This window comes from Psychrobacter sp. GTC18467 (assembly GCF_055397455.1).
Window position 1 is genome coordinate 2351836 of the sequence record NZ_AP038920.1, and the last position, 57671, is coordinate 2409506.

Here is a 57671-nt window from a genome sequence, read left to right on the forward strand (position 1 = left end):
GTTGCCACCCTTGAGCAGCATGGCAGTGATTTGCCTGAAGACATTGCACTTGATATTGTTTTTGAAGATGACGCGGTGATTGTGATAAATAAGCCGGTTGGCATGGTCGTTCATCCGGGTGCAGGAAATATGACCGGAACGCTGGTTAACGCGCTGCTACATCATTTTCCAAACCAAAAGCACTTGCCGCGAGCAGGACTGGTGCATCGAATCGATAAAGACACCTCAGGACTATTAATCGTTGCCAAAACCAAAGCCGCTCAGATGGATTTGACCGAGCAATTAAAAGACAAAGCGGTTTATCGCCATTATCAATGCGTGGTGGCAGGGGACGCGCCAAGTTTGCAGCGCCAAAAAACCATCAACGCGCCGATTGGTCGTAACCGCAATCAGCGCACCAAAATGGCGGTGACCAGTCAAGGTCGCGACGCGGTGACCCATTTAATTGGCATTACCGCCTTAAATGACAATTATTGCTTGCTTGATGTCGCCCTTGAAACCGGTCGAACGCATCAAATCCGCGTTCATTTAAGCCATTTGGGGCATCCGCTCGTTGGCGACCGCGTTTATGGCAGCCGTAAGCAATTGCGGGCAGGATTAACGACGTTTCAGCGCAGCTTTATTGAAAAGTTCCCACGGCAAGCGCTTCATGCTTATGAGCTTGGTTTTATCCACCCAACGACCGGCGAGGACATCGAAGTTCAAGCGCCACTGCCTGACGATATGCAACAGCTTATCGAGGTATTAAAGGGCGATATTGTAGAATAAATTGTTGGATAAATTGCTAAATAATAATTAGAAAAATAAGGCAAAATTATGGCATCAAAAGTATTTGAGCAGCCCGAACTTCCCGTAACTTTGATTGACATGCTAGATAACGTGAGTATTTTTCAAACAGCTGCCTTTACCGAGGCGTCGTTAAAAAATTTGGCGGTTGATACTAAATTGAGCACAAGTTACGGCGACTTTAATTTAGGGCTTCATGTTAAGGATGACCCAACCTCGGTGCTTGCCAACCGAATGCAATTGCTTGCCGCCATTAATCAAACGTTAAGCGAACATAATAAACCCTTGATTAACCGCTTATTTTGGCTCAATCAAGTCCATGGCAATCAGGTTTTTCAAGCGAAAAATGCTCAGCTTGGCATGACGCCGCCTGATTGCGACGCGCAAATCAGCGATTCGGCAGGCGTCGGGCTTGCGATTATGACCGCCGATTGCGTGCCGATTGTGTTTTATCAGCCGGAATCAAACAAAATTGCGGCAATCCATGCGGGCTGGCAAGGTTTGGCTTGCGGCGTGATTCAACAAACGGTAAAACAATTGGATGACGCGCCAATTATCGCTTGGATTGGCGTTGCCATCAGCCAAGACAATTACGAAGTCAGTAGCGACGTTTTGGCAAAATTAAAATCGGCTTGTCAAAACGAGCGATTGTTATCCGATGATAATTTGGCAAATTTTGATGAGCGCTACAGCAAAAAAACAAGTGTTAAAAAAACAAGTGCCAAAAAAATAAACGCCAATAAAGTTAATATCAATTTACCAAAGCTTGCCTTTGACCAATTAACCGCACTTGGTGTTCGCGTTCAATCCGCAGCAAGCGATTGCAGCTATGGTGATGCGCAATTTTATTCTTACCGCAGGCAATCGCACCAAAACCAAATAGCCACCGGACGAATGGCATTGGTCATTGTTCGCCACGATGATGGGCGCGATTAACGCTTTGAAAGTTTTTATGTTAAATCAGTTTTTTATAATTTGAGTATCAATAATGACAACTAATAATAACTTGCCACCACTGCCGAATAATTTGAGCATTGCCGTCATTTACCACAGCAATTATGGTCATACCAAACGCGTGGCAGAAGCGGTGGTGATAGGCGCGCAAAAGCAGCTTGCCAAAGAGCGCGTGAAAGCCGTTGACGTTCATAAGGTCGATTGGGATTTTTTAGATAATGCTGATTTGCTCGTATTTGGTAGCGCCGTTTATATGGGCAGCGTGACGGCAGAGTTTAAAACCTTTATGGATGAAACGTCGAAGCGCTGGTATCACCGCCAATGGGAGGGCAAATGGGCGGCCGCGTTTGCCAACTCAGGCGGTCTTAGCGGCGATAAACTTGCGGTACTCCAGCAAATTTGCCTTTATGCCATGCAGCATGGGATGAACTGGATAGGCTTGCCTTTGATGCCAACCGGTCATGGGGACGAGGATTTAAACCGCTTATCGAGCTTTTTAGGACTGATGACCCAATCGCTTGACGCGCCGCCTGAGGTATCGCCCAACAAAGGCGATATCGATACCGCGATTTGGTTTGGTGAGCATTTAGCAAAAACCATTATTAAGCATCAGCCTAAAAGCTAAACTTTTAGTTCTTAACGGTTATAAAGCAGCTAAATTTACGTTTGGCTGCTTTTTTTTGCGTTTATTTTGCCGGCAAAGGTGACGTCATCGTTTGGTTAAAATCAGCCGTCACCGGAATCGGGCTGTCCACAAATTGAATGGCTTGGCAGGCACTGAGCTGTAAAGTGACCACTAATAGCAGAATGAATTTTGATAAGGCGGAGTCAAACATAAAAAAATAAAGCTCAACAGTGAAATGAATGGGGCAAAAATTTCAAACTTACTATGTTTTGGTTTTGTATCTTGGACTGAGGTAAAACGCAGCTATTTTAACTGAATGCTTGCAAAATGCTTGGCAATAATCATAAGTTAATCTTGATTTTAGCGCTATTTTTTAAGGTTTGGGCAATTTAACTTTATAAACTTTGAAAATATAAAATTTCTTAGGAAGAGTATTTACTTTTGTAAATAATTGAGAGAGAAAAGTTAGCAATCAAGCAAGAGTTGCGAAATAGTTTTATCCTGATTAGACGCCGTTTGGACGTCAGCCTTAATTCATAACCGCGACATGAGGATATTATGAAGCCAACTTTAAAGCCACTTTCTGTGATGTTGACCGCGATTGCGATGGCAACTTCAGCGGCGGCAATGGCAGAAGCCATTAGCCTTCCTAATGTCAGCCCTGCCAACAGTGATTTGGTCAATAAAGGCGCTTATGTCGCACGCGCGGCGGACTGTATGGCGTGCCACGGCGAAGATTATAAAGGCGGCTCGCCAATTGCTACCCCAATGGGCGATATTTACGCCACCAACATTACCCCATCAAAGCGCTTTGGTATCGGTAAGTATACCAAACAAGACCTAAAAAATGCGCTAACAGAAGGTCGTACGCCAACACACCGCTTATATCCTGCCATGCCCTATCCTGATTATCATGGTATGAGCGACGCAGATATCGATGCGTTATTTGCTTATTTGCAAACGGTTGAGCCGATTGATGAGCCGCCTGAACACAAAACCAAATTGCCGTTTCCGTTTAATTTTCGCAGCCTAATGATAGGTTGGAATTTGGTGAATTTAACCGAAACCAAGCCTGCAAGCAATTTAACCCAAAATCAAAAACGCGGTCAATATTTGGTTGACCATTTAGAGCACTGCGGGACGTGTCACACCCCAAGAAATAGCACGATGGGCGCCGACACGCAAAAATATCTGGCAGGCGCGCCGCTTGGCAATTGGTTTGCGCCCAACATTACCCCTGATAAAGACAGCGGCATTGGCACTTGGAGCAAAAAAGATATCGTCACCTTTTTACGAACCGGCGAGCTTGAAAACCGCGCTTACGCCGGAGGCCCTATGGGTGAGGCGGTCGCGCACAGTACGCGCTATTTGACCGACACTGATTTGGACGCGATTGCAGATTATTTAAAAGTCGTTCCTGCGATTAAAACTGAGGACAAAGTCCATCAAGTCGATACCAACCGCTTTTTAAAGCCGCTAAATGCGTCGATTACTCATGATTTAATCGCCCAAAAAGACGTGTTAAAACGGGCAAAAGACAGCGCAGGTGACAGTAATTCGCCAAAAGCGCTTTATTTAGCTGCTTGTGGCAGTTGTCATGGGGTGAACGGTTACGCTCAGCCCGATGCTAAATATGCGCCGATTGTTGGGCTAACGAGTATCCGCCGCGAGCGCCCTGATATGCTCGTTAATGTTATTGCTCACGGCATTGATGGCGCAAGTAACACCAGCCCAAGTATGCCTGCGTTTGCCAAAGACTTAAGCCCCGAACAAATCGCTAAAATTACCAATTACGTTCGGGTGAACTTTGGCGGTATTACCGACAGCAAGGTGAGCGCAGGTGATGTTGAGCGCATCATCACTGCCAAACCTGAGCAGCCGTTTTTAATCAAATATGCCGGAATTTTAGCCATACTTGGCATCATTGCGGTTATTTTGATTGTTGGATTTGTTATTTGGAGACTGATGCGACCACGCCGCGCCCGATAAGGCTTGATAATTGATGAGGCAATTTGCCCATTGCTAAAACAAAATATCAGAATAAAAATTTGCGCCGCTGACCGCCATCGATAAGGACACCATTATGAAAGACACGCTTCAATCGCCCACCCGCCGCCAACTGCTCTCGATGATTGGCAAAACGGCAGGCGCGACTGCCATGTATCAAGCGATGACAACGCTTGGGTTTGCCTCTGAGTCAACCTTTAATCAAGAGCTAAATTTAACCGGCGCTCCTGAGGGCGCAAGCATCATTATCTTGGGGGCAGGGCTTGGTGGTTTAACGGCAGCTTATGAGCTTCGCAAAGCCGGCTACAATGTTAAAGTGCTTGAATTTCAAAATCGCGGCGGCGGTCGCAGTTGGACGATTAACAGCGGTGACGACTATACCGAACTTGGCGGCGGTCTTGTGACCTGTAACTTTGAGGAAGGCAACTATTTAAACGGCGGACCTTGGCGGCTGCCAAGCCATCATTACGCAGTGTTTCATTACTGCAAAAAATTTGGCGTTGAGTTGCAGCCCTTTATCCAAACCAACGACCGCGCTTATTTGCACCGCTCCAATCATTTTGGCGGCGTCCCGCAGCGTTTAGGCGATGTTAAAGCTGACATGCAAGGCTATGTGGCTGAGCTGTTATCTAAAGCCGTGAATGTCGGCAGCCTTGACCGCTCCGTCAATGGTGAGGACAAAGAAAAACTGCTTGAGGGCTTAAAAGGTTGGGGCGCGCTCAATAAAGACTACCGCTATACCAAAAGCCATGCGTTAAGCAAATATCGCGGCTATAGTGTCTATCCTGGTGGCGGCTTGATGCCGGACTCCAGACCCTCGCAGCCATTGCCACCTGAGGAGATTTTAAACTCGGGAATGTGGGCGGATATTTATGAAAACTATCACCTTCATGAGCATTTGCCAACCATGTTTCAGCCCGTCGGCGGCATGGGCAAAATCGGCGATGCCTTTACCCGAGAATGCCAAGATTTGATTGAATTTAACGCCAAAGTTACCAAAATTCATCAAGATGACAGCGGCGTGACCGTTGATTATGTGGACAGCAACGACCCAAACGGCGCACCAAAACGTATCCGCGCCGACTGGTGCGTTTGCAATATTCCCTTAACGATATTGACTCAGCTTGATATTAACGTGTCAAAAGCAATGAAGCAGGCGATGGCAGCCGTACCTTATGACACCTCTTATAAAGTTGGTCTTGAATTTAAACGCCGATTTTGGGAAGAAGACGAATGGATTTACGGCGGGGTGACGTATACTGACATGCCCATTACCCAGATTTCTTACCCGTCAGAAAACTTTTTCAGCAGCGGCAGCGGGGTGCTGCTTGGCGCTTATGGCTTTGGCGCAACGTCTTATAAATTTAACACGTTAACGCCGCAAGAGCGCATCAATGTGTCGTTGGCTTATGGCAAATATATCCACCCGCAGTACCCAAAAGAGTTTCGCGCAGGAACGTCGGTCGTTTGGCACCGCATCCCGTGGACGCTTGGCTGCTATGGCATTTGGAGTGAGTCAAGCCGCGAGCAATATTACGACACGCTTTGCAGCATTGACAATCGCATTATTTTGGCAGGGGAGCATTGCTCACACATTCCGGCGTGGCAAGAAGGGGCGATATTATCAGGAATGGACGCCGCCAAGCGCTTGCACCAAAAGATAAAATCGAACGCCTAATTTAACTTATGCCAAATTTAAGCATTAAAATATCGAGGTAATCATGACCATTATGACGCCCAACGCCCTTGTAATTCCGCTTGCAATTGCTGCTGCTGTTGTTACAGGTTGTAGCTCATCGGACAACTCAAGCCCGACGATTGCTGCCTATCATGACGCTCCCGAGAAAGTTAATTATCAAGACAGCCGCAACAATGGCGCTTGGGGCGCAGTTTATATGAGCCGCGATGAGCTTCGCGATAAAAACCGTAACATCGTAGATAGCAGTCAATTGCCCGATATGAAAAATGACCCAAGCCTTAAAAAGTGGGAAGCCAAATTTGAAGGTGAAAACGCCTTTGTCACCACCAACGGCGAAAAGCTGTTCCATGATTCCTGCGCCGGCTGTCATATGCACAAAGGCGAGGGCGCAATTGGGGCAGGCTACTATCCGCCGCTTGCCAACAACAGCAAAATGGAATCTAAATACTATATCATCGATATTTTAATCAATGGCTTTCGTGGGATGCCGTCATTTCACATGATGATGAATGATGAGCAGATGGCAGCGGTGACGCAATACGTCCACAGCTCGCTTAACCCTTATAAAGACAAAGTAACCGCCGAGGATGTGGCGCAACTTCGTCATGACAATCCGCCCGGTTCTGACCCGAGTGAGTAGATTTTAAAAAGGAAAAGAAAAATAAAAAGCGCTGAATATTAGGCGCTTTTTTGATGGAATTTACGAATAATTTTTTATAGGTTAAGCTATCTTGTTAATTATTTAAATCCATCGTTCCAATGTTAGCAATGGTAGGGTTAAGGCATTTTTTATTGCCTTGTTTTTGGTATTCTAATCCCATAGGACTATTAGCAACATAATCTGAATAATGACCGTTGGTTGAAATAAAATCGCCCATTTTAAAATCGTGACCGTCTAAAGTTATCGTTTTGCTTGCCTCGTCCCATTGAACCAAGCTTTTTGGATACATGGGGAACATTGCTGTATTATAAACGCCATCTTTACCTACCAAATAAAGGCAACCGTCTTTCCATGCAAATTTTCCCGTTACTAAAGCAGTGGCTTGACCATGTCCCACTGGAGCGACAGGATAATAAAAAATGCTGGTCGATTGTTTAAGCTTGATTTCGGTTTCTTGGTTTGATGGTGAGCTGACGGGAGTTGCCATACAACCAACCAAAAATAATGTCGCTAAAGCTAATAAAGACTTTTGCATAGCTATTTTTCCATATTAATCGCTTTCGGAGGCTGCTAAATGAAGAGCTTGTTATTTATCTCGTTTGATAATATGGTGATATCTTTGTCATATCTATTCTTAGGTATTTATCTTTCTTATCGCAGTTCTATTTATTCGCAAAATAAGCTTAAATTTAAAAACATAGACAATAAAGCAATAATACTGGGTTCTTTAGTAGTAGGATTATTAGGATGGTTGTTTACAATACTAACTTTCGAATATGGTCTTATTTATTTAGCAATTTGCATAGCTACTCCGATATTAGGGTTTAATAGACAAAAAAATTACTTTCCTAGAGAAAAGTAATTTTAAATTCAGGCGACCAATCAGCCGCCTGAACCCATCATTTAAAAAAAACTTACTTTAAAATAACTTACTTTGGTGAATTTGACCACACTGGCGAGCGGATGATACCTTGACCGGATTTGCCAAACGACTCACCACCATTTAACGACTTAATGGTTAACACACCTTTGCCGCCTTGGGTTGAGGCAAACACCACACGCTTGCCATTTGGTGAAAAGCTTGGTGCTTCATCGATTCCGGTGCTGCCAAGGTTTGCCACCACGCCGCCATTACTGTTCATAATTGCCGCCGAGCGTCCGCTTAAATAGGCAATTTGGCTGCCGTCATAGCTGACCTGAGGGCTTGTGGCATAGCCGCCGCGCGACACTTGGCTGATTTGACCTGAGCCAAAGTTATAGCGGTAAATGGCAGGTCGGTTAAATCCGGCTTTGTCCGACACAAACACAAACGATTTACCGTCAGGGGCGTAGCTTGGTTGAACCTCGCTGCTTTTTGTCCAGTTAGTAAGGCGGCGCGGTTGACCACCGCTTGCGCTGATTTCATAAATGTGCGAGCTACCCTCAAAGCTACTTGAAAACAAAATCTTGCTGCCATCGGGCGAGAACGACGGGCTTAAGTTGCTTCCCGGAAACGGCGTTAATACGGACGCGCCGCCGCCGCTGACGTTTTGAACATAAATGACCGGATACGATTTTTCACGTTGAACCGCGTAGGCAATTCGGTTGGCGTCAGGCGACCACGCCGGCGAGAAAATTGAGCCTTTAACTTCGGTAATGGTTCGCGCGTTTTCACCGTCCGCGTCCATTACTTTTAAGCGCGAGACTTTATCTTTGCCGCGACCGGACTCTTCAATATAAGCAATTCGCCCTGAAAAATCGCCCGGAATTCCGGTGATAAGCTCATAAACTTTATCAGCAATGACGTGAGCGGCGTAGCGCATGCTTGAGGCGTCTTTGTCCGCCGATAAGGTTTGCTTTCCGCCCAAAACTTGACCGGTTTGCACATTGACCACTTCATAATCGGTGATGACTTTACCGCGGTCAGTTCGCGTGTTTCCCATCACCAAATAAGGAATGCCAAGACGCTGCCACGCCGGAAGCGTTCCTGAAAGCTCGCTGCTGCTTCTTGGTTGCTGCGGTAGGTTTTTATTGGTGACTTTTAGCTCAGTTTTGTTTAAATCGTTAAACACAATGGGGGAGATGACCGAATCCCCTGCAAAAGGCACAAAGGCGACCTGATTTTGCTGAACGGGAATTTCATAATCCAGCTGCAACTCTACAGGAGCGGCGATAGCGCTTTGGCTTAGCATCAAGCTTGAAACGGCAAAGGTTACTACGGCAGCAACAGGAATAAAGGCGTTGTTATTTGTGATTTTATAAGTCATGAGGTAATGGTGCTCCTAATGTCACAATAAATAAAGGTACAAAGGTTGAGGGTAACGGTAAGACATTCCCTGAATTTTGACAAGTGGCTTAAAGTAATTTTGCGCTCACTGCGGTCAGGATTTGACAGCAGGTGAGCTGCGATAGTGCTAATTGCTACCGTTAAACTGAATAGTGAAGGTTGGGTATTTGGGGTCGTCGGTGTCGATAGGCAGGTTTCGGGTGCTGAGTACCGCTTGCCGCGCCGCTTCATTGACGGCGCTGTCACTGCCGCTTGCGCTGACATTAACCACATCGCCGCTGGCATTGACCGTGATGCTTAAGGTTGTGCGCTGGGTTGAGCCTTTTGCTGCTGTTGGCGGGTTATAATTGCGCCGAATCAAATTAATAATTTCGCTATTGCTTGCGCCGCGACTGCCGCCTGCGCTTTTGCTGCGACCGGTATTGGGGCTACTGGTGCTGCTGTCGCCTGCAAAGGTCGATTGACCATCGGATAGGTTGTAGCTTTTGCCCGCCGCTCCTGAGCCGCCGGAGCTGATTTCAATATTGCGCTGGCTTGAATTGGGGCGCTCAATTTTGGGTGGGTTGTTTTGGCGCTGTCGATAGTCTTTGAGTCGTTCGCGCTCCTCTTTGAATTCTTCGCGGCGGCTTTGTTCGACTTGCTCGATTTTATTAAGCGCCACGCCCTCTTGCTGAGCGCTCCATTCGCTAAGCGACTCTTCATAAGATTGTGATTGCTCAAGTAGGCGCTCGTTTTGCTCTTGGCTCATTAAAATCGGCGCATCATAATCAAAGTCGGCAGCATCATTGGACTGAGTAAATACCGGAACGCGCTGTGAGGTCACCGTTTGCGGATTGGCAGGGTTTGGGTTGCTCGGCGCGTCACTTATCGCCCCGCTTGGTAAGTTGTCCTCGCCACTTGCCATAGAGGCGGCGGCGCGATTGGCAAGGATTTGACCTTGGATTTCGGCAAGCTCTTCTGGGGTGACCATTGTCGTTTCAATCATGCCCTCAGGTTCAGGCAGATGATAATAATGATAAATCAAAATACCAATGACAATCGCGTGCGCCAAAACGCTCAACACGGTCGGTAAAGTCAGACCGTCGCCTTCAGGGGTGGTGGGAACATAGACGACAGGGGCGTTCTTCATGGGCTTATATCAGCTATCAATGGGCGTCACGGCGCAAGTTGTCAATAAAAATTATGATTAAAAATTAAAATAAGTTATTTTAAATCAAATACTTAAGCCATGAAATTAAACGTTGTTAATTTTTTGACGCGTTTATTTTGGGGTTGTTAAAGGCGCGCCGGTCAATAGCCCAACCTTTTGGATGCCGGCCTGCTGCAAGCTTGCCATCAGCCCCATTACCGCGCCGTATTGGTTGTTTTGGTCGGCATTAATCATGACTTGCAGCGCCTCACCCTCAGCGCTTTGCGATTGCAAATTGACCAGCGTATCAATCAGTTCTGGCTCACTGATGGGTAAGTCAACATTGTTTTCATAACTGACAAAAATCTCACCTGAGCCGGTCAAGGTAACAATGACAGGAAGCTGACTTTGCTTCAGCATATTGGCTTTTTCTTTGGGCAAATCCACATCAACGCCTGTGGTTAACATGGGGGCGGTCACCATAAAAATCACCAATAAGACGAGCATCACGTCAATATAAGGCACGACATTGATGTCAGCATTTAACGCCGCTTTTTTGCGGGCATAAGGGTTTGGCTTCATAGTCCGCTTACCTGACTGGTCTGGCGGATTCCTGCGCTGACGGCAGAGCTGCGTTCTGCAAACGTTTCACGATGCAGCATTCCGGTCATTTCATCACAAAATAGCGCTCGTGAGTCATAAAGACGGGCAAGCTTTGCTGAAAAATGGTTGTAAGCAAGAACGGCAGGAATGGCAGCAAACAGTCCCATGGCGGTAGCAATGAGCGCTTCGGCAATGCCGGGGGCGACAGCAGCAAGGGTAGCTTGCTCAGTTTGTGACAGCCCTAAAAACGCATTCATAATGCCCCAAACCGTACCAAATAAGCCAACATAAGGGGCAACCGAACCAATACTGGCAAGTGCGGCGATTCCTGATTCAAGCAGTTGTTGCTGCCGACCAAGACCGACGCGAAGCTTGCGCTCAACGCCATCAATAATGTCATCTTTAGGCTGCGCTTTTTTATGCAGCCGTAAATATTCTGAAAAGCCGACATAAAAAATTTGTTCAAGACCTTGGCGGTCGGGCGAACCTTGGACGCCTTGATACAGCTTTGCCAAATCCTCACCCGACCAAAACCACGTTTCAAACTGCGAGTCGAAGCTTTTTGCGGTGCTAAGACGTGAGCTTAACCGAAATATCATCACCCAACTAAATACCGATGCCAAAAGCAGCAGCAGCATCACGATTTGCACGAGCAGGCTGGCTTGTGAAATCAGGTCGATAATATTTAAAGATTCGGGCATGAGCGTTCTCACTGACAAGTCATGGCTTTGGTATCAAGCGTTAACTTAATCCAAAAATTTTGGCATCGGGTAAACAATTGGGCGTAGAATGACGCCCTGCTTTTCAAACCTGCTAGTGTACTTTGAATTTGCTTAAAGGTCATCGATTAATATGTTAAATGACGAAAATTTGCAGCATATTTTTATAAATAATGACAGTTATAAAAAGATATAATATGACTCGATAATTACGCATAAGCTATTGCAATTTTCAACTAACAAGTCAAGGACAATGATTGCATCAGGAATTTGGGCACTTTATGATGTTAATTCATGTTACTTAAGTTTTCTAAATTATGAAATTGGCTTGGTTAATGGTTAGTAGTTCTACTCTTTATTAATCCGTTGGAAGTGATCATAGCAGCGCAATTTGGATGCGATGTCGATACCCACAGTGAGGATTTGAAATTATGAACGCAATTGAACGCTATTTTGGAATTAACGGCGAGAACACCACCATCAAAACGGAGCTTGCCGCCGGATTGACCACGTTTTTGACGATGGCTTACATTATTTTTGTGAACCCTAACGTTTTGGCTGAAGCCGGAATGGATCGCGGCGCGGTATTTGTTGCGACTTGTCTTGCCTCTGCCATTGGCTGTTTTATCATGGGGCTTTACGCGCGCTTGCCGGTGGCGCTTGCCCCTGGAATGGGGCTGAATGCGTTTTTTACCTACGGCGTGGTTCTTGGCATGGGCTACACGTGGCAGGTGGCGCTTGGGGCGGTATTTTTATCGGGCTGTATTTTTATGGCGTTAAGCTTATTTAAAATCCGTGAATGGATTATTAACGCCATTCCAACCTGCCTAAAGCAAGGCGTGGTTGCCGGTATCGGTGCGTTTTTGGCTTTTATTTCTCTGCAAAGCTCAGGGGTGATTGTCAATCACGATGCCACCCTTGTTGGTCTTGGTGATTTGACCTCGTTTTCACCATTTATGGCAGCGCTTGGCTTTATCGTGATTGTTGGGTTGTCGTATCGCCGGATTCCAGGGGCGGTAACCATTGGCATCTTATTAGTCGCGCTGATTAGCCTCATCACGGGCAACACGCAGTTTACCGGTATTATGTCAGCGCCGCCATCGATAGCGCCCACGCTGATGCAGCTTGATATTGCCGGCGCGTTTGATGTGGCGATGATTAGCGTTATTTTTGCTTTCTTATTCGTTGATTTATTTGACACGGCAGGGACATTGATTGCGACCACCAGCCAAGCCGGTCTTATTGGTCCAGATGGTAAAATTCCTAATATGAAGCAGGCATTGCTTGCCGACTCAACGGCAACGGTTGCCGGAACGCTGCTTGGAACGTCATCAACGACCAGTTATATTGAAAGTGTCTCAGGGATTGCCACCGGTGGTCGAACGGGGCTTGTGGCGGTTGTGGTTGGGATTTTGTTTTTGCTTAGCACCTTTTTTGCGCCGCTTGCTGGCATGATTCCGGCGTATGCAACCGCAGGGGCAATTTTTTATGTCGCGGTGCTGATGCTTGGAACACTTAGAGATGTCAACTGGGGCGATTTGACGGACGGCGCGCCGGTGGTGGTCACTTTGTTATTTATGCCGTTTGCTTATTCAATTGCTGATGGTATCGCGCTTGGTTTTATTACTTATACGGCAATTAAAGTGTTAACCGGACGCTTTGAGGACATTAGTGTTCCGGTTTGGGCGTTAACGCTTGTATTGTTGGCAAAAATCGTCTTTTTATAATTTCTTAAAGCGTTATCGTAAAAAAGCTCTTGGTATCAAGGGCTTTTTTTTGGTCATAAATTAAGCCGTTAAGTGCAATCAGAAGTCCATAGCTGTTTTGTTTGGTTAATGCGTTTGTTGTTAGTCCAATGCTAATTTGGCATTTACTTATGCTACCATCAAGAGGTCCTGCGCATCACCTCAAGCAACGCCGTAGAGGTTTTTCTTAAGCTTTAAGATTAAAAAGCAAGTAATAAATAAGAAGAAGGCGATAATGCGCTTGGCTTAAATTAGCCTTGATAGCGGCGGTAAGGCACTTAATTGCGCCCGCTTACCGCGACTGTCCATTAACGATGGAGCGATGATGTCAAATTTGCCAAGACCTCTACCTTTTACCCCCGCTGAGCCAATTTTATTTGACCCAAAAGATTTGTTAAATAATAGCCTAAGCGACTCAACCACCACCCGAAAGCAGTTTATCTCGCCACTTTATTGCGTCGATGAAACGCGTTGGCTTGAGAGGCTATTGCCCCTTGCCAAACCAAGTGATGACGAGCGAAAGCAAGCAGCGGCGTTAACGACCTCGCTGGTCAGTCACGTCCGTAATGACACCAAAGCCATTAAAATGGTGGACTCGTTACTGCTTGAATACAGCCTTGATACCCAAGAAGGCATTTTGCTCATGAGCCTTGCCGAAGCGCTCATTCGCGTTCCGGACAATGCCACGGCAGACAAATTGATTGCCGATAAAATGAGCGTTGCCGATTGGAAAAAGCATTTAAAAAATGACAATACGTTACTGGTCAACGCCTCGACGTGGGGAATGGTGCTGACCGGTCGCGTGGTCAGCATTGACCCAAAAACAACTGCCAGTAGCTTTTTGGATAAAATGACCAAAAAAATGGGTGAGCCGGTCATCCGCCGCGCTATGCAGCAAGCCATGCAAATTATGGGGCAGCAGTTTGTTTTGGCAGAAACGATGGTGGCGGCGTTATCAAACAGCCAAAGTTACCGCGATAAAGGCTATACCTACTCGTTTGATATGCTTGGCGAGGCGGCAGTCACCGATAACGATGCTGAAAAATATTTTAATGACTATTTAGGTGCCATCAAACAAGCGGCGCAAATCACGGTCAAAGCCGGAATCCCTAAGCCCTCGGTGTCGATAAAATTGTCCGCGCTGCACCCGCGCTATGAGGCAACCCACGAGGCTGAAGTTATGGGATTGCTTCGGCAGCGCTGCTTGTTGCTGATTGAAGCGGCGCGTGGTCTTGACGTTGATATCAGCATCGATGCTGAAGAAGCCGACCGCCTTGAGATTTCACTGAAGCTTTTTGAATCGCTGTATCGCGACCCGATGACGCTTGGTTGGGATGGTCTTGGCATTGTGGTTCAAGGCTATTCCAAGCGCGCGCTTGCGGTACTGGGTTGGCTTTCAGCGTTGGCAGCTGAGGTTGGCGATAGGATTCCGGTTCGCTTAGTTAAAGGCGCGTATTGGGATTTTGAAATTAAATTAGCTCAGCAAAAAGGGCTTGCCGGATACCCAGTTTGGACGCGAAAAGAGGGCACAGATACCGCCTATTTGGCTTGCGCGCGCTATTTGTTAAGTCCGCAAAACCGAGGGCTGATTTGGCCACAATTTGCCAGTCATAACGCGCATACCCTTGCTGCTATTATGACCATGAGTACTCATCAAGACTATGAGCTGCAAAGGCTTCACGGTATGGGCGATGCGCTTTACGACCATATTTTAAAAGACTACCGAATTCCGGTTCGCATTTATGCCCCCGTTGGCGCTCATAAAGATTTGCTGCCGTATTTGGTGCGCCGGTTGCTTGAAAATGGCGCGAACAGCTCATTTGTCCATCAGCTGCTAGATAAGTCATTTCCGATTGAGCAGCTGACCTGCCACCCTTACGACAAACTTACTTCGTTTGCCACCCTTGCCAACCCAAACATTCCGCTGCCCTTAGATATTTATGGTGACCGAACCGCAAGCTTTGGGGTAAATATCTTTGTGGAATCGCAGTGGCAGCCGTTAAAAGCGGCGATGGATGATGTTGAAAAATACTGGCAAGCTGCGCCGATAATTAATGGTGAAACGATATCGGAATCGGCGTTAACCAAATCGACGTTAAAGAAAAGGGACGTTGTTGCGCCGTGGAATCATGATGTCAAAGTCGGCGAGGTCATCGATGGTGATGCCGACCTTGCCCATCAAGCGGTTGCCCATGCCATTGACGCGCAAGAAGCTTGGCAAGCGGTCATGGTAAGCAAAAAAGCAGAAATTTTGCGAAAAATAGCCGATTTATATGAAGCTAATTTTGCCAAGCTTATGGTGCTTTGCCAAAGAGAGGCCGGAAAAACCATTCAAGACAGCATTGATGAGATTAAAGAAGCGGTCGATTTTTGCCGTTATTATGCCAATGAAGCCGAGCGCTTGCACAATGAGCCGCCAACGGTCATTGATTTTGATGGCAATTTGCAGCGCGGGACGTTTAAGGCTCGCGGGACGGTCGTTTGTATCAGCCCTTGGAATTTTCCGCTCGCCATTTTTACCGGTCAAATTGTCGCCGCCTTAGTTGCCGGAAATACCGTGGTCGCAAAACCTGCCGAGCAAACGAGCCTAATTGCCCATTTTGCGATTAAGCTTATGCATCAAGCTGGCGTGACTACCGATGCGCTGCAATTTATTACCGGTGGCAGCGAAGTTGGTGGTGCGTTGACGGCATCAAGAAAAATTTCCGGCGTAATTTTTACCGGCTCAACCAAAACCGCAAAAACTATTAACCAAAGCTTATATCAAGGTGAGCGTAGTATATTACCGCTACTGATTGCCGAAACTGGCGGTCAAAATGCCATGATTGTCGATTCAACCGCGCTTCCGGAGCAAGTGGTCAAAGATGTGGCGCTGTCGGCGTTTGGGTCGGCAGGTCAGCGCTGCTCAGCGTGCCGGATGCTTTGCGTTCAAGAGGACGTTGCCGATACGGTTATCGATTTATTAACCGGTTTTATGGCGCAGCTGTCGGTCGGCACTCCTGAACGGGTCGCCACCGATGTCGGTCCCGTGATTGATACCACCGCAAAACAAAAGCTTGAGAACCACATTGAGCAACTAAAAAATTCACCTGTCGCTAAACTGTTATTCCAAACCCCAATTTCTGAAAAAGAGGCGGCAAAAGGTACGTTTGTTGCGCCAACGCTCATTGAGGTTGATGATATAAAAACCATTGGCGGCGAGCATTTTGGGGCGATTTTGCACGTTCTGCGCTACCGCGCTGATAAGCTTGATGACTTGATTGATGAGATTAACGCCACTGGATTTGGGCTGACCCTTGGCATTCATAGCCGAATTGAGCGAACGGCTGACGCCATTGAGCGCCGCGCATGCGTTGGCAACACTTATATCAACCGCAACCAAATCGGCGCGGTGGTCGGCGAGCAGCCCTTTGGTGGCTGCGGTCTGTCAGGAACGGGACCAAAAGCTGGCGGCTCGCTTTATGTGTCGCGGCTTATGACCACCCAATTTACGCCTGTTCCAATGATGACAGCGCAAGGGGAGGAAGAATAACAATGACAACAGATGACAAAGTAATTGAAAATTGGCGATTGATGACGGCTTCTGAGCGTCGAAGTATTTTACAAAATACGGCAGCTGAAATCGTTAAAATTTTTGCAACTGACAAAAGTTTTTCGCAAAAAGCCGAGCAATTGCTCAATCAAATTTTTACCAATGCTGAAAGCCTTGATGACGCTCACCGGTTAACGAGTGCAACAGGCGAGAGCAACGACTGGTACGTTCGCGGTCGCGGCAAAACGCTGGTGATGGCGGGCAAAAACGCGGACTTTTTAGCCGTTTTAGGTCAGCTTATCGCCGCGCTGATTACGGGAAATAAGGTAATTTTTTATTGTCCGGCAAAAAATGGGGCAAATTTTGATGAAATTAGCGCTAAAATTGTCGCTGAATTGCATTCGGCAGGTGTTCCAACCGAAGTATTAATAATTGATAATAATTGTCAAACCCAAGATTTATTAGCGCAAAATTTTATGCAAGTTGCCATTAGCGCCGATATTCAAGAGGTTTTAGAAATAAGCGCTGACTTGGCAAAATTGGACGGCGCACTGGTTCAGGTTATTGCCATAACCAATGACAATGAGCTGCTGACGATGCTCACCACCGAGTATCTTTACCGCTTTGTCACCGAGCGGGTAAAAACGGTGAATACCACGGCAATTGGCGGAAATGCAAGCCTGCTTGAACTTGCTGCCGAGACGCTTTAAATGCTTAATGAGTCAATATTTTTTAAGTTAAGAGACTAAAAAAGGTTCGTAATCAAGGTCAACAGCGCAAGTTTGACTTTTTATTGCGAACCTTTCTTATTTCGATAACGAATAATCGGAATAAGCTTATGAGACAAACTGACTAAGCAGTCAGCTATTTTTTTACAAATTTGTTTATTTTTTAGTAAATTACAATAATGATTATTATTTTATAAAGTTGTCATTTATCCGCCTTTATCCGTGGCAGGAAGCTGCGATGAGAGTGACGTTGACAATAAATAATTAAGCTATTGAAGTATATATAAAGACTAAATCGTAATCATACAAGCGCTAATCAAGGATGATGATTGGCAATTGCCAATAGACAAGGAAGATAACTATGTCGCTATGGAACACCGTTACCGCGCTGAGACCATTTATTTGATACCTCTATGAGTGCTAATAATTTAGCTGCTCAGGGGTTTTTGCGTTTTAAAATAACATAATTAAGATGAGCCGAGGGTTGCCATGATTCAATTTTATTTAAACGGAAAATACGTTGAGGAAACTGCGCTCAACCCAAACACCACAGTGCTTGACTATTTGCGGCTTCAAGCGCGCCAAACCGATACCAAAGAAGGCTGCGGTAGCGGCGACTGCGGCGCTTGTACGGTCATGGCTCAGCGCTTGGGCGATGATGAAAGCGCGCCGTTTTTTACCTTTAACTCGTGTATTACGCTGCTGTCATTACTCGACGGTCATCATATTATGACGGCGGCATTTTTGGCGGACAACCCAGACCACCATCCCGACCGCGCCCAGTTGCATCCGGCGCAGCAAGCGATGGTTGAGTGTCACGGCTCGCAGTGCGGTTTTTGTACGCCCGGTTTTGTGATGTCGCTTGCCAGCGTTTATGAAAATCATCGTCAAAACGCGCGTCAAAACGGCGACGATTTAAGTTACGATGATATTGTCGCTGCCATTTCAGGGAACCTTTGCCGCTGCACTGGCTATCGACCGATTATTGAAGCAGGGCTTGCCATGACTGAGATTGGCAACGCCCAAAGCGCGTCGCAACAAGGCGTCAAAGCGCTTGGGCTTGCTATTGATGCGATGGCGGCAAGTAAAAGCCATCAAGAAAACAACCAAAATGCAAACGATGAGCCAAGGCCTAAGCTTACCCAAGGCTCAAAAAAGCTCTTTGCGCCAACTTCAATTGATGAGTTAAACCAAATCCTAAGCCGCTACCCGCAAGCGACGATTTGGGCGGGCGGTACAGATTTGGGATTGACCATCACTCAGCGCTTAGTTGACCATGAGGTTATTATTCAGCTTGCTGGAATCGACGCGCTTAAATCATGGTCGGTTGATGAAAAGGAAGGTAAAAAAGTGCTAACGCTTGGCGCGGGCATGAGCTATAACGCCATGCTGCCAGTATTACAGCCGCATTTCCCTGAATTTGCGGCGCTGTTTGAGCGCATTGCTTCCCCGCAAATTCGCAATATGGGAACGCTTGGCGGCAATATTGCCAACGCCTCGCCCATTGGTGATTTGCCGCCGGTGTTATTGGCGCTTGATGCGCAAATTCAGCTTCGTTATTGCGATAGCTCTAGTGATAAAAATAATAACGATGGCGGCGTCCGTGATGAAACCATGCCGTTATCGGCGTTTTTCTTAGACTATAAAAAGACCAAACTTTGCGCGGGCGCTTACGTGGTTAGCGTTCAAATTCCCTTAATGAGTGACCGCGAACATTTATTCATTCATAAAATCAGCAAGCGCTATGAAGATGACATTTCGGCGTGTTTGGTGGCGGTAAAACTTGGGCTATCAGAGGACGGCGACACCATTGAAACGGCAACTATCGGTCTTGGCGGTATGGCAGCGATTCCTTTACTTGCTAAAAACAGCCAAAACGCGCTTATCGGTCAACCGCTTACCCTTGACAGATTTCAAGCCGCCGCCGATGCCTTATCCAATGATGTCACGCCAATGACCGACGTTCGCGCGAGCCGCGAGTACCGCTTAAACGTCACCAAGCGCTTGTTAATCAAATGCGGCAAGGAGCTTTTGGCAAAAAATCAAACCGTTTCGGCTTAAAAGTCGTGCGTTTCACAGCAAGAGCGGGACTTAGATTTAACTTTTAACCTATATGATTTAAACCCATTCTAAAAAGAGAATCATTATGAGCCATCATTCCACCCTTTTTGACAGTTACAGCATCCGCCGAGTGCGACCGCCAAAACACAAAATTGGCACCTCGGTCAAACATGACAGCGCCATCAGCCACGTGATGGGAACGGCAACCTACGTGGACGATATGCTAAAGCCGGAAAGCACCTTGCATTTAGCGGTTGGTAAAAGTAGCCATGCTCACGCTCGCGTCACTAAGATGAACCTCGATGCGGTTCGCGCAGCTGACGGCGTCATTGACGTGTTGACCTTTAAAGATTTGCCTGCCAAAACCGATATTGGTCCTGTATTTGATGGCGACCCATTAATGGTTGATGAGATTACCGAATACGTTGGGCAAACGCTATTTTTGGTGGTAGCAACCTCGCACCGCGCTGCCAAAAAAGCGGTGCTAAAAGCTCAAGTCGACTATGAGCCGCTTCCTGCGGTATTGACCGTTGATGACGCGCTCGAGCAGTCGCTATTTGTGCGACCAAGCCATTTTATGAAGCGCGGCGATGCCAAAGCGGCGCTTGAAAAGGCGGATAAGCGCATCAAAGGTCATATTCATATGCTGGGTCAAGAGCACTTTTACCTTGAAGGTCAAGTGGCGTATGTCGTGCCTTGTGATGACGGCGGCTTGGAAGTTTACACTTCATCGCAGCACCCAAGCGAAGTTCAGCAGCTGGTTGCTGAAGTCGTTGATTTGCCCTTTCACGCGGTCAATGCCATCGTTCGGCGCATGGGCGGCGGTTTTGGCGGAAAAGAGACGCAAGCAGCGGCTTGGGCGTGTCTTTGCGGCGTCGTTGCCAAGCGCCATAATTTGCCGGTTAGCATGCGCCTTGACCGCCAAGATGATATGGTCGTCACCGGAAAGCGCCACGAGTTTTTAAACCGCTATGACGTCGGTGTTGATAACAATGGTAAAATCGTTGGTGTTGACATGCAGCTGGCAGGGCTTTGTGGCTACTCGCCTGACTTGTCGGACGCGATTGTTGACCGCGCCATGTTCCACTGCGACAACGCTTATTATTACCCCGACGCTCACATTGCAGGGCATCGCTGCAAGACTCATACGGTATCCAACACTGCCTATCGCGGCTTTGGGGGTCCTCAAGGCTTGCTCACTGCCGAATATATGATGGACCATATTGCCTATACTTTGGGCAAAGACCCGCTGCAAGTTCGCCTTGACAACTTATACCAAAACGGTCAATCCACCCATTACGGTCAACCGATTGAGCACTTCGATTTGGCGATTTTGATGGACAATTTGGCAAAAGATTGTAACTATGCCAAACGCCGCGACGACATCATTGCCTTTAACAAGAAATCTGAAAAAGACGGCACGGACAAGCGCCGCGGTATTGCTTTAACACCGGTAAAATTTGGGATTTCCTTTACCATTCAAACGCTCAACCAAGCCGGCGCGCTCGTTCACATTTATACCGATGGCAGTATTCATTTAAACCACGGCGGCACCGAAATGGGGCAAGGGCTATTTATCAAAATTGCCCAAGTCGTTGCCAATGAATTTGACGTTGATTTGGATACGGTAAAAGTTTCTGCCACCCGAACTGATAAAGTGCCAAACACCTCACCAACCGCGGCGTCCTCAGGAACGGACATTAACGGAAAAGCCGCGCAAAATGCTTGTCTGACCATCAAATCACGATTGGTTGAATTTGCTGCAAAACATTTTGAGGTCAGCGAAGACGCCATTGAGTTTAAAAACAACCACGTCATTATTGGCGATAAAAAAGAGCTGACCTTTGCTGAATTTATCCGAATGGCGTATGAGCACCGCATCAGCTTATCCTCAACCGGCTATTATAAAACGCCAAAGATTTTTTATGACCGCTCAAAAGCTTGGGGGCGACCGTTTTTTTACTTTGCCCTTGGTGCGGCGTGCTCAGAAGTTGAGATTGACACCTTAACTGGCGAATATAAAGTCGTTCGTGCTGATGTGCTTCATGATGTGGGGCAGTCGATTAACCCTGCCATTGATATCGGTCAGATTGAAGGCGGCTTTGTTCAAGGCATGGGCTGGCTGACCACTGAGGAGCTGACTTGGGATGATAAAGGCAACTTGGCGTCCAACAGTCCTGCCAATTATAAAATCCCAACCGCGCATGATCTACCAAAGCAGTGGCAAGTTAAACTCTTTGACCGCAAAAATGAAGAGCAGACCATTTACAATTCAAAAGCCGTGGGAGAGCCGCCGTTTATGCTTGCCGCGAGCGTTTGGTGCGCGATAAATAACGCGGTAGCAAGTTTGGTGGATTACCAACAAAATCCAAATTTGACCATGCCGGCAACGCCTGAAGCGGTACTAAAAGCGGTCATGCGCTTGCAAAATGAGGCTTGGGAGATTAATCAGCCGGAAAATAAAGCGGCGATTGCAAGCCTAAAAAGCGAGCAAGACGGCGACAAAGCTATTAACGATGAGGTCAATAACGACAAGGTCGTGCCGCAAGACGTTGACCACGCCAGTGATGAGATGCCGCCTGAGGTTGAAGGACGTCTGTTTGATGATGAGCCTGAGGAAGCAAAACATCCCAACGTCGCCGGAGCGCGGGGGCCGGCTCATAGTGAAGTCGATTAATCGCGCCCCTGAGCGCTGGATTGAGGCGCTATCTCGCTGCCAAAAGTCAGGAACTCCGCACGTGCTCGCGACTGTTGTTGCGGCCACGGGATCGGCGCCGCGAGCGCTACAAGCCAAAATGGTCATCACCAAGGACGCCGCTTTTGATACCTTAGGCGGCGGCGGTCTTGAGCATGACGTGATGGCAACCGCGCGAAAACTGCTGGCAGGCGAGGCAATCGATGACGAAGCTGCACCAAAGCTGCGCTCAGAAAAAGCCCAAGCTGCCCGCCGCGACTCGGTTTTTACCAAGCATTACCCGCTTGGGGCAAAGCTTGCTCAGTGCTGCGGCGGTAGTGTTACGGTGATGTTTGAGTGCTTTAACCTCACCCCGCCGTTATCGCTTTTGGTATTTGGGGCAGGGCATGTGGCAACGGCATTGATGAAAATTTTGGCAGAATTGCCGTGCCAAGTCGATTGGGTCGATAGCCGAGCGGAGATGTTTGCGCCGTTTGTCATCAGCGCAAGCAATGATACGCCAAGCTACAACTTGCCTGACCACATTCGAGCGCATGTGGTTGACGAGCCGGTCGATTTTATCAAGCCGTTTGTCCAAAATGCTTTGGTAAAAAGCGATTTGCTAAAAGGTGAGTCGCAGCGGCGTCAGCAGTTTATTTTGGTGATGACCCATGACCACAGCCTTGATTTTGAACTGATTCGCGCGGCAATTGACGAGATTGGTGACCATCCTGACAAAGCTGCGCCCTATATCGGCTGTATTGGCTCGGCAACCAAATCCAAGCGCTTTTACGACCGGCTTTTGGCGCGCGGCTATAGTGAAGATAGCGTTCAGGCGCTGACCATGCCAATTGGCATTGCTATTGGCGGTAAAGAGCCGATGGCGGTGGCGGTATCGATTGCCGCCCAAGTGCTGAAGCAATACCACCAAGTGTAATGTTAACGGTAATAAAAAAAATTAAAGGAGCCAGAAAATGACCTTACACATTTATCAAGCCAAGCTTTTGCATTATTTAACGGAAAATGACTTAGCCGCCCGTGCTGATGTCCCAAGCAGCATTAACCGCGACATTGAGCTGATGCCCGTGGTCAAAGGCGTAAGCATTTATCCTGAATATATCGAGGTTGGCGCGCTTGTCGTCGATGATGTCAGCGGCTTGGTGGTCGACTATGGTCACCGCGATGCCATGATGAAAAAGTTTGCCGCTCATGAGGGCAGTATTGAGGGCAACGCGCCTGCCGTTATTCACGATTATCAAGATAAGCTTATCATGTCAGGCTTCATCGACACCCATGTTCACTATCCGCAGATTGACATGATGGCAGCGTTTGGCGAGCAGCTGCTTGATTGGCTCAGCAATTATACCTTTGTTACCGAAGCCGGATTTGGCGACCCAAAAATTGCCCATGACACGTCCAAATTTTTCTTAAATCAGCTCTTGGCTCACGGTACGACCACAGCGTTGGTATTTTCGACCAGTCATCCGCAGTCGGTCGATGCGTTTTTTGAGGAAAGCTCACGGCTAAATACCCGAATGATTACTGGCAACGTCCTCATGGATCAAAACGCGCCAGAAAACCTTTGCGTGCCAACCGAGCAGGGCATCCGAGACACCCAAGACATCATTGCCAAATGGCATGAAAAAGGTCGTCAGCACGTTGCCATCACCCCGCGATTTGCCATCACCTCAACGCCAAAGCAGCTGCAATTGGCAGGCGAGCTTTATGCGGCGACCGACCGCGTTTACATGCAGACTCACGTGGCAGAAAACCGCGACGAGATTGCCTTTGTCAAAAAACTGTATCCTCATCACAAAGGCTATCTGGACGTTTATGAATCGATGGGGCTTTTGGGACGCTACACCACGCTTGCCCACGGTATTTATCTAGAAAATTTTGAGTACGAGCGCCTTCGCGACACCGAAACGCAAATTGCCCACTGCCCAACGTCCAACCTGTTTTTGGGAAGCGGCTTGTTTGACTTGAAAAAAACGCTTGGCTACACCGGCGTGAGTATCGCAACCGACGTTGGCGCAGGAACGAGCCTCTCAATGCTGGCAACGCTTAGCGAGGCTTACAAAGTTCAGCAGCTACAAAACAATCCACTCTCGGCGCATCAAGGCTTGTATCAAATCACCCTTGGCAACGCGCAATCTTTGGTGCTTGATGACAAAATCGGTAACTTTGTTCCCAAAAAAGAGGCGGACTTTGTGGTGCTTGACCTAGCCGCCACGCCACTTCTTGAGCGCAGAATGGCGCAATCGGACATTTTAGATGAGCAGCTGTTTGTGCTCATGACGATGGGCGATGATCGCGTGGTGAGCGAAACGATTATTGCAGGAAAAAGTCAGTATAAGAAGGTGGCTTGATAGACTTTAGGTAATATTTGTTGACCTTTGAGTTAGGGTGCTATAATTATAGCTTGTAGCAACTTATTTTATTACTTCTTTTTCTTTGCGATATCCAATTAGTTTGAAGAATAATAAATATTTTATCTCATAAATTAATTTAGTTAAAATTTTTATATCTATTTTATGAATATTTAACTATAAAATTCGCAGAATATTTTAGAAGTATTTTTCTAATGAAGAGTTAGAATTATGTTATAACATAAGATAAATAAAGATATAAGAGAAAGTATTTTTATTATTTTTGATTCTATTAACATATCTCTATTTATAGGCTTACATACAAAATACCTATATGGATTTTTAGGATTGTAATATAATTCTACTTTATTTATTTGCTCAAAAAAATTTTTAGATGAGTCGGCATAAGATGTAAAAAATCTTGAGTCATAAGTAAAGCTACCTTGAAATTCTTTATTACCAATCTTATAATCAAAAAATATTTTTGGAATAATAACTCTAGCTGCACGACCTTTAGTGACATAATCGCTATCAATTTCTGTATATTTTAGATTTTGAGCTTCTAATTTTTTCCAGTATAAATCAAGAAAATATTTAAAAATCTTATCTTTTATTGGAATGAGTAAAAGTATTTGTAGAAGTATAGAGGATAATAAATTATTATCTCTAACTGCCGTGATAAAAATTATCGAAAAAAATATAATGAATATAGATTCTTTCATAATCAATCTTCTATTCTAGAACGGCGATGATTAGCAGATTATATTAGCACAGAAGTAAATAGCCTGCTAATTGGAATATTTATTAGTATATTTCATTTTATAAAATTTATCTGCTAGAAAATAAGTTGTTTTTTGTTTTATCTCTACCTAAATGGTGGTCATCAAAATAAAAGGATAATTTATTGATAACTTTGAGAGGATTGATTTCAAAAATCATCGTTGATAGTTCCAAAATAAGCTTAAAACAACAACGGAAACTGAAAAAATTCCGCATAAATGATGGTGCTAATAAATATCCCAACGCCGCTAAACCAAACCAAATAAATATGATTGGCTAACCACTTAACGTGCCAATCGATTTTGCCTTTTGCGCTCAGCCATTCGGTTACGCTGATGGCAAAGGTTAGCCAAAGTCCACCAACCAAATAGCCACCCAAAACATCGCTTAAATAATGCTCGTTGAGGACAATTCGGCTCAGCCCAATCAGCACCATAAAAAACGACGCCATCACAAAAATGCGGATTTTATGAACATAATTTTGGCTAAAGCGAATCAAAAGATAGGTGATAAACCCATACAACGCAAGAGTAATCGTCGCATGACCGCTTGGGAACGAATGAGTGTGCTCAAAAAGTAAAATATCGGCGGGGCGCTCACGCTGAAACAGCATTTTACTTAAAAACGTAAACGCTGCGCTGCCAACGGTCGCCACCAACAGCCCAACCAAAACATAATACTGCCGAATCACCCAACAAATCACCGCGGTAAATAGCATCACAAGCGCGGTCATCGGCGTTGAAGCAAAGCTGGTAATGGGAATAAAAAAGCCAATAATCGGCGAGTCGCGAAGTAGGCTCATCTGCGCCGAGACAAAATGATCGGTCTCGACGATGGGCTTAAGCGTGGCAACATCTTCGACAAGTCCGATAAAAAGCGTCAAAATATAAACCATCATAAGCGTTAAAATCGTTAAGGACAAGCCGCTGAAATGCCGCAAATCAAAGCGTCGTGCGAGAGTAGCAAAAAGCTTTGGGTGACGATTTTGAAACGACATCATGACTTGGTTTTGGCTTAGGTAGCGTTTGGTAATTACCCAGCCGCGAATGATTTGGGAAGTGAGCTGCTGACCATAACAAAGCGCTAAAAACTGAAAAACAAGCAACACCGCAAGTATCAGAAAAAGCAGAAGTCCTAGCGCGAACAGTTGCTGATTTTCCTGAACATATGACATCATAGTGATAACCCTTGTTTAGCAATTCTTAATTGTATTTTGGTAGCAGTGGACGAGCGGTTTTCTATTTTTCTATATAAAGTGTGGCGAGCAAATATTTGACAAAATTATAGAAAAAATAACCAGTGTAAGGGCTTAGCGGATGATAGGCAATGTAAAAGCCGTTTTATTTGCCACGCCCCAAAGCTTTTTAGAGCGTAAATGACAACCTGCAATCAGCTATCTTGCTTGAATCTACGGTCTTTTGCCCCCATAATTTAAACACTCTTTAATAAAAATAGCCTAAGTAAATATGACCGATATTTCTAGCCCAACGCCAAACCAAGCAGACAATTCAACAGCTCATCAACAAAATATAAATCAACAAGGCAGCATAGCTGACGACCTTGCAAATACGCTTGTCCTTGCCAAAGATAAGCATTATTTATCAAGACTTGAGCGCGATATTAGCAAGCTCAATCAGCAAATTCGCAAAAATCCAAACAACAACGAAAAGCTGATTGGTGAGCTTGAAAAAAAGCAGTCACAATTTGCTAAGATTCAAGCGCGCTCGCAAACGGCAGTTCAAGCGCGAATCGACAGCATTCCTGAAAATCTTGCGGCAAAGTTAAATATGGATTTGCCGGTAAGTTTGCGCGCCGATGACTTGATTCAAGCGATTATTGACCATCAAGTGATTATCGTGGCAGGCGAAACGGGCTCTGGGAAAACCACTCAGTTGCCGAAACTTGCCATGCTTGCAGGTCGCGGCGTGACGGGGCAAATTGGTCACACTCAGCCAAGGCGACTTGCGGCAAGAAGCGTTGCTAACCGAATTGCTGAGGAATTGGGCGAGCCGCTTGGGCAAACGGTCAGCTTTAAGGTTCGCTTTAACGAGCAAGGCTCAAGCGACTCAATTGTCAAGCTTATGACCGATGGAATTTTGCTTGCTGAGCTTGGTCATGACCGGTTTTTATCTAAATATGACACCATCATCATCGATGAGGCGCATGAGCGCAGCTTAAATATCGACTTTATCATGGGCTATTTGAAGCAAATTTTGCCAAAGCGCCCTGATTTAAAGGTGATTATTACTTCAGCGACGCTCGATACCGGACGCTTTAGCGATTATTTTAGCCATTATGATGCAAGGCTTAAACGGGAAGTTCCTGCGCCAATTTTTAATGTTGAGGGTCGCAGTTATCCGGTTGAGGTTCGCTACCGACCGCTGACTGATGAGCCAGTAGCAAGCTCGGACGATGACAGCTTTGATGACTTTGAAGAAAATCTGCCGCGAGCGGTGGTTGCTGCCGTTGAGGAGTGCTTTAACGACGCGCATAGCAAAGGTCACCCTGACCAAGCCGACATTTTAATATTTGCAGCAACCGAAGCTGAAATCCGCGAGCTTCAAGAGGTGCTTGAGCGTCATGGTCCTAAGCATACTGAAGTATTGCCATTATTTGCGCGGCAAACTTTTGCCGAACAGCAGCGCATTTTTCAGCCGTCCGGTCGCGGCAGGCGCATTGTCATTGCCACCAACGTTGCCGAAACAGCGCTAACCGTTCCGGGGATTCGCTACGTCATTGATTTAGGATTTGCGCGGATTTCGCGCTACTCTTACCGCTCGCGGGTTCAGCGCTTGCCAATTGAAGCGATTTCGCAAGCGGCGGCAAATCAGCGTAAAGGTCGCTGTGGTCGGGTAGCGCCGGGCGTTTGTATCCGTCTTTATAGCGAGGAGGACTTTTCCGGTCGCCCTGAATTTACCGAGCCTGAAATTTTACGAACCAATTTGGCATCGGTCATTTTACAAATGGCAAACTTGCGGCTAGGTCAAGTGGATGACTTTGATTTTATCGAGCCGCCGGACACGCGACTGGTCAGCGACGGTCAAAAGCTGCTCAACGAGCTTGGTGCGCTTGGTGATAAGCCCGCTGCACGCTCGCGTAAAAGTAGCGTTCAGCTTACCAAAATCGGTCAACAAATGGCGCGGATGCCGATTGACCCAAGACTTGCGCGAATGCTTGTTGCCGGCTATGACTTTGATTGTATCCGTGAAATGCTCATTGTGGTAGCCGCATTAGCCGTTCAAGACCCGCGAGAGCGACCAGCAAATAAGCGTACCCAAGCCGACCAAAAACACGCATTATTTCGCGGTGAAGATTCTGACTTTTTATTTTATTTAAACCTTTGGAAAGCGCTGTTTGAAAAAGATGAGGACGGCAACAAACTGTCCGGAAATCAGCGCAAGCAGTTTGCCAAAAAGCACTATTTAAGCTTCCCAAGGCTTCGCGAATGGCAGCAAACGCAGCGCCAGCTTGAGCAGATGGTGAGCGAATTGCAGCTGATTGATAAGAATAATAAAGCGGCAAAACTGACCGATGCCATGGATGAGGACGCAATGAAAGCAGTCAAATATGCCAATTTGCACCGAGCGCTGTTAACAGGACTATTATCCATTATCGCCCACAAAACCGAAAATCGCGGCGAATATCTGGCAGCGCGTCAGCAAAAAGCCAAAATCTTTCCGGCAAGTACCGTCTTTAAACAAGTTCCACCTTGGGTGATGGCGTTTGAAATGGTCGAAACCTCGCAAGTATTTATGCGAACGGTTGCTAAAATTGAGCCGGAATGGATTATTTCAGCGGCAGGCGATTTGCTTAAATATCATTATTTTGAGCCGCATTGGTCGAAAAAAACCGGTCGCGTGAAAGCTTACGCGCAAATCAGCTTGTTTGGTTTAATTATTATCAGCAAGCAGCTGACCAATTATGAGCAGGTCAATTTGATTGAGGCTCGTGAAATTTTTATCCGTGATGGTTTGGTGACCGGAAACTTTGGTCGACAAGCACCATTTTTGCAGCATAATTTGGACAAAATTGCCCACGTTGAGCGCATTGAAGATAAGCTTCGCCGCCGTGATTTATTGGTTGATGAAGAAGCGCTGTATCAGTTTTACGATAAAAAAATCCCTGAAAACATTGCCAGCCGAAAAGCCTTTGAAGATTGGCGCGCTGAAGTTGAAAAAACGGATAGCAAGTTTTTGTTTTTCACCGATGATGACGTGATGAACAGCCAAGCGCCAACGACGGGTGATTTCCCCGAAGTTTGGCAATTGGGCGATTTGAAATTGCCGCTCAGCTACGTGTTTGACCCAGCAAGCGATGACGATGGCGTGAGCATTCGCGTTCCGCTTGTTGCCTTGCCGCAATTGGACGCCGTTGAGCTGCTTTGGGGCGTTCCGGGGTGGCGCTTTGAGTTGGTGTTGCAATTGTTAAAGTCGTTACCCAAAGACATTCGCCGTCAAATTGTGCCGATTCCGGACACTGCCGACAGCCTGTTTGATGAGCTTGACCCAAACGCCTCGCAAGGCTTGTTAAAACAGTTAACGCAAGCGCTGCATCGCCGCGGCGTGATGGCAGTTAAGCCTGAAAGCTTTAATCCGTCGTCGATTGATCGTTATTTGCAGCCGCAAATTTGCGTCGTTGATGAAAAAAACCGCTTGATTGAAAAAGGTCGCGACCTGCCAACGCTGCAAATCCGCCATGCCAGCGAGACTCGGCAAGCGGTCAATGAGCAGCAAGGGGCGCACGACAGCTTCCCTGAGCATTTTGCCTTTAGTAAAAATCGTCATCATGCTGGCGTGGTGGTGAAAGAATTTGCTGCGCTTGTTGCCGACAGCGAAGGCAGTGCGGTCAGTATTCATCAATTTACCGATGTCACCGCCGCCTTGCAAGCGCATCGAATTGGCGTATTAACGTTAATTAAGCTAAAACTTGGCGCTCGCAAAAAGCAGCTTACCAGTCAAATTGACAAAGCCTTTAAGCTTGCGTTTGCGCCGCTTGGCGATATGGAAGCGCTCAAAACGGTGGTGATTGATGCCGCCCTTGATGCCGCTTTAGAGGAGCATTATATTTTATTTGATCACAGCAGCGATTTGCCAGAAAGTGCAGATAAAATAGCGGTTAATTTGGCAGAAGAGTTGCCGTTAACGCCAAAAGAGTTTGCCAAAACTTGTGAGGCAGTATTAAGCCAGTTTTTATCGGTCGGTCAGCAAGTGATTAAAACGCTAAAAACCGTTTACACCCGTTGGCAGCGTATCCGCCAAGGGCTACTCATGCTTGATCGCGAGATTTTTGGTGAGTCGATTGACGATATCGAAGACCAGCTTGAGGACTTGCATTTAGCCGACTTTGTTTACCGGATGGATTATAGCCACTGGCAGCAATATCCGCGCTATTTGGAGGCGCTTGAGATTCGCCTTGAGCGCTTGGAGCACAATTTGGACGCTGATTTGGAAGGCGTTTATCAACTTGATGAGCATATGGAGCGCTTGGCGGGGCGGGCAAGTCTTGAGGCGATCAGCGATTACCGCTGGATGGTTGAGGAGTTTCGGATTCAGCTGTTTGCCCAACCGATGAAAACGCGCGGCGCAGTATCGCAAAAGCGCTTAAGCAAACTTTGGGATCAAGTCAGATAGTTTGATTTGCATCCTATTGAAGCATGGCTAAAGACTTTGGGGCTACAAAAGTTATCGTTTTAACTAAAGTAATGGCAATGACTTTAAGATATGTTAGAGGCATACTAAAAATAGACTGTGATTCAGCGGTGCTAGTCAAATAAGGCAGTCACTATGACTAAGCGCAAGGAGTGCTCTTATGAAATTCGTCTATTTTTCCCTTATGATAATTGGCGTGTTTTTAAGCGCGGCTCATGCTGAGTCGTGGGAGACGGTAATTCCGGCAGTAGAAAAACGTGCCGCCTTTTATCTTGCAGAAGCCAATCGTCTTGGCTACGCGAACCTTGCTAAAAACAATAGTGACTATTTGCCATATTATCGTGACGACCACGAATGCGCCATTATTGGGCGAATGCTTGGGCTGACCGATGTTGTGGCAGAAGCTGAGCATTTGGATACGCCTAGAATTGCCAATAACCTGTCAGATAGTGAAGTGATTAAGCTATTTGCCGCCGGTCGTACTTTAGAAGCTTGGGTCGCGCAGGCAAATCATGCGCTTAGTCAAACCAAAGCGCAGCGCGTGCAGTATTGGAATGACAATTGCGCAGGCAGTGGTAAATTTAAATTTGCGCCAAGCTTGCTATTAACAACTATACCAAGCTTTAGTGATTTTCCCACTAAAACCATCAAGGTAAAATCCAACGCGTCAACTCAAGCTAAGATGCCAGACTTCAACGGTCGCGATAAATCTGCGCGAATGTATCGCACCCGTATTCGCAATGGCTTAGCAGAGGGCGCAAATTTTAATGGGCATTATTCCTTTATCGTCTTTGGCTGCGGGGCGTCTTGTGTAATCGGACTTATTACGGATACTCGTAGCGGTCAAGTGTTCGAGCCGCCCTTTGGTGGGGAAGCAACGCCTGAATTGGCTATTGATTTTAAATTAAATAGTAATTTAATTCAGGTAATTTACATGGGTAAGACCTCTATGGAATGCCAAATCCGCGCTTGGTCTTTTGATGGTAAAAAATTTCATCTTGAAGGTGAGGATAGCTTTGCTCGTGAGGGAAGTTGCAATTACGGTCAAAAACTGGTTTCTAACTAGTAAGACTGAACTTAGAAAAATAAGGCTAAGTCGTTTTTGAGGGTTAAACGATAACAGTAATAGTAAAGCGCAAAAAAAGCCCCACTTTGAAGTGAGGCTTTTTTAAAATTTGGAGCGGGATACTTATGACGATGAAAAATTCCCGATGCAACCGACCTTGATCAGTCGTCCCAGTGTGGTTGAAGGCAAAACCTCACAGACTAAGCTCGTCTATGATGCGTCGGGTAACGTGGTGTCAATGACAGAACAAGGGTTCCGACCTGCTATTTCTGATTCTCCATCTAATATAACCGTACAAACAAAGAGTACACTGATTGAGCGTATAACCAAATTTTACTACAGTAAAATAAATGGACGCGATGTCGTCACCGCTATAGATGCGCCGCAAGCGAATGACGCTAATCACAGCGACACAGTCCAAACTCAATATCGCTGGGATGAGCTTGGCGAGAACATTACTGAAATTCGTTATCCTGAAGGACTAACAGAGCACTTTAATTATCAAACTATCGCTGGGCAAAGTTTGCTTGCCAAGCATATCGCACCAGATGGCATCACCACCTCGCTTAACTACAATGACAAAGGTCTGCCCATCACTCTGCAGCGCGGAGATCAAACCGTAAGCATAGCGTATGACAGCATGCAGCGTCCTATTAAGTGGATAAACCAGTTAGAGCAAACCATTACGGCTAAATATAATGACAGTAAGCAGCAAGTCATCTACCAGCTGTATGATGGTCAGCAAATAGTCAATCAATATGATAAAGAAGGTCAGCTTACTGGACGTCAATGGTTAGATAGCAAGGGTAAAGTGCTTATTGTTCCAGCAGCTATGCAGTATGATGATAATATTTCTCACCGCTCAAAAGACCGCCCTAAACAAAAATCTACCGCAAGCGGCATGCAAACATTGGCGAACAATCCAGTCATGAATGCTGTGGCTGATGCTCAAAGCTCATCCTCTGAGGATGCAGAAAAAAGCTCTCAAGCAGCATTTGATCCCGCTGACAACTTGCTCGGTGCTGACGCCACCGTTGAGATTGAAACCAATCTGCTCGGTAAAATCAAACAGATTGTTTTGCCAGAAGGTGCGACTTATGAGCGTCTCTATGATGACTTTGGTCGTATAGTTTATGCTAAAGATGCTAACACGGGTGAATCGTTTGTGGAGTATGACCTAAATGATCAGCCCATTCTCATACAGAACTCAACCACTCAACAGACAGCTCGTTATGATAATAGCGGCAGGCTGATTGCCACTAAATACTGTAAACTTAATCCAATCACCCCCACTATCGAATCAAATTGTGAAAGTATCACCTACACATATGACGGTGCTCACTTAGGTCAAATCATAGACCCGACGCAAACCACCCAGTACACCTATGATATCCAAGGGCGCATCACCGTGGAGTCGGTACATTTCAAAGACAGTGACAAGCTATGGCAGACCCAGTACCAGTATGATAATAAAGGCAGAATAGATAAAGTCGGCTTACCTGAAGGCGCAACGCTCAGCTATGTCTATAACGATATCAGCAACCCTGTTGAAGTCAACTACCAAGCGCCTGTTCAAGGCTGGTTTGAGAGCATCATTCGTAAGATAAATCCTGATCATAACAGCATCGCCCTCATCTCAAACCTCGAGAGTGACAGCGCACGCGGCTTACTGGCATTCACCCACAGCAATGGAAAAACTGCCCGTGCGAGTTATGACAAAACAGGAAAGCTGACTTCATGGACGGATGGCGACTATCAAAAGTCGCTTACCTATGATAGCAATAATCAAATTATTGCAACCAGTACTAAGCAAAAGAATAAAAAGGACAACCAGCAGTTAGAATATAATGCTTATGGCGAGCTCATCGGCGTGATGAACTCAGATAGAAGCCAAATCACCCAATACCAATATGACCGCAATGCTAACAGACTCAGCTTGAACAGCCCTAAATCCCAAGCTCAATATGAATATAGAACGGGAACTGATCAGCTGTTAAGCATCACTGCAACAACAAATGGTAATGAGCAAAAAAGCACTTACCGCTACGATGCTGCAGGCAATCCTACCCTTATTAGCGTTCAGCAACGACAAGATAAGAAAGCACAAACCCAGCGCAAGTTTACTTACGGTGCGCGAGGTCAACTCACTCAAATTATCGATGACAATAAGCAACCCACTCAATATCGTTATAATCATGCTATGCAACGAGTGAGTAAAACTACAGCCAGCAGTACTAAAGACAAGCATGAGCAGCGCTACCTATGGCAACAAGGACTGCTGGATGCTGAGATTGATGTCAAGGGCGATCAAGAGACTTTAACCCGTCGTTATATCTATATGGGTTTAAGACCCATCGCTATGATCGACTATGATACAAACAACACTCCAATTATCTATACCATACACACCGATCATCTTGGCACCCCACAACAAGTGAGTAATGACAAGCAGCAATTAGTTTGGCAAGGGGAGTATGACGCCTTTGGTCAGGTGACGGTAAAAGCGACCCCAAAAAGCCAAGCCCAACAGATGCAAGCCAAGCAAAAGGCACGGTCATTAAATCTGATGAATAGCGCGAATGCGGCAGCGTCTGTAACCAATCAGCCATTTGAGTTTAATTTAAGGTTTGCAGGTCAGTATGAAGATAATGAGAGTGGTTATTATTATAACTGGCATCGGTACTACAATCCTGAAACAGGACGTTATCTGACCAGTGATCCTATTGGGCTAAACGGTGGGCTAAATACTTACGAGTATGCAAGAGCTAATCCTGTTGGAGTGGTGGATCCGTGGGGGCTTTACACAATATTTATCGGAGGGGCGGGTGATCATGAGCCATTTGTTGGTATAAATGGTTACGGAGTAAGTGGACCTACATATAATGTAAGAAGCTTAAAAGACAGATTTATTAAAGATTTTTTAACAAGTCAGATTAAAAGCGCAGGATACACTGCAGAGCGTGCAAATTATCTCGCAAAGCGTCATGCACGCTACTATGGCTACAATCAAATCCATCTTGCACTATCGCAAGTGAAGATGTTTTTAATAGCGAATCCTAAAGCACAAATAAACATTGTAGGTCACAGTTTAGGAGGATGGCAAGCCGCTCATTTGGCTGAAGAAGTTAATAGGTATCGATGTGGCGCTGTAGCAAATCTAATTACACTAGATCCTGTAGGGGATAGTATTAGAATACATGCAGCAGCAAATATTAAATATAAAGTTCCTAAACCTGTGGCAGATACATGGGTGAATATCAGAGCTGAACTATTGGGTACGACTAGCGGTAACAATATAATTGCAGATTTGGGAGGTCAATGGGATCCAACTTCTTATGATCAACAGCCTGACTACAACTATCAATTAAATACAGACCATGCTTTTGCTCAAACAATGCTTACGAAGAATATTATCGCCCATAGCTTTTCTCCTTGGGATTTATTAAAGCGGTATTATCAAAAAAAGCCATTAAAATTTAATTACGAGCGTGTACCCTATGTAGTGGTACATGACAATGTTAAGTAAACTAAAACATTCCTAGGAGTAGGTCACGTGAGAATGATGTTACGAATAACAGTAGTTAGTAGTATTTTTTTAATATCTGCGTGTACCGCCACTCCTACACCAGATCTAAATATGCACCATCTTAGAGCAGTTAGTATTACAAAATACGATACTTCGGTAATCGCGACATTCTGTGGAACAGAAGAGTTTAATCAGCTATTCATTAATGAACCCTATCCTAAAGTCTATACGGTATTAAAAAATACTAAAAACTATTTAGATTTTAAGAGTAGTTTAATAAGTGAATTTAATCTAGAAAAATATGAAATTTGGATAGGAGAAGTAGAGCTTAGCCAATTTCCTGAGTATAAGGATTGTGGAAAGGGTAAAAAATATCCATATATTTACTGGTTTGATTTGAACGTAGAAAAAAATCCACCGTATAAAAGCACAAGGATAGCAGACTATATGAAAGCTTATGATGAATTTAAACAGAAAATAATATATAAGCATCAAATAGAGTTAGGTGTAGTACAGCTTTCTGGATTTAACGGTGATGACTTAAAATCAGAAAAAACAAGCTTGCTAAAACTGAATGAAGAGCAGTATAAAATGGTATTAAATGGAATGAATAATTCTGAAAATAATAAAAATGATATAGCCAGTATAGAATAAACTAAATCAAGGGTAGCGCAATCTATGGCAACAAGGACTGCTGCTAGGTATAGCTCAGTATTATAGTAAACTTCCTAATACCTATAACTATCAAAATGCACCTAAGAGTAAGCGATGAAAATAAATTATTGTGGACTAAAAAGAACATTCATGGCAGTCGCATTGAATTTGGTAGTTATTGTCATGATCGGTTGCACAAGTTACAAAGCAACCTCTGATCTAGATGTTTATCATCCCAAAGTAATTCAGGTATTTAGAGATACTTCTAATATTATTGGAGTATTTTAGACCTCTTGCAAAAGTATCCCAACTTGCTAGGATATCCGTAACTGACTCACAAAGAATGACCATATTATGCCCGATACCGCCAAACTCCTTAGCCAAAGCAATGCTAACTTCAAACGCTACACCGGTATAGAAAAAGCGACCTTTGAGCACATGCTTAAAGCCATGCAGGCGCATGAGACTCAGAAGACAAAATCTGGCAGACCAAGTGAGCTCAGTCTGGAAGAACAAATTTTACTGGCGCTAACCTACTGGCGGGAGTATCGAACACTTTATCATATTGGCATGGACTTTGGGGTTCACGAATCTTCAGCATGTCGCATCGTTCGTAAAGTTGAAGATATTCTTATCACGTCAGGTCAATTTGACTTACCGAAAAAACTGCCAAGCAGAACAGACGATGACATTAACTGGTCAGCGGTCATTGTCGATGCCACAGAAACCCCGATTGAGCGTCCAAAAAAAACCAAAAACAATACTACAGCGGCAAAAAGAAACGACACACCCTAAAGGCACAGCTCATCATTCATTGGCAAACGGGGACGATATTAGACGTTCAAACCTGCAAAGGCTCAGTTCACGACTTCAAGCTCTACAAAGACACTCGACCAGATTGGCTGCCGGATACGGCATATATCATGGCAGATGGCGGTTATCAAGGTCTTGCTAAATTGCATGACAATACGTTCACCCCGTTCAAAAAGCCTAAAGGGGGCAGTTTGATTAGTGAGGCCAAACACGCCAATCAGTACCTTGCTAAGTGTCGTATTTTAGTTGAGCACAAAATAGGATTGGTTAAGTTATTCAAGATGGTCGCTGAACGCTATCGCAACCGAAGACGACGCTATGATCTTCGGATGAAGTTATTCACAGGCATTGTCAACTTTGAGAATGCGCTTTGACTTTTGCAAGAGGTCTATTATATAAATTTCTAACTACTGCTTAACGGCGTATCTATTTGCTAATAATTAAAAAAGAGTTACTAATGACAAACTGTAATCAGCCCAAATACTTGCTTTTGATAAGCATATTGTTAATTACTCCCGCATACCCTCATGTTAAATACCTAGATATAGATAACGCTATAACAGTCCTTTCCACAAAACCACTATTACCGGGTATAAATGCGACGACGACAACTCATGTTAAGCCCAAAACTACCCCTCCTGCTGCTCGCAATCAAACCGAACTTGACGTCATTATTGATCATAATGCTCATAAATATGACATACCAGCTGCTTTACTGAAAGCCGTAATCAAACAAGAATCCAACTTTAACACTTTAGCGGTATCACCAAAAGGTGCAAGGGGATTAATGCAAGTTATGCCCTCAACAGCAGCAGACTATGGCAGCTACAATCTACATTTGCCCAATCAAAATATAGAGGTAGGCAGCCGTCATCTCTCTCGTCTTTTGAAAAAGCATGACTTACCAGTAGCGCTAGCAGCTTACAATGCCGGAGAAAGCAATATAAAAAAATATGGAGGTATCCCCCCATTTTCAGAAACCCAAAACTATATCTTAAGTGTGCTCAAGTATTACAACCTAGAGCTTGATAAACAAATTATGGTTGCAAACATTCCAAGTGATGAGCGAATACTGCCATCTAGTATAGAAAAGTTAGCGACTTCCGATATTCCAATGAAAAATCGCAAAAAAAGCTCAGTATTGTATCTAAGTCTCAAGCCTTAAGGAACTATTAGCATACTAGGACGATTCATTAAGTTTATTAGCAGAATAACTATTAGTGACAAAATTTTAACAATATAGTAATATATGAAAATTTAAAAACTATTGTTGATATATTTATATGCGTCTAGATTTAATAGTTGCGATTGTTGCCATTCTTATAAGTATTCAATCCGTAGCTGCTCGAAATGGAAGCTTAAATGAGCTGTTCGCGAGCACCACCAGTACCGTTTGTAATAGTACCGGCAACTCAGGAACACCAGATACTTGTACAGTGGATCGAAGTCCTTCAATTGTAGATACGATTGAGGCCAATCAAGGTGGCGGCAACCCCATCAACCTATTGATGGGCAACAAATTTGAATCTGCCAGCGACATACAAATGAGAGGAGATGAATACGCGCTCAGCTTTAATCGTTACTACAACTCAAAAAGCACCCAGCGCGGCATCTTAGGTATAGGTTGGCGTCATGACTACGACATGCAGCTGCAAGACACGGACAATCAGATAAATATCCTCCAAGCCGATGGTCGCAAGATTGACTTTTATAAAACGGCTACAGCGCTTGACAACTCTACCTTATTTGTCACTCGCTATACCGCCCATAAGCCCGAGCTTGGCTACTTGGAGCGCACCCAAAGCACTGATCCTAGCAAAGCTGCTTGGGTTTGGACCCTGCCCACAGGCAAGAAATTTGAATTTATCATTCACAAACAAACCGCCATCACCAACCAGCTTGGACTTCAGCGATTTGGTCAACTCTCCCGGGTGACCGAACGGGAGAGTGACCCAAGCAGTCCTTACTGGTCACTAACTTACGGCGTCGATGGCAAGCTTGCCCAAGTGAACAATCATTTAGGTGATCGTCTAAAATTTAGCTATCAAACTACCAAAAGTGGTCTACCTAGAGTCACCGTCAGCAGTAGTACTCATAATCAAAGACCGAGCAGCAAGAACGATAGCAATAAGCCCTCTCAGCAAAGTACAACTTGGCACTACTTTTTGGATAAGAACAACAACCTTGCCCAAGTAGTCTCACCAAATGGTGATAGAACCGGTTATGCTTATCAAGACCCCAATGACAAGCATAACCTCACAGCCAAATACCGCTATGAAAGTAACCAAGCGCAGCTGATCAGTCAATGGACCTATGACGCTTATGATCGAGCGATTAGCTCGTCTCATAAAGACGGTATAGAAAAAGTCAGCATCGCCTTTGATCCTGACACCGTGGTGCCAACCAAAGCAGGTCATATCTTTACCAACCGTATAACCAATAGTGTGGGACAAACCACGGACTACCGTTACCGCATTATGAATGGGGAAGCTCAGTTATTATCGGTGATGGGAGCGGGGTGCGTGAGCTGCGGTGAGCCTAATGTCAGCTACGAGTATGATAAGGCGGGTCGGGTGACCAAAACCAGTCAGCTTGATGATCAGGGACAAGTGGTGTCATCCACAGTCATAGCGTTTGATACGCTTGGGCGAACGACTAAAGTTATGCAGACGCAGGGTACAGGTAGCAGTAAGCTGCAAACATGGCTGTCATAGGGTTATGACGATGAAAAATTCCCGATGCAACCGACCTCGATCAGTCGTCCCAGTGTGGTTGAAGGCAAAACCTCACAGACTAAGCTCGTCTATGATGCGTCGGGTAACGTGGTGTCATTGACAGAACAAGGGTTCCGACCTGTAACTGCAATCAGTCAAGCACAGCCAATCAGCCGTACAACTCGCTATCGCTATGAGCGTATCAATGGTAAGCAACAACTGATAGTAGTGGATGGTCCTCTGCAGGGCAGTCAAGATACAACACACTATCAATATGACAATCAGGGTCAGCTTATTCGTATTAATTATTCTGAGGGTCTGACGCAATCGATGAGCTATGATGCTCAGGGTCGCTTGACTACCTTAACTGATATAGACGGCACAATAAATCACTATCAGTACAATGCCCAAGGTCAAGTTATCCAAAGCAATCAAGCAGGAAAAGTTAGTACCATCGGCTACGACCCCTTAGGTAGAATCCAGCAGATCACTGATCCACTCGGTCAGATACTCAGCTATCAGTATGATGCTGGTGGGCAAATCATCGGTATGAGCGATGGCAAACAGGCGCAGATTGATTTGACTCGTGATACTGAAGGTAATCTAACCGCTGCTAATTTGTTAGTTGATGGCAAAGTAGAGCAGAAAACTGAGTTTAAAACGGCTAATAATGCGACGAAGCAACAGCTATTAGCCAATATCCAAGCCATCGCTAAAGATGGACAAAGCAACAGTGCACGTCCTGACGTTATTATTAATCCTTATGAGAGAATAGGCGTCCTAATAAATCAGACTCCCACATTTGTGCAAGCGCAGATAGAGCAAACAGACGCTCAAGGGCTAATTACCACTTATACGGCTGACGACTTTGGCAACATTGTGGCAGTGAATAGTCCTACTACGGGCATTAGCACCTACCATTATAATCAAAACAGCTTACTTATCGGTAGTCAATCACCCCTAAACACTCAAGCCTATCAGCGCGATACTATCGGGCGCATTACTGGTATTAGCGTAACATCACCCGATGGAAGCGTTGAGCAGCACCGTATTGAATGGGGCAAGCACAACAAACCTATTACCATTATTTATCCTGATGGCGAAGAGAGTTTTAGCTACAATGAGAACGCTCAGCTACTAACCCATATTCAAAATATTAATGACCAGCACTTTACGCTCAGCTATAGCTATGATGATCAAGGTCGCGTTGAGTCCAAAACCCTACCCAGTGGCGAAGTCATCAAATACACCTACAATAGCGAGGACAAGAAAAAGGTCGGCGTTCTAAACGGCATTTATTTAAAAGGCGTCTGGGACAAACCTATTATCACAGGTCTTAATTCAGACAGTGACACTAGTCTTATGCAGCGCTTTAACTTCGGTAACGGCATTAGCAACCTTGTGGAAAAGGATCAAAACGGTCGCACTGTTTTAGCTGGTAATCCTAAAGTTGGGCAAACCACCCTCAACTACGATCCCGATCAAAAGCAATTAGAGCCTGAGCAAGTCGCTCAAACCCACAGTGGGCAAATAGGTGAGGCTATTCAACCTCAAAGCGCTGTCAGTCAACAAGTTCGCCAAGTTCTTGATCAAGTCCTCTATAATCGTGTCCCAGAGCCGTTGACCGTACCACAAAATGACATCGTTGAACAAATCAGTCAAACCTCTGAAATGGATGAATGGGGCAGAACGGTCAGGCAAGGCAATCAGCACTACCAGTACGACAGTCAAAACCGACTCATTAAGATTACCAGTATTAATGAGACAGGGCAGCTAATACCTGTCGCCAGCTATCGCTATAACACCTTTAATCAACGTATTGCCAAGACTATCTATAGCAATCAAGGTGCTAAGACCAAAACTACTTACTACTTCTATGATGGCAATCAGCTTATTGCCGAAACTACAGACTCAGCTACTCAAACGGCGAGGAATCTTAAACAGTATATTTGGCTGAATGAAACGCCCATTGCTATCCTACAACAAAACGATCTGTATTACATTCACACCGATCATAGAAACGCGCCGATAGCGGTCACTGATAACACCAGTAAACTGGTGTGGCAAGCGGATAATGAAGACTTTGGTTATGCCAGTATCAACGCGAAAAGCACATTTGAGTTAAACTTACGCCTATCTAATCAGTACTATGATAGTGAAAGTGGTCTGCACTACAATACTAACCGTTATTATGACGCGCTAAATCAGCAATATCTCACCCCTGATCCATTAGGACTAGCAGCAGGGCCTGACTTATTTTCCTTTGCTCTCAATCAGCCGCATTCAGTTAGTGATCCGGATGGACTTGCGCCCAAAGTAGACTACAATAGTTTTGCTGACAAGCTATATCATTCTAGTGTTATTGGAATTAAAGGCTTAGATGCATCATTTGCCCAATTCGGTAATGAGCTTTTAAAGCTTGTCAGCAATAAAACAGCATTAACTGTAGTTGGCGGAGCGTTTGCCACATGGGGGGCACTACATTTTGTTGGGGTAGGACAAGTTGTTGATGCGTTTTTAGTAGCAACCTTGGCTGCTGCAGTAGGACCATTGAAAGTAATTGCCGCCGCACAATTTGTCTGGGCGTTTTCTAAATTTATATCTAAAACTTATACAGCGACGTGTTATGCCGATCTAGAGGCTGCAGGAAAGATATTTTCGGATGGTATGAGAAATGCCTTAGTTGGTTTCGGTTCCGCTACCGTGATAAATAAGGCAATACCGTTCATTAAAAGCTTTGGTAAATATATAGATGATGCCAAAGCATTATATAAAGATAGTGCTGTTACAGGCTATATCAGACAAGCTACTCAAAGAAGAGGGAGAACAAGTGTAGCCTTAAAAGGTACAAGCTTAGTAGCTTTGAAGCCTTTTGTAGACAATAGCGGTAAGATCATTCCTAAGTTTTCTGCCAGTTCTCGTTACTCTTGGCAAGAACCTCCTGGTAGAGGTGTGATAGCTTCTAAAGAATTCCCAAAATGGAATTTAGCTAAAGAAAAGTTACACGTAGCGGCTATGGAAAAATTTATCAAAGAAACTGAAAAGCCTGTAGCTACTTGGACACCGCAAGCTGGCAACGGTAATGGATTTGATTATGCTTACTTAAGACCAAACGGTAAGCTAGTAATAGTGGAGGCTAAGGCAAATAATGGTTACAACAGCGCTTTAACCGCTTTTGGGGGAGGAGCAAAAGGGACTAGACAAGTTGAAATAAATGAAGGAAGACTAAGAGATGTAATCAATGCTAATATAGCCAAATCACCCTAAAAATGTTATAAAATAAAACATCTTAACTAACACCTCAATGAATCATGACCTATTCCTTAGACTTTCGCAAACAAGTGCTTAAAAGCTTAGATAAAGGCATGACCTTTGCTGAAGCTGCCGTATTTTATGACATCAGCCCGACCACCATTCAAAAGTGGAAGAAGCGGCTTCACAGTAAAACCACTCGCAATGTCACCGCGCGAAAGATACCCGATGATGCGTTGCGTAAAGACGTTGAAGACTATCCCGACAGCTATCATTACGAACGTGCTGCCCGCTTGAACTGCAGTGCCTCAGGGATTTGTGAGGCATTAAAGCGCTTGGGAATCAGCAAAAAAAAAGACCTTAGAACACCCAAACGCTTGCCCGATGAAAAGAGCTGAGTTTGAAGCCAAGCTTCAGTGCTTCAAACAGCAAGGCTTTCCCATCGTTTATATGGACGAAAGTGGCTTTGAGCATGAAACGATAAGACCATATGGTTATGCACCGATAGGTAAGCCCTGTATCGACAGCGACAATTGGCAAGGCAAAAAACGTACCAACGTCATCGGAGCTTTATATCAAAAGGCCTTGTTTGCGCTAGAATTCATTGAAAAGAACGTCAATTGGCGGGTGATTTATGACTGGTGCAAGTACAAACTGATTCCAAGCCTTAAAACCAAATGTGTGATTGTTATGGATAACGCCTCCTTTCACAAAAACCGTCGCATTGCCAAACTGCTCAACCGTCATGGTCATCGTATCCTTTGGCTGCCGCCTTACAGTCCTGACTTAAATCTTATCGAAAACAAGTGGGCTCAAGTAAAATTCTTAAGACAAGGTTGGATAGAAAATGACTTATCAAAGCTGTTTTATGACATTCATCCAAACCATAACTCTTTTAAAGTGAACTGACTATAGAAGTAGGCTTACTGATTCTCAGTATCAAAAGGTATTAGCGCAAATTAGAAATAGAAATTATGAAACTGAACTCTACGTTAGTTCTAGAACTAAACTATCAGCGACAAACATAAATAAAGCGAATAAGAGTATGGGAATGCCTTTATCACGAATAATTGAGTTACCAGAAATTTTACCTTAAAAATAAGTGACTAAATTTCGAAACTATCAATAGAGGTTTTTATGTTTAATGTATTTAGAAAAAACAGTATTCAAAAGAGTAAAAGTCAATGGAATAAGACATTACAATTGAGGATATTGCCTGAAGCAGAATATTATTATTCAACAGTTAACACATTCAATAAATCATTTGTTGAAGAAGAGGTTCATCAAACCTTTAGCCCCCATTTTTCAGTTAATGATTATTTGAATACAGCACTATACCTAACCTACGCTAACTTCGATAAACAAGTTGCAATCGCCTATTTTAAAGTAGCTTTAAAGATAGCTAATAAGATACTAGAATTATCACAAAACGAAACGAAACGTTGGAACGACGAAGATTTATTTACTGACTTATTTAAGCCAATCATATCTATCGATAAAATATTTCTCGATGCTGTATTAACAGATGAAACCATAGATAATGCTAGATTGTTTCAATTTAGCGTTGATCTACTAGAAAACTTTAAAACCTACAAAGGAACATTATGGGAAGATGTCACTCAAAGCAGGTATATATTGAATGTTTGGAATTTGATCATAGCAGGTCAGTTTCAAGATGCCAAAATGCACTTAAATATCAAAAAGAAATTTAGCTATGTTGAAGATTTATTTAATTGGACAGTGCAAATTAACACCTTATTGATCGCTCAGCAGTCTGGAGATAAGGTAGATGCTGAATTAAAGCAAATATTCGACGATGTCTTTAATACTATTCGCTCTCCTTACTGGAAAACGAATGAGCAAAAAGAAGAGAATAAGTTCCCTATAACCATGAATGCTGACTATGTACGCTTTCAACTGGCTATTATTAGATGGCTATATATTGAGAAGCAGTCTTTAACAGACCATTGGAGTGAGGTTTTGGCGCAAGTTTCAAAATAATTATTTAAATATAATATGAGCATAAATAAAAGAACTTAGTGAACCGCCCCGGAATTGTCGGAGACCTAATATTCTGAGAGAATACAACGATGAAAACACGACACTACACCCCCGAGATTAAAGAGCGCGCCGTTCGCATGCTGATTGAAGCATTAAGCGACTATCCCTCTACATGGTCAGCCATTCAAGCCATTGCACCTAAGATTGGCTGTACGCCTGAAACCCTGCGGTCATGGCATAAAAAGCATATAGATCAAACCATTCCTGCATCGGTACAAGCTCAAAGTCAGGAACAGCGTATTAAAGAGCTTGAACGCGAAAATAGAGAGCTTAAGCAAGCCAATGAAATCATAAGGAAGGCGGCTGCTTTTTTCGCCCAGGCGGAGCTCGACCGCTGACTAAGACAATGGTTAGGTTTATCGATGAGCATAAATATCAATACGGGATCGAGTCAATTTGTAGAGTCCTACCGATTGCCCCATCAACCTACTACCGTGCTAAAGACTTAGAGGACTGCCCTGAGAAGCGCTCATTACGCAGTCAGCATGACGACTTCTACATTAGTGAGATTAAACGCATCTGGCAGGACAGCAAATGCCGCTATGGCGCTCGTAAAGTATGGCAGCAGATGAAAGCGGATGGGTTAAAGGTGGCTCGTTGCACTATAGAGCGGTTAATGAAGCAGTATGGTCTGCAGGGGGTTTGGCACGGTAAGGGTAAGATGACCACCAACAGCCGTGACGATCAAAAGCGTGCTGATGACTTGGTTAATCGCAACTTTAATGCCCATCGTCCTAATCAGCTGTGGGTTGCAGATTTTACTTATATCAAGACAACGAGTGGCTGGGTCTATACTGCTTTTATCATTGATGTGTTTGCCCGCGCTATTGTGGGCTGGAAAGTCTCTAATCGCATGAATACTGATATGGTAATGGCGGCATTGAACCAAGCAATAGCAGATAGAAATAATCCCAAAGATGTGATCCATCATAGCGATCGAGGGGTTCAGTACTTATCTATTCGCTATACTGATAAGATGTCTGACAGCGGTGTTATTGCTTCTGTTGGTACAACAGGCGATTCATACGACAACGCATTGGCTGAAACGGTCAATGGACTCTATAAGTCTGAGGTGATTAAGTATCTAAAGGAGAGTTGGACTGGCGTTAATGATGTTGAACTGGCAACCCTTGAATGGGTGGACTGGTTCAATAAAACACGATTGCATAGCACGATTGGTTATGTGTCACCTTTTGAGTTTGAAAAACGGTATTATGATAATTTAACCCTGTCAGGCATGGCTGTCTGACTCAAGTAAAACACTCTCCGATATAGTCGGGGCGGTTCACAACCTATTGACGGGCAATAAGTTTGAATCTGCCAGCGACATACAAATGAGAGGAGATGAATACGCGCTCAGCTTTAATCGTTACTACAACTCAAAAAGCACCCAGCGCGGCATCTTAGGTATAGGTTGGCGTCATGACTACGACATGCAGCTGCAAGACACGGACAATCAGATAAACATCCTCCAAGCCGATGGTCGCAAGATTGACTTTTATAAAACGGCTACAGCGCTTGACAACTCTACCTTATTTGTCACTCGCTATACCGCCCATAAGCCTGAGCTTGGCTACTTGGAGCGCACCCAAAGCACTGATCCTAGCAAAGCTGCTTGGGTTTGGACCCTGCCCACAGGCAAGAAATTTGAATTTATCATTCACAAACAAACCGACATCACCAACCAGCTTGGACTTCAGCGATTTGGTCAACTCTCTCGGGTGACCGAACGGGAGAGTGACCCAAGCAGTCCTTACTGGTCACTAACTTACGGCATCGATGGCAAACTTGCCCAAGTGAACAATCATTTAGGTGATCGTCTAAAATTTAGCTATCAAACTACCACAAGCGGTCTACCTAGAGTCACCGTCAGCAGTAGTACTCATAATCAAAGACCGAGCAGCAAGAACGATAGCAATAAGCCCTCTCAGCAAAGTACAACTTGGCACTACTTTTTGGATAAGAACAACAACCTTGCTCAAGTAGTCTCACCAAATGGTGATAGAACCGGTTATGCTTATCAAGACCCCAATGACAAACATAACCTCACAGCCAAATACCGCTATGAAAGTAACCAAGCGCAGCTGATCAGTCAATGGACCTATGACGCTTATGATCGAGCGATTAGCTCGTCTCATAAAGACGGTATAGAAAAAGTCAGCATCGCCTTTGATCCTGATACCGTGGTGCCAACCAAAGCAGGTCATATCTTTACCAACCGTATAACCAATAGTGTGGGACAAACCACGGACTACCGTTACCGCATTATGAATGGGGACGCTCAGCTATTGTCGGTGATAGGAGCGGGGTGCGTGAGCTGCGGTGAGCCTAATGTCAGCTACGAGTATGATAAGGCGGGTCGGGTGACCAAAACCAGTCAGCTTGATGATCAGGGACAAGTGGTGTCATCCACAGTCATAGCGTTTGATACGCTCGGGCGGGTCACTCGACGTACTATTTCTAATAGTGACAATACATCTACACAGGTTAGTATTAATTATTTATACCTCTCTAATGATCCTAAAGACTATAAATTCGCTCTTGTTGTAAAAGAGTGGCAGGACAGTGTAGCAGCCGATAAGCAGACTGGCATAAGTTATGTTTATAATAAGCAAGGACGACCTGTTGAGAAGACAGAGTTTGGTTATACTCCTGATGGTTTAGCCATTTCTCGTACTCAGCTTTTGACTTATGATGATAAAGGTAACCTGAGCCAAGTGTCTTTACGAGATAATAATAATCCTAATAGTAAACCTATAATCATAGAAGCCTATACTTGGTTTGCTAAAGGCAGTATAAAAACTTCTGCAAAACCTAACTTTGGCGAGATGACTACTTTTGAACACAATGCAGATGGTCAAACCACTGTAATAGAGCGTAAAAATAATCAAGAGACAACGACTATTAAGATTGAGTATGGCGATAGCAAGCTTCCTATATCTGTTTCTCGCTACCTCAATGGAGAACTCTTAAATGGCGTCAAGTATCAGCGCAACACTAAAGGTGATATTACTACCGTCAGTGATCTAGAAGATAACTTTATCGCAAGCTACGCTTATGATGATGCTGGACGTCATCTTGGAGAGTTAACGCCAAAAGGAGCCATGTTCAGTCATTTGGATACAGAAGGTAGACCTATTGTAGACTACAGCGTTAGTAATAATAATGTTGATAAGCTTAGTTATCTTTATGATGCCAAAAGTCGAATTACAGGTGTGGGTAGGGATGATACTCGGTTAGTCTCTGTTAATTATAGTAGTGATGGTAAAGTAGCTGATATAGTAGGCGCTAGTGGCGAAAATATCTTGATGCAAAAAAAGGGCTCAGAAACTACTGAGTATGTTTTACCCAATACTTGGGATGCTTTAGGTATAAAAGGAACGACCGTTAAATCGATAAAGTCAGGTGTAACTCGTGTCCAACAAAACAATGATATGACTACTGACTATAGTTACGATGATTTTGGACGTATATCCTACATAGACAGTAAGACAGCAGGGCGCAATAGATATCGTTATGATGCTCGAGATCAGTTAATCAATATTGAATTAGCAAATGGCGTTATTATTAGCTATCAATATGACGAAAAAGGTCGTCAAACAAATAAAAAAGTTATACAAGAAGGTAAAATCGTACAGCAAGTAGCTTGGGAGTTCGATGATAACGATCAATTGATTAGTGCCAAAGGTAATAATCAGCAGATTCAGTATCAGTATGACAATCAAGGCCATGTTATCCAAAAGCGTCTTAGCTTAGCTGACCTTGCCAAACCATTAATCACTAGCTATCGTTATGATAAAGATGGCAGTATGGTAGGCTCTACTTTACCTGATGGTATAGAACTATTAGGCAACGATAATAAAATTCGCTATAAAGCACCTGATGATATTAGAGCGACCACTATCTATAGCCAAAGTACCCATCAAGCTTCTGGTATCAATCAAACCAGCTATCAGCTAGGACAACACATCGTTATGGGTCATTTCTATAATGACAATGGTCAATTCTCAGGTCTAAGCTACCGCAGTCTACCAAAGTCTGGTGACAATCCTTTTATCCGCTCAGCCCGTGCAGATGATGTGACGCCATTATTCAGTCAACAATGGCAGCGTAATTCTGACGGTATTGTCGGTCAAGTCACCGAGCTTGACTATCAAGCCAAGCCAACGGATCATAACTACCTATATGACAGCCAGTATCATCTTATCAATAGCGCTTACCAGCCTGCAGAGCTAGACAATAACTTTACCCCAGTGAAAGCCGCTAGTAAGCAAGCAGCCGATCAAGTCGATAATGATACTATCGAAGCACGTTATATTTATGACGAGCTTGGCAATCGTATATTAGGCACTGATGATACTCAAGTGCTCAAAAAATACCAGTACGATGATAAGGGTCGTTTAACTGCTATCGTGCCTATTGCTCAAAACTCAGATCATCAAAACATTAGTGTTCAAAGCATTGCTTATAATGCTGCTGGACTGCCCACTCAATACGGCGACTACCAGCTCAGCTACATAGCTGGACAGCTGAGCCAAGTCAAAGATAAGTCAGAGAAGCTCATTGCAGAATACACCTACAACGATGACGGGCAACGCATCAAAAAAATAGTCTATCAAAAGGACAATAAACCACTTACTACGCCAAAGATCAGCTATTACGTCTATGAGGACAGCCAGCTCCAGCATGAGCTGGATAGCGATGGCAACATCATCCGTCATTACCTCTATATCGGTAACACCTTAACCGCTACGATGGACTATCCAAAAGGTAATCATGGCAAGCTGATGACATCAGAGCAACCAAACGTTTCGCTATGGCAACGCACCTCAAACTGGGTGAGTCAGCTATGGAATGAAGACACAGCCTATCCAACGATCGACTATGTCATCACCGACTATCTAGGTCGTCCGCGTCAAGTACGAGATGGCGAGACTAACGCGCTCAAATGGCAGTTTAAACCGACTGCCTTCGGTGGTCAGGTAGACGGTAGTATCAATACCAGCACCAAAGACAATGGCTACGAGCTAAACGCGCGCTTTCCGGGTCAGTATGAAGATACTGAGACAGGATTTTATTACAACCATTGGCGTTACTATGACCAAGACACAGGTCGTTATCTATCCGCTGATCCATTAGGCTTAGCAGGAGGTGAGAACTTATATACATACGTGAATGCGACACCGACGCACTTTATCGATCCACCAGGATTATTATTGTTTGCTTTTGATGGAACGGGGAATCAGGATTATGGTAATAACGAACGTTCTAATGTAGTGAAGTTTAGAGATGCTTACCGTAAAGAGCTCAATGAACCAGTTTTTCCAACCAGCTTACTTAAGGGTCAGAAAAAGCAATTTGGTAGCTTTGCGAGTCAAAATGCATTTTATATCTCAGGCGCAGGTACAACCGATCAGTATTCAGGTATTACTGCGCCAGTAGGTGATGGTGGAACTGGATTATCTATTGTTAGCCGCGTGAATAAAATGGTAGATTATTTGCATACCTATTTAGAATTTGTGGCTTCCACTCATACAGGTAAAAACAAACCTAAAACGCCTATTAAAATTGATTTAGACATTGTTGGCTTTAGTCGGGGTGCAGCCTCGGCTCGTATGTTTGCTTCTAAAGTACAAGATCTTATGTCTGGCAAAAATAAAACAATTTTAGTGTCACGTCAAGTGGGAGGGGCGGGAAGACAGTCTCTTGAAATACCATGGAAATATAATAATGCATGGTTAAAGAGCAACTGTAATATTGATTTCAGTTTTAACTTTATGGGGCTGTGGGATACGGTGCCTTCTTATGGTGCAAATCGTGATGACGATGTTGCTGATATGAAAAGGCTTGGAATGTCATTATCTATACCGAGTAATTTTAAAAAGGTCGTCCATGCTGTAGCGGTTAACGAACACCGTGCTCATTTTCATGGACGTTCTATATTCGAAAATCAAGCTCAAGCAAAAAGATATGCAAATTCAGCGAATCGAGTAGAACGTGGGTTCTTAGGCGCGCACTCAGACATTGGCGGCGGTTATAAAGAAGGCGATCTGTCTGATGTATCGTTGATGTGGGTCATTCAAGAAGCGAAAAAAGCAGGCATTAAGTTTAATGACACCTTGATTGCGAAAAAAGGGTGGAATAATGTCACTAACCCTATTGTCCATGACAGTGTCGGCGTAGAGCTATCAGGAATTAATTTTATGCCTGGTCGCGAGTTCCGTTGGGTCGGTACTGATGTAAGAATGTTCGATGGTAGACAGCAGTTTGAGAGTTTTGAACATTTAAGATTTAACTGGGCAGACTCACGACAATTTCAGCCAAAAGACAATAAGAAGACTATGACGAGGTTTGAGGAAATAGAACGTTGGACTCGTGAATACAACAGAGTAGATCAAACGTTGAAAGGACATCCTGTTTGTGGTGAAGTAGTCATGTGTGACGAAACTAAGAGAATAGCTAATTTAAAAGAAAAAGACGCAGAAGGTAATCCAACGATTTTATATGGCAAAAAAGGAGAAAAACACATAAATATTAATGGCTACGTAGCATGGTTAAAGAGTAATGGCTATGGTTTGACTGCTCTAAAAGTCAATGTTAAATAGGGATGATAAGCATGACAAACTTAATAAGAGTTCTGCTGATCAGTATCAGTATATTATCTATCTCTTGTAGCAAAATTGGTTTGACTGACAAAGTTGCAAGAGGTCCTACGCTTAAAATTGGTTTATGGCAGGGGGATTTCGTCTCAAAGCAGTCAGGAACTGAATTATCCTCTTATTATACAAAGCCGCAAATCATCATTGAGCCGCTTACGCCAGTTACCTGTACAAACGGTGAGCTTGAAGTCATGCATTGTGTACTTGATGAAGACCAGCCTTTACCTGAAAAAATAGAGGTTCGCTACGGTCTTTGGGTATCTGATGAGGAAGCGGATAAACGCTTTCCTTCTATACCCGATGAGGCTTATGAAAATGGACCGGACGATAGGAACTTTAAAACACTGGATGAATACTTAAAAGCAGATGAGGCATTCAGAGAGCAAATATATAACCAACCTCAATACAAAAAAACTCGAGAGGCTGAACGAGTGGCTATGGAGCGAGAAATAGACTGGCATACTTATACCATTTATCCAAGGCAAATGATGCAGAAGTATCACGATGATATGAGTTTTATTAATAGGATGCGAGCATCGATAGTTTATTACGACATTACATTCCACTATGACATGAGTGTTACTGAAGAAGATAGCATACTTTATTTAGATCCAGCGTTACCTTGGTGGTTATCCAAATGATTACGTTTTTGAAATACTTGACTGTCTTCATAGAGCTAGATAAGAATTATGTCTGGTTTTTTTAGATGCCCACTCAGACATTGGTGGTGGGTATAAAGAAGGCGACTTGTCTGATGTATCGTTGATGTGGGTTATTCAAGAAGCGAAAAAAGCAGGCATTAGGTTTGATGACAACCTAATTGCAAAAAAAGGGTGGGATACTGTGTAGTGACCAACCCTATCGTTCATGACAGTGTCGGCGTAAAGCTATCAGGCATTAACTTTATGCCTGGACGTGAGTTCCGTTGGGTTGGTGCGGATGTGAAAATGGGGAAAGGCATTCAGCAGTTTGAGAGATTTGAACATTTGAGATTTAACTGGGCAGACTCACGACAGTTTCAACCAAAATATGCTAATAACAATACTATGAGAAGGTTTGGTAATCCTCCCAAACCTAAGACACTTAATAAATAGAATTAAGCTGCCTGATTTAGTTTCTGTATTGGCGTAAAACCGCCATTGCCCATATTCGGGCGTTCATGATTATAATGATATAGCCAATGCTCTGCCTGCTGACGAACTTGATCTAAACTGGTAAATAACTCTTGGTTCAGCTAGTCATAACGTACCGTTTTATTATAGCGCTCAACATAAGCATTTTGCTGCGGCTTGCCAGGTTCAATATAGCTTAAGAATATATCTTGCTGCTTCGCCGGTAATCCTCCCAAACCTAAAACAATTAATAAATAGAATTAAGCTGCCTGATTGAGTTTCTGTATCGGCGTAAAACCGCCATTGCCCATATTTGGGATGGTCTCTAACCATAAGTAATCATCAATTAAAACAGCAAATATAAAAAGCCAAACCGTTTATTGCGGTTTGGCTTTACAGTTTAATCGGTATCAGCTTGATGCTTAGCGTCATCTATGATTTGGAATCCGCCAAAGCGCACTTTCACAAACCGCGCAGCACCAACTGTCTTTTGATCGCCAATAGGGAATATCCGCTGGTACCTCAACAGGGCAGAACCCCCCGCAGTACTTGCAGCAAACATCATCCAAACAGGCATAACACTGAGCGACAGTCTCAAACAACACCTGAGCGCTGATGCCATAGGTTAAGCAAAGCTGATTGACAAATCTAATAAATCCGCCGTTATTATCAAACGACCAGTAGTCCTGACAAAGTCGAAGCTCCCAAGCGGTTTGGGTTAAATTAGGCTGAAGTTTGACGCTCATCACCCCTCCTTATCAATAAAAATGGCCATCAGACGAAGGCAGACACTCATAAAGCTCGCGTTGCAGCTGCCCATAACACTCATCCATCACATCGCTTGATAGCACCGCTAACCGCTTTTGCACCCAAACTCGAAGCGCTTGGTGATTATCAAGCTTTGGATTGACCCCTAAAAAACAAGCCATTGAGTTACCAAAAGGAATTTTTAGCTCACAAATCAACCGATTGGCAATCAGATTGGCGTCATCCATCACCTTATCAGGATAAGCGGCGCCAAACAGCGCCTCAAAATCAATCATTTTCATAAGTCACCGCCTGATTTTCGGTAGCCGTAGTTGAGCAATCGCCATCTTTGCCATGATCACCCTCATCATCATGACCCTCATCAATAAAGGCAGAAGTCACCCTTTCTTGACTGGCAATCAGCAAATTATCCATCGCTGAGCCATCTTGACGCGTGATGTCAGGAACATAGCGGCTATACACCCGAAACAGCATCTCCGTGCTACTGTGACCCATTTGCCGAGCGATCCACTCAGGATTTTCCCCCGCTGCCAGCCAAAGCGTTGCTGCTGTGTGCCGAGTCTGATACGCCCGCCGGTGTTTCAGACCAAGAAGCGCCAGCAGTGGCTTCCAAACCCGCCGATTTACATTGCGATACTCCAAAGGATTACCTTGAGAATTACAAAATACAAACTCTGACTTGCCAAAGCTTGCGCGCTTTTGTTCTTGCAGCGCCTCATAAACCAATTGCGACATGGCAATATCACGATAAGAACCAAACGTCTTTGTCGGTCCCATCTCCCCATCCACCAGCGCCGCTTTAACCTGAATCTCCCGGCGCTCAAAATCCACACAGTCCCACTTAAGACCATCAATCTCGCTAGTACGCATTCCCGTAAAAAACCGAGTGGTGTAGTAGGGCTTATAGTCGCTACGAACATACGTTAAAATCTGCCAAACCTCATCCAACGTAAACGGATTCACATCAGCTTTGGCCTGCTTTAGATTCTTAATGTTCTTATACGGCATCTCAAACTCATAGCGATCGGCCGCCTCTTGTAGTATCATACGAAGCAGTATCATGATCTGGTTGATTCGTGCTACTGACAGACTTGACTGACCGTCTTTACCGTAGCGCACTTTGCCGAGGGAGCTACGAAAGGTGAGCAAGTCTGTTTTTTTAATCAAATGAATCGCCTTAGCCCCAAAATAAGGCAATAAATACTTATCAATGATGGTCTGAGTTTTTTGTTGATAGCTTGGTCGCCACTCAATCTTCTTTTCATCAAACCAAAGCCCTGCAAACTGAGCAAAGCTAGGATTGCGACTGAGGCAAGCCTGAGCCCGATCCGCAAGCATCGCCATTTCTTGAGCCCGCTCACTTTTAGGAAAATAAGCAGAATAGTCAAAAAGATCCAAGGTAATCTCAGCTTCCATCTTTTCGATAATCTTAGCCAGTTTTTTGCGGTTGGCGGGGGTGTCGTCTAAACTTGTTTTTTCTCGACAGCGAATTCCTAAGTAGCGGAAGTCGACGACTAACTTTCCAAATCGTCCTCGCATAGTAGCCATGGTAACTCTCCTTATATTATTGCAGCGCCATCCCATTAATAGCGCTCATGACAGGTTTGCACATATCCTCTTCGATTCGCTCCCAGACGTATAAGATCTTGCGACCTCCAAAAGGGCGAATGTAGTGAATGTTTTCAATCAGTACCGTGTCTTTAAGCTGATTGCGGATGGTACGAGGATCGTATTTGATGCGCTCAGCCAGTTCATCGGTTGTTAAATAAGTATTGCTCATAATATTTACCTCTTTTCAGTTATTAACTACTTGGATTAAGTGATAGAATAAGAAATGTTCTATCACTTTGTAAAAATGCTAAACTACTAAAGCGAATATTAATTACCATTAAAGAGGTAATTAATAAGCTATTTATGTACTATATTACCTTTTTACGGTGATGTAAAGCATTTTTACCCGAAAACAGGTAAAAATTTATGATTGTTTCTAGATTCCCCATTATTTTGGCTGAGAAAAAGCTACGCGTGGCAGATGTAGTGAGAGCAACAGGAATGAGCAAATCGACTTTGCATAAACTATATAATGATGAATCCTCAAGAATTGACTTTAATACTATTGATCAGCTCTGTGAATTTTTAGAAGTTCAGGTAGGTGATTTATTTGTTTATAGACCTGATACTGAAGAAATAAGTAAGGAGGAGAAGGAGAAATGATGTTCTAGTATTTAAAATTTGAATGAATGTAAGGTTCAAGAAAATTTTAAGACTTGTAAATACGATGGTAAGATCGTATTTTACTTTCGTCATAAACCGGCTTACAAATTAAGCCAAAGATTAAATTTATTTGAAATTTTTTAATAAAAAATTTATTAAGTTGGGGTCAGTTATATAGTTGGGGTTTTATAGCGTGGGCACGAAATGGTCACGTTTTGGTCACGGTGTTGGTTTTTGTAATTTTAACTCATTAGCTAAACTTAACTATCACTCAAAAGTTATTTTAACAAAAAACGCTGAAGCCCTTAAAACTCGGACAAAAAAAAGCCCCACTTTGAAGTGAGGCTTTTTTAAAATTTGGAGCGGGATAAGAGACTCGAACTCTCGACCCCGACCTTGGCAAGGTCGTGCTCTACCAACTGAGCTAATCCCGCTTAAGTCATCGTCAGATGATGAAGGCGTATTATACGCGCTTTTTTAACGATGTCAATACTTTTTCAAAAGTATTTTTAAAATTAGAAATGGTATTTTACCAATGCAGCAACTGCATTTTGATCTACACCATTAATACCAAATTTGTTGTTCCAATAATCGTATTCAACACCAACTTCTAAGCGGTTGTCAATACCAAGCATTGGTTGGATGTTGTATTTGATCTGTGGGTTGAAGTGGATGCTGTTTTTAACATTATCAAATTCGTTGTTAAACGCAAAATCAACATAACCGTCGATCAAGACGTTATCTTTTTCCCAAGCTGAGGTTAAGGTGATTTTTTGGTCGTCACCTTTGGTTTTTACACCACTTGCCGCTTCGGCATTATTAAAAGCGTGATAAAGGGTTGCTGAGGCGTATTTAATTCCTGGAACCGGAATATTTAAGTCCGCGCCAATACCAAGCCAAAGGTTGTCTTGACCAAAACCGGTACTGTTTGAGCTAAACTCATAAACGCCCGCTAAGTTCACTTGTTTTACAAAGCTGTCGTTAAAGCTTGCTACTTTGAACTTTGGCGATACTTTACCAAACGTTTCTCTATAGTTTTTAGAGCCTATCACATTGCCGTTTGCGTCTTTTAGGTCGTACTTATCGCCTTGGTGACGGTCAACAAACGCAAAGATGCCACCCCAGTCGTGGGTTGAGGCATGCTCAAGGGTCATTGTGGTTAAAGAGGCGGTTTCATTGTTAGGAACCATTTTAAAGCCATCGCCATAAAGTGCGGTGATGCTGGTGTCTTTAAATAAAGTTTTGGCTTGGGCGCTACTCATGCCGGCAATCGCGATAGTGGCAACTGCAGCTATAGCAAGTGGTTTGATAGCAGATGAAGCAAAATTTGATGAGTCAAAACGCACAGTCGTACTCCCTTATGTACAGTCGTTGCTTTCTTGTGAAGTGGCAAGTTTTGGCTTATCAAGATGAGTCTTAGCGTCCTGTTAAGATACACTTGATGTCACAAGAAAGTTAGTAATAGCTAAAAGCAGTGGTAAAAAACTGGTTAAAACAACCAAAATCAAAGCTTTAGTAAACGTTCAAAGCAATTTTTCAGTAAAGCAAATTTCCAAATTGTTTGGTGTTTGTTAAAGCTTTGTCACAGTAAATCACACTTTGAAACCTCGGACAACACTCATTTTTATAAATTGAGGGTTGTTTTTAAGGTTTGTCGCTATCCTTTTTTGGCTAAGCTTTTGATTATATTGGCAATAGCTGACCAATTAGTCAGGATTTATTTTTCCTAAATAAAGTAAAATTTTTTCAGAGGGAGTTAACTTTTAGCGCGAATGACTCTTTTTTTGCTGTTAGATAGCCTTGATTTTAAATGTCAACAATAATTAATATTTTTCAGGTATTTTTT

General features: G+C 44.2%; 42 protein-coding genes, 1 tRNA gene, 2 pseudogenes and 1 other annotated feature (1 of these 46 running past the window's edge). Of the genes and pseudogenes, 30 read left to right on the forward strand and 15 right to left on the reverse strand.

The window, feature by feature from the left end:
• The 3 genes in view from ACZ5XY_RS10470 to ACZ5XY_RS10480 are tightly spaced (at most 52 nt apart) and all read left to right on the forward strand, a layout consistent with a single transcriptional unit that may run on beyond the window.
• A protein-coding gene (locus ACZ5XY_RS10470) for an RluA family pseudouridine synthase (RefSeq protein ID WP_464741442.1) crosses the window boundary here: on the forward strand, positions 1–768 show its 3' portion. The gene continues 399 nt to the left of window position 1, outside the view; the window shows 768 of its 1167 coding nt (coding positions 400–1167); the start codon falls outside the window, past its left edge; the stop codon is at positions 766–768.
• A 48-nt stretch (positions 769–816) separates the two neighbouring features.
• Positions 817–1722 carry a peptidoglycan editing factor PgeF gene (gene pgeF, locus ACZ5XY_RS10475; protein WP_464741444.1) on the forward strand — a complete coding sequence of 302 codons (906 nt, stop codon included), beginning with the start codon at positions 817–819 and terminating at the stop codon, positions 1720–1722.
• Positions 1723–1774: 52 nt separating this feature from the next.
• The gene (locus ACZ5XY_RS10480; RefSeq protein ID WP_464741446.1) at positions 1775–2365 is read left to right on the forward strand and encodes a flavodoxin family protein; all 591 of its coding nucleotides are present in this window, start codon (positions 1775–1777) and stop codon (positions 2363–2365) included.
• Between the two features lie 61 nt (positions 2366–2426).
• Here ACZ5XY_RS10480 and ACZ5XY_RS10485 read toward each other — a convergent pair whose 3' ends face one another.
• Positions 2427–2576, reverse strand: coding sequence for a hypothetical protein (locus ACZ5XY_RS10485; RefSeq protein WP_464741448.1), 150 nt, complete (start codon positions 2574–2576; stop codon positions 2427–2429).
• 347 nt (positions 2577–2923) lie between these two features.
• On the opposite strand from ACZ5XY_RS10485, the gene ACZ5XY_RS10490 reads away from it, so the two are divergent.
• The 3 genes from ACZ5XY_RS10490 to ACZ5XY_RS10500 all read left to right on the forward strand — a co-directional run bounded on the left by ACZ5XY_RS10490 (position 2924) and on the right by ACZ5XY_RS10500 (position 6711).
• Positions 2924–4354 (forward strand): c-type cytochrome, encoded by a 1431-nt coding sequence (locus tag ACZ5XY_RS10490; RefSeq protein ID WP_464741450.1) that lies wholly within the window; start codon positions 2924–2926, stop codon positions 4352–4354.
• 94 nt (positions 4355–4448) lie between these two features.
• A complete protein-coding gene (locus ACZ5XY_RS10495; protein WP_464741452.1) occupies positions 4449–6050 on the forward strand; it encodes a flavin monoamine oxidase family protein in 1602 nt (533 codons plus the stop codon).
• 43 nt (positions 6051–6093) lie between these two features.
• Positions 6094–6711: a c-type cytochrome gene (locus ACZ5XY_RS10500; RefSeq protein ID WP_464741454.1), complete on the forward strand. Its 618-nt coding sequence runs from the start codon at positions 6094–6096 to the stop codon at positions 6709–6711.
• 94 nt (positions 6712–6805) lie between these two features.
• On the opposite strand, the gene ACZ5XY_RS10505 is transcribed toward ACZ5XY_RS10500, so the two are convergent.
• From ACZ5XY_RS10505 to tolQ, 5 genes are all read right to left on the reverse strand, one after another.
• A complete protein-coding gene (locus tag ACZ5XY_RS10505; RefSeq protein ID WP_464741456.1) occupies positions 6806–7267 on the reverse strand; it encodes a hypothetical protein in 462 nt (153 codons plus the stop codon).
• Positions 7268–7661: 394 nt separating this feature from the next.
• Positions 7662–8978, reverse strand: a complete 1317-nt coding sequence (locus tag ACZ5XY_RS10510; protein WP_464741458.1) for a translocation protein TolB — start codon at positions 8976–8978, stop codon at positions 7662–7664.
• 147 nt (positions 8979–9125) lie between these two features.
• The gene (locus ACZ5XY_RS10515; protein ID WP_464741460.1) at positions 9126–10127 is read right to left on the reverse strand and encodes a cell envelope integrity TolA family protein; all 1002 of its coding nucleotides are present in this window, start codon (positions 10125–10127) and stop codon (positions 9126–9128) included.
• 132 nt (positions 10128–10259) lie between these two features.
• Positions 10260–10709: a protein TolR gene (gene tolR, locus ACZ5XY_RS10520; protein ID WP_464741462.1), complete on the reverse strand. Its 450-nt coding sequence runs from the start codon at positions 10707–10709 to the stop codon at positions 10260–10262.
• Positions 10706–11431, reverse strand: coding sequence for a protein TolQ (tolQ, locus tag ACZ5XY_RS10525; RefSeq protein WP_464741464.1), 726 nt, complete (start codon positions 11429–11431; stop codon positions 10706–10708). The genes tolR and tolQ overlap by 4 nt, the downstream gene beginning before the upstream one ends.
• A gap of 449 nt (positions 11432–11880) precedes the next feature.
• On the opposite strand from tolQ, the gene ACZ5XY_RS10530 reads away from it, so the two are divergent.
• From ACZ5XY_RS10530 to guaD, 7 genes are all read left to right on the forward strand, one after another.
• Positions 11881–13176, forward strand: a complete 1296-nt coding sequence (locus ACZ5XY_RS10530; protein WP_464741466.1) for an NCS2 family permease — start codon at positions 11881–11883, stop codon at positions 13174–13176.
• Positions 13177–13516: 340 nt separating this feature from the next.
• Positions 13517–16726: a bifunctional proline dehydrogenase/L-glutamate gamma-semialdehyde dehydrogenase PutA gene (gene putA / locus ACZ5XY_RS10535; RefSeq protein ID WP_464741468.1), complete on the forward strand. Its 3210-nt coding sequence runs from the start codon at positions 13517–13519 to the stop codon at positions 16724–16726.
• 2 nt (positions 16727–16728) lie between these two features.
• Positions 16729–17436, forward strand: a complete 708-nt coding sequence (locus ACZ5XY_RS10540; protein ID WP_464741470.1) for a 1-pyrroline-5-carboxylate dehydrogenase — start codon at positions 16729–16731, stop codon at positions 17434–17436.
• A 507-nt stretch (positions 17437–17943) separates the two neighbouring features.
• Positions 17944–19515 (forward strand): xanthine dehydrogenase small subunit, encoded by a 1572-nt coding sequence (gene xdhA, locus ACZ5XY_RS10545; protein WP_464741472.1) that lies wholly within the window; start codon positions 17944–17946, stop codon positions 19513–19515.
• An 85-nt stretch (positions 19516–19600) separates the two neighbouring features.
• On the forward strand, positions 19601–22192 hold the full coding sequence (gene xdhB, locus ACZ5XY_RS10550; protein ID WP_464741474.1) for a xanthine dehydrogenase molybdopterin binding subunit: 2592 nt from the start codon (positions 19601–19603) through the stop codon (positions 22190–22192).
• Entirely contained in the window at positions 22179–23126 is a 948-nt protein-coding gene (gene xdhC, locus ACZ5XY_RS10555) for a xanthine dehydrogenase accessory protein XdhC (RefSeq protein WP_464741476.1), read from the forward strand. The genes xdhB and xdhC overlap by 14 nt, the downstream gene beginning before the upstream one ends.
• Positions 23127–23163: 37 nt before the next feature.
• Positions 23164–24558 carry a guanine deaminase gene (guaD, locus tag ACZ5XY_RS10560; protein ID WP_464741478.1) on the forward strand — a complete coding sequence of 465 codons (1395 nt, stop codon included), beginning with the start codon at positions 23164–23166 and terminating at the stop codon, positions 24556–24558.
• Between the two features lie 212 nt (positions 24559–24770).
• Here the strand turns inward: guaD and ACZ5XY_RS10565 are convergent, their stop codons facing one another.
• Together ACZ5XY_RS10565 and ACZ5XY_RS10570 are read right to left on the reverse strand one after the other, a co-directional pair.
• Positions 24771–25280, reverse strand: a complete 510-nt coding sequence (locus tag ACZ5XY_RS10565; RefSeq protein ID WP_464741480.1) for a hypothetical protein — start codon at positions 25278–25280, stop codon at positions 24771–24773.
• A 239-nt stretch (positions 25281–25519) separates the two neighbouring features.
• Positions 25520–26515, reverse strand: a complete 996-nt coding sequence (locus ACZ5XY_RS10570) for a phosphatase PAP2 family protein (protein ID WP_464741482.1) — start codon at positions 26513–26515, stop codon at positions 25520–25522.
• A gap of 289 nt (positions 26516–26804) precedes the next feature.
• Here ACZ5XY_RS10570 and hrpA point away from each other — a divergent pair, with 289 nt between their 5' ends.
• The 16 genes and pseudogenes from hrpA to ACZ5XY_RS10650 all read left to right on the forward strand — a co-directional run bounded on the left by hrpA (position 26805) and on the right by ACZ5XY_RS10650 (position 52825).
• Positions 26805–30968, forward strand: a complete 4164-nt coding sequence (hrpA, locus tag ACZ5XY_RS10575) for an ATP-dependent RNA helicase HrpA (RefSeq protein ID WP_464741484.1) — start codon at positions 26805–26807, stop codon at positions 30966–30968.
• 178 nt (positions 30969–31146) lie between these two features.
• A complete protein-coding gene (locus ACZ5XY_RS10580) occupies positions 31147–32052 on the forward strand; it encodes a hypothetical protein (protein ID WP_464741486.1) in 906 nt (301 codons plus the stop codon).
• A gap of 109 nt (positions 32053–32161) precedes the next feature.
• On the forward strand, positions 32162–35578 hold the full coding sequence (locus ACZ5XY_RS10585; protein WP_464741488.1) for an RHS repeat-associated core domain-containing protein: 3417 nt from the start codon (positions 32162–32164) through the stop codon (positions 35576–35578).
• 27 nt (positions 35579–35605) lie between these two features.
• Positions 35606–36232, forward strand: a complete 627-nt coding sequence (locus tag ACZ5XY_RS10590) for a hypothetical protein (RefSeq protein ID WP_464741490.1) — start codon at positions 35606–35608, stop codon at positions 36230–36232.
• Between the two features lie 354 nt (positions 36233–36586).
• Positions 36587–37027: a transposase family protein gene (locus ACZ5XY_RS10595; protein WP_464740915.1), complete on the forward strand. Its 441-nt coding sequence runs from the start codon at positions 36587–36589 to the stop codon at positions 37025–37027.
• A gap of 8 nt (positions 37028–37035) precedes the next feature.
• A pseudogene (locus ACZ5XY_RS10600) lies at positions 37036–37419 on the forward strand (transposase family protein); the annotation flags it as partial.
• 83 nt (positions 37420–37502) lie between these two features.
• A complete protein-coding gene (locus tag ACZ5XY_RS10605; protein ID WP_464741492.1) occupies positions 37503–38210 on the forward strand; it encodes a lytic transglycosylase domain-containing protein in 708 nt (235 codons plus the stop codon).
• A 118-nt stretch (positions 38211–38328) separates the two neighbouring features.
• Entirely contained in the window at positions 38329–39759 is a 1431-nt protein-coding gene (locus tag ACZ5XY_RS10610) for a DUF6531 domain-containing protein (RefSeq protein ID WP_464741494.1), read from the forward strand.
• 24 nt (positions 39760–39783) lie between these two features.
• A complete protein-coding gene (locus tag ACZ5XY_RS10615; RefSeq protein ID WP_464741496.1) occupies positions 39784–43026 on the forward strand; it encodes an RHS repeat-associated core domain-containing protein in 3243 nt (1080 codons plus the stop codon).
• 44 nt (positions 43027–43070) lie between these two features.
• On the forward strand, positions 43071–43409 hold the full coding sequence (locus tag ACZ5XY_RS10620; RefSeq protein ID WP_464741096.1) for an IS630 transposase-related protein: 339 nt from the start codon (positions 43071–43073) through the stop codon (positions 43407–43409).
• Positions 43396–43920 carry an IS630 family transposase gene (locus ACZ5XY_RS10625; protein ID WP_464741094.1) on the forward strand — a complete coding sequence of 175 codons (525 nt, stop codon included), beginning with the start codon at positions 43396–43398 and terminating at the stop codon, positions 43918–43920. Before ACZ5XY_RS10620 ends, ACZ5XY_RS10625 begins: the two co-directional genes overlap by 14 nt.
• A gap of 228 nt (positions 43921–44148) precedes the next feature.
• Positions 44149–45012, forward strand: coding sequence for a hypothetical protein (locus ACZ5XY_RS10630; RefSeq protein ID WP_464741498.1), 864 nt, complete (start codon positions 44149–44151; stop codon positions 45010–45012).
• 89 nt (positions 45013–45101) lie between these two features.
• Positions 45102–46321 (forward strand): IS3 family transposase gene (locus ACZ5XY_RS10635; protein ID WP_464741500.1). Its coding sequence is split into 2 segments (ribosomal slippage): positions 45102–45387 and positions 45387–46321, totalling 1221 coding nucleotides; the frame shifts between segments, so codons are not numbered across the junction.
• Positions 45377–45493 (forward strand) — a sequence feature (AL1L pseudoknot). (Overlaps the previous gene by 117 nt.)
• An 85-nt stretch (positions 46322–46406) precedes the next feature.
• A complete protein-coding gene (locus tag ACZ5XY_RS10640) occupies positions 46407–51677 on the forward strand; it encodes a phospholipase effector Tle1 domain-containing protein (protein WP_464741502.1) in 5271 nt (1756 codons plus the stop codon).
• 11 nt (positions 51678–51688) lie between these two features.
• Positions 51689–52372 (forward strand): hypothetical protein, encoded by a 684-nt coding sequence (locus ACZ5XY_RS10645; protein ID WP_464741504.1) that lies wholly within the window; start codon positions 51689–51691, stop codon positions 52370–52372.
• A 207-nt stretch (positions 52373–52579) separates the two neighbouring features.
• Positions 52580–52825, forward strand: coding sequence for a hypothetical protein (locus ACZ5XY_RS10650; RefSeq protein WP_464741506.1), 246 nt, complete (start codon positions 52580–52582; stop codon positions 52823–52825).
• Positions 52826–52827: 2 nt separating this feature from the next.
• On the opposite strand, the pseudogene ACZ5XY_RS10655 reads toward ACZ5XY_RS10650, so the two are convergent.
• The 5 genes and pseudogenes from ACZ5XY_RS10655 to ACZ5XY_RS10675 all read right to left on the reverse strand — a co-directional run.
• Positions 52828–53049 (reverse strand): annotated as a pseudogene (locus tag ACZ5XY_RS10655) (integrase core domain-containing protein); the annotation flags it as partial.
• 222 nt (positions 53050–53271) lie between these two features.
• Positions 53272–53589 (reverse strand): hypothetical protein, encoded by a 318-nt coding sequence (locus tag ACZ5XY_RS10660; RefSeq protein WP_464741508.1) that lies wholly within the window; start codon positions 53587–53589, stop codon positions 53272–53274.
• Positions 53590–53601: 12 nt separating this feature from the next.
• Entirely contained in the window at positions 53602–53892 is a 291-nt protein-coding gene (locus tag ACZ5XY_RS10665) for a hypothetical protein (protein ID WP_464741510.1), read from the reverse strand.
• Positions 53879–55159, reverse strand: coding sequence for a tyrosine-type recombinase/integrase (locus ACZ5XY_RS10670; RefSeq protein ID WP_464741512.1), 1281 nt, complete (start codon positions 55157–55159; stop codon positions 53879–53881). Before ACZ5XY_RS10670 ends, ACZ5XY_RS10665 begins: the two co-directional genes overlap by 14 nt.
• A 16-nt stretch (positions 55160–55175) precedes the next feature.
• Positions 55176–55391: a hypothetical protein gene (locus ACZ5XY_RS10675; RefSeq protein ID WP_443576147.1), complete on the reverse strand. Its 216-nt coding sequence runs from the start codon at positions 55389–55391 to the stop codon at positions 55176–55178.
• Positions 55392–55588: 197 nt separating this feature from the next.
• On the opposite strand from ACZ5XY_RS10675, the gene ACZ5XY_RS10680 reads away from it, so the two are divergent.
• Positions 55589–55825, forward strand: a complete 237-nt coding sequence (locus ACZ5XY_RS10680; RefSeq protein ID WP_464741514.1) for a helix-turn-helix domain-containing protein — start codon at positions 55589–55591, stop codon at positions 55823–55825.
• A 358-nt stretch (positions 55826–56183) separates the two neighbouring features.
• Here ACZ5XY_RS10680 and ACZ5XY_RS10685 read toward each other — a convergent pair.
• Positions 56184–56259: transfer RNA gene (locus ACZ5XY_RS10685), tRNA-Gly, on the reverse strand.
• A gap of 81 nt (positions 56260–56340) precedes the next feature.
• On the reverse strand, positions 56341–57171 hold the full coding sequence (locus tag ACZ5XY_RS10690; protein WP_464741516.1) for a DUF5020 family protein: 831 nt from the start codon (positions 57169–57171) through the stop codon (positions 56341–56343).
• Positions 57172–57671: the final 500 nt, after the last annotated feature.

Coding starts and splice junctions, on each gene's coding strand:
- pgeF (WP_464741444.1), top strand. CDS start 817: ATGGCATCAAAAGTATTTGAGCAGCCCGAACTTCCCGTAACTTTGATT.
- ACZ5XY_RS10480 (WP_464741446.1), top strand. CDS start 1,775: ATGACAACTAATAATAACTTGCCACCACTGCCGAATAATTTGAGCATT.
- ACZ5XY_RS10485 (WP_464741448.1), bottom strand. CDS start 2,576: ATGTTTGACTCCGCCTTATCAAAATTCATTCTGCTATTAGTGGTCACT.
- ACZ5XY_RS10490 (WP_464741450.1), top strand. CDS start 2,924: ATGAAGCCAACTTTAAAGCCACTTTCTGTGATGTTGACCGCGATTGCG.
- ACZ5XY_RS10495 (WP_464741452.1), top strand. CDS start 4,449: ATGAAAGACACGCTTCAATCGCCCACCCGCCGCCAACTGCTCTCGATG.
- ACZ5XY_RS10500 (WP_464741454.1), top strand. CDS start 6,094: ATGACCATTATGACGCCCAACGCCCTTGTAATTCCGCTTGCAATTGCT.
- ACZ5XY_RS10505 (WP_464741456.1), bottom strand. CDS start 7,267: ATGCAAAAGTCTTTATTAGCTTTAGCGACATTATTTTTGGTTGGTTGT.
- ACZ5XY_RS10510 (WP_464741458.1), bottom strand. CDS start 8,978: ATGACTTATAAAATCACAAATAACAACGCCTTTATTCCTGTTGCTGCC.
- ACZ5XY_RS10515 (WP_464741460.1), bottom strand. CDS start 10,127: ATGAAGAACGCCCCTGTCGTCTATGTTCCCACCACCCCTGAAGGCGAC.
- tolR (WP_464741462.1), bottom strand. CDS start 10,709: ATGAAGCCAAACCCTTATGCCCGCAAAAAAGCGGCGTTAAATGCTGAC.
- tolQ (WP_464741464.1), bottom strand. CDS start 11,431: ATGCCCGAATCTTTAAATATTATCGACCTGATTTCACAAGCCAGCCTG.
- ACZ5XY_RS10530 (WP_464741466.1), top strand. CDS start 11,881: ATGAACGCAATTGAACGCTATTTTGGAATTAACGGCGAGAACACCACC.
- putA (WP_464741468.1), top strand. CDS start 13,517: ATGATGTCAAATTTGCCAAGACCTCTACCTTTTACCCCCGCTGAGCCA.
- ACZ5XY_RS10540 (WP_464741470.1), top strand. CDS start 16,729: ATGACAACAGATGACAAAGTAATTGAAAATTGGCGATTGATGACGGCT.
- xdhA (WP_464741472.1), top strand. CDS start 17,944: ATGATTCAATTTTATTTAAACGGAAAATACGTTGAGGAAACTGCGCTC.
- xdhB (WP_464741474.1), top strand. CDS start 19,601: ATGAGCCATCATTCCACCCTTTTTGACAGTTACAGCATCCGCCGAGTG.
- guaD (WP_464741478.1), top strand. CDS start 23,164: ATGACCTTACACATTTATCAAGCCAAGCTTTTGCATTATTTAACGGAA.
- ACZ5XY_RS10565 (WP_464741480.1), bottom strand. CDS start 25,280: ATGAAAGAATCTATATTCATTATATTTTTTTCGATAATTTTTATCACG.
- ACZ5XY_RS10570 (WP_464741482.1), bottom strand. CDS start 26,515: ATGATGTCATATGTTCAGGAAAATCAGCAACTGTTCGCGCTAGGACTT.
- hrpA (WP_464741484.1), top strand. CDS start 26,805: ATGACCGATATTTCTAGCCCAACGCCAAACCAAGCAGACAATTCAACA.
- ACZ5XY_RS10580 (WP_464741486.1), top strand. CDS start 31,147: ATGAAATTCGTCTATTTTTCCCTTATGATAATTGGCGTGTTTTTAAGC.
- ACZ5XY_RS10595 (WP_464740915.1), top strand. CDS start 36,587: ATGCCCGATACCGCCAAACTCCTTAGCCAAAGCAATGCTAACTTCAAA.
- ACZ5XY_RS10605 (WP_464741492.1), top strand. CDS start 37,503: ATGACAAACTGTAATCAGCCCAAATACTTGCTTTTGATAAGCATATTG.
- ACZ5XY_RS10610 (WP_464741494.1), top strand. CDS start 38,329: ATGCGTCTAGATTTAATAGTTGCGATTGTTGCCATTCTTATAAGTATT.
- ACZ5XY_RS10615 (WP_464741496.1), top strand. CDS start 39,784: ATGCAACCGACCTCGATCAGTCGTCCCAGTGTGGTTGAAGGCAAAACC.
- ACZ5XY_RS10620 (WP_464741096.1), top strand. CDS start 43,071: ATGACCTATTCCTTAGACTTTCGCAAACAAGTGCTTAAAAGCTTAGAT.
- ACZ5XY_RS10625 (WP_464741094.1), top strand. CDS start 43,396: ATGAAAAGAGCTGAGTTTGAAGCCAAGCTTCAGTGCTTCAAACAGCAA.
- ACZ5XY_RS10630 (WP_464741498.1), top strand. CDS start 44,149: ATGTTTAATGTATTTAGAAAAAACAGTATTCAAAAGAGTAAAAGTCAA.
- ACZ5XY_RS10640 (WP_464741502.1), top strand. CDS start 46,407: ATGAGAGGAGATGAATACGCGCTCAGCTTTAATCGTTACTACAACTCA.
- ACZ5XY_RS10645 (WP_464741504.1), top strand. CDS start 51,689: ATGACAAACTTAATAAGAGTTCTGCTGATCAGTATCAGTATATTATCT.
- ACZ5XY_RS10660 (WP_464741508.1), bottom strand. CDS start 53,589: ATGAGCGTCAAACTTCAGCCTAATTTAACCCAAACCGCTTGGGAGCTT.
- ACZ5XY_RS10665 (WP_464741510.1), bottom strand. CDS start 53,892: ATGAAAATGATTGATTTTGAGGCGCTGTTTGGCGCCGCTTATCCTGAT.
- ACZ5XY_RS10670 (WP_464741512.1), bottom strand. CDS start 55,159: ATGGCTACTATGCGAGGACGATTTGGAAAGTTAGTCGTCGACTTCCGC.
- ACZ5XY_RS10675 (WP_443576147.1), bottom strand. CDS start 55,391: ATGAGCAATACTTATTTAACAACCGATGAACTGGCTGAGCGCATCAAA.
- ACZ5XY_RS10680 (WP_464741514.1), top strand. CDS start 55,589: ATGATTGTTTCTAGATTCCCCATTATTTTGGCTGAGAAAAAGCTACGC.